Source organism: Streptomyces sp. NPDC048441, assembly GCF_043200235.1.
Classification (GTDB): domain Bacteria; phylum Actinomycetota; class Actinomycetes; order Streptomycetales; family Streptomycetaceae; genus Streptomyces.
Genome location: NZ_JBICXM010000016.1, coordinates 1 through 57671, shown reverse-complemented (window position 1 = coordinate 57671; position 57671 = coordinate 1). Strand labels below are relative to the sequence as shown.

Annotated in this window: 47 protein-coding genes and 2 pseudogenes (1 of these 49 running past the window's edge); 17 read left to right on the top strand and 32 right to left on the bottom strand. The window is 69.0% G+C overall.

The genetic code is table 11. From position 1 onward, the window contains the following. The 3 genes in view from ACGFSB_RS31690 to ACGFSB_RS31680 are tightly spaced (at most 8 nt apart) and all read right to left on the bottom strand, a layout consistent with a single transcriptional unit that may run on beyond the window. A protein-coding gene (locus tag ACGFSB_RS31690; RefSeq protein WP_393406342.1) for an ABC transporter permease crosses the window boundary here: on the bottom strand, positions 1–902 show its 5' portion. 136 nt of this gene lie to the left of the window's left edge; only the first 902 of its 1038 coding nucleotides appear in the window; its start codon is at positions 900–902; its stop codon lies beyond the left edge, outside the window. Beyond that, a complete protein-coding gene (locus ACGFSB_RS31685; RefSeq protein ID WP_393406340.1) occupies positions 895–2505 on the bottom strand; it encodes a sugar ABC transporter ATP-binding protein in 1611 nt (536 codons plus the stop codon). Before ACGFSB_RS31685 ends, ACGFSB_RS31690 begins: the two co-directional genes overlap by 8 nt. 8 nt (positions 2506–2513) lie before the next feature. Further along, positions 2514–3596, bottom strand: a complete 1083-nt coding sequence (locus tag ACGFSB_RS31680; protein WP_393406337.1) for a sugar ABC transporter substrate-binding protein — start codon at positions 3594–3596, stop codon at positions 2514–2516. Between the two features lie 213 nt (positions 3597–3809). Here ACGFSB_RS31680 and ACGFSB_RS31675 point away from each other — a divergent pair, with 213 nt between their 5' ends. After that, complete coding sequence (locus ACGFSB_RS31675) at positions 3810–4511, top strand: FadR/GntR family transcriptional regulator (RefSeq protein ID WP_393406335.1); 702 nt, start codon at positions 3810–3812, stop codon at positions 4509–4511. 110 nt (positions 4512–4621) lie between these two features. On the opposite strand, the gene ACGFSB_RS31670 is transcribed toward ACGFSB_RS31675, so the two are convergent. The 5 genes from ACGFSB_RS31670 to ACGFSB_RS31650 form a co-directional block, all read right to left on the bottom strand. After that, positions 4622–7666, bottom strand: a complete 3045-nt coding sequence (locus ACGFSB_RS31670; RefSeq protein ID WP_393406332.1) for an alpha-mannosidase — start codon at positions 7664–7666, stop codon at positions 4622–4624. Positions 7667–7881: 215 nt separating this feature from the next. Continuing rightward, positions 7882–9132, bottom strand: a complete 1251-nt coding sequence (locus tag ACGFSB_RS31665) for a glycosyl hydrolase (protein WP_393406330.1) — start codon at positions 9130–9132, stop codon at positions 7882–7884. A gap of 76 nt (positions 9133–9208) precedes the next feature. Then, positions 9209–10150 (bottom strand): carbohydrate ABC transporter permease, encoded by a 942-nt coding sequence (locus tag ACGFSB_RS31660; RefSeq protein ID WP_393406328.1) that lies wholly within the window; start codon positions 10148–10150, stop codon positions 9209–9211. Further along, entirely contained in the window at positions 10147–11079 is a 933-nt protein-coding gene (locus tag ACGFSB_RS31655; protein ID WP_393406325.1) for a carbohydrate ABC transporter permease, read from the bottom strand. The genes ACGFSB_RS31660 and ACGFSB_RS31655 overlap by 4 nt, the downstream gene beginning before the upstream one ends. Positions 11080–11102: 23 nt before the next feature. Beyond that, positions 11103–12410 (bottom strand): extracellular solute-binding protein, encoded by a 1308-nt coding sequence (locus ACGFSB_RS31650; protein WP_393406322.1) that lies wholly within the window; start codon positions 12408–12410, stop codon positions 11103–11105. Between the two features lie 251 nt (positions 12411–12661). Between ACGFSB_RS31650 and ACGFSB_RS31645 the strand changes: the two genes are divergently transcribed. Then, positions 12662–13696, top strand: coding sequence for a LacI family DNA-binding transcriptional regulator (locus tag ACGFSB_RS31645; RefSeq protein WP_393406319.1), 1035 nt, complete (start codon positions 12662–12664; stop codon positions 13694–13696). 51 nt (positions 13697–13747) lie between these two features. Here ACGFSB_RS31645 and ACGFSB_RS31640 read toward each other — a convergent pair whose 3' ends face one another. From ACGFSB_RS31640 to ACGFSB_RS31620, 5 genes are all read right to left on the bottom strand, one after another. Continuing rightward, on the bottom strand, positions 13748–14149 hold the full coding sequence (locus ACGFSB_RS31640; protein ID WP_393406595.1) for a DUF4440 domain-containing protein: 402 nt from the start codon (positions 14147–14149) through the stop codon (positions 13748–13750). A 127-nt stretch (positions 14150–14276) separates the two neighbouring features. Further along, positions 14277–15920, bottom strand: coding sequence for an alpha-L-fucosidase (locus ACGFSB_RS31635; RefSeq protein WP_393406317.1), 1644 nt, complete (start codon positions 15918–15920; stop codon positions 14277–14279). Positions 15921–15960: 40 nt separating this feature from the next. Further along, positions 15961–17877 (bottom strand): family 20 glycosylhydrolase, encoded by a 1917-nt coding sequence (locus ACGFSB_RS31630; RefSeq protein ID WP_393406315.1) that lies wholly within the window; start codon positions 17875–17877, stop codon positions 15961–15963. Between the two features lie 110 nt (positions 17878–17987). Continuing rightward, the gene (locus tag ACGFSB_RS31625) at positions 17988–20450 is read right to left on the bottom strand and encodes an alpha-L-fucosidase (RefSeq protein ID WP_393406312.1); all 2463 of its coding nucleotides are present in this window, start codon (positions 20448–20450) and stop codon (positions 17988–17990) included. Positions 20451–20657: 207 nt separating this feature from the next. After that, a complete protein-coding gene (locus ACGFSB_RS31620; RefSeq protein ID WP_393406310.1) occupies positions 20658–20831 on the bottom strand; it encodes a hypothetical protein in 174 nt (57 codons plus the stop codon). Positions 20832–21137: 306 nt separating this feature from the next. Here ACGFSB_RS31620 and ACGFSB_RS31615 point away from each other — a divergent pair, with 306 nt between their 5' ends. Beyond that, a complete protein-coding gene (locus ACGFSB_RS31615) occupies positions 21138–21959 on the top strand; it encodes an SDR family oxidoreductase (RefSeq protein WP_393406308.1) in 822 nt (273 codons plus the stop codon). An 83-nt stretch (positions 21960–22042) separates the two neighbouring features. Here ACGFSB_RS31615 and ACGFSB_RS31610 read toward each other — a convergent pair whose 3' ends face one another. The 5 genes from ACGFSB_RS31610 to ACGFSB_RS31590 form a co-directional block, all read right to left on the bottom strand. Beyond that, positions 22043–23548: an SDR family NAD(P)-dependent oxidoreductase gene (locus ACGFSB_RS31610; protein WP_393406306.1), complete on the bottom strand. Its 1506-nt coding sequence runs from the start codon at positions 23546–23548 to the stop codon at positions 22043–22045. A 70-nt stretch (positions 23549–23618) separates the two neighbouring features. Further along, on the bottom strand, positions 23619–25001 hold the full coding sequence (locus ACGFSB_RS31605; RefSeq protein ID WP_393406304.1) for a wax ester/triacylglycerol synthase family O-acyltransferase: 1383 nt from the start codon (positions 24999–25001) through the stop codon (positions 23619–23621). A gap of 216 nt (positions 25002–25217) precedes the next feature. Then, positions 25218–27569: a GH92 family glycosyl hydrolase gene (locus ACGFSB_RS31600; protein ID WP_393406301.1), complete on the bottom strand. Its 2352-nt coding sequence runs from the start codon at positions 27567–27569 to the stop codon at positions 25218–25220. 136 nt (positions 27570–27705) lie between these two features. Continuing rightward, a complete protein-coding gene (locus tag ACGFSB_RS31595) occupies positions 27706–28407 on the bottom strand; it encodes a hypothetical protein (protein WP_393406593.1) in 702 nt (233 codons plus the stop codon). Between the two features lie 113 nt (positions 28408–28520). Continuing rightward, a complete protein-coding gene (locus ACGFSB_RS31590) occupies positions 28521–31292 on the bottom strand; it encodes a PA14 domain-containing protein (protein WP_393406299.1) in 2772 nt (923 codons plus the stop codon). 42 nt (positions 31293–31334) lie between these two features. On the opposite strand from ACGFSB_RS31590, the gene ACGFSB_RS31585 reads away from it, so the two are divergent. The 5 genes from ACGFSB_RS31585 (at position 31335) to ACGFSB_RS31565 (ending at position 37169) form a co-directional block, all read left to right on the top strand. Then, positions 31335–32348 carry a LacI family DNA-binding transcriptional regulator gene (locus tag ACGFSB_RS31585; RefSeq protein ID WP_393406296.1) on the top strand — a complete coding sequence of 338 codons (1014 nt, stop codon included), beginning with the start codon at positions 31335–31337 and terminating at the stop codon, positions 32346–32348. 144 nt (positions 32349–32492) lie between these two features. Beyond that, positions 32493–33590: an ABC transporter substrate-binding protein gene (locus ACGFSB_RS31580; RefSeq protein WP_393406293.1), complete on the top strand. Its 1098-nt coding sequence runs from the start codon at positions 32493–32495 to the stop codon at positions 33588–33590. A gap of 1 nt (position 33591) precedes the next feature. Continuing rightward, positions 33592–35115 (top strand): sugar ABC transporter ATP-binding protein, encoded by a 1524-nt coding sequence (locus tag ACGFSB_RS31575; RefSeq protein ID WP_393406291.1) that lies wholly within the window; start codon positions 33592–33594, stop codon positions 35113–35115. Between the two features lie 72 nt (positions 35116–35187). Next, entirely contained in the window at positions 35188–36150 is a 963-nt protein-coding gene (locus tag ACGFSB_RS31570) for an ABC transporter permease (RefSeq protein ID WP_393406289.1), read from the top strand. Positions 36151–36179: 29 nt separating this feature from the next. Beyond that, positions 36180–37169, top strand: coding sequence for an ABC transporter permease (locus ACGFSB_RS31565; RefSeq protein WP_393406591.1), 990 nt, complete (start codon positions 36180–36182; stop codon positions 37167–37169). A 9-nt stretch (positions 37170–37178) separates the two neighbouring features. On the opposite strand, the gene glgC is transcribed toward ACGFSB_RS31565, so the two are convergent. The 4 genes from glgC to ACGFSB_RS31545 are packed head-to-tail and all read right to left on the bottom strand — an operon-like array spanning position 37179 to position 41125. After that, the gene (gene glgC / locus ACGFSB_RS31560) at positions 37179–38399 is read right to left on the bottom strand and encodes a glucose-1-phosphate adenylyltransferase (RefSeq protein WP_393406287.1); all 1221 of its coding nucleotides are present in this window, start codon (positions 38397–38399) and stop codon (positions 37179–37181) included. Between the two features lie 22 nt (positions 38400–38421). Beyond that, on the bottom strand, positions 38422–39588 hold the full coding sequence (gene glgA / locus ACGFSB_RS31555; protein WP_393406284.1) for a glycogen synthase: 1167 nt from the start codon (positions 39586–39588) through the stop codon (positions 38422–38424). 53 nt (positions 39589–39641) lie between these two features. Further along, a complete protein-coding gene (locus tag ACGFSB_RS31550; RefSeq protein WP_393406281.1) occupies positions 39642–40382 on the bottom strand; it encodes an IucA/IucC family C-terminal-domain containing protein in 741 nt (246 codons plus the stop codon). A gap of 11 nt (positions 40383–40393) precedes the next feature. Continuing rightward, a complete protein-coding gene (locus ACGFSB_RS31545) occupies positions 40394–41125 on the bottom strand; it encodes a class I SAM-dependent methyltransferase (RefSeq protein ID WP_393406279.1) in 732 nt (243 codons plus the stop codon). Positions 41126–41547: 422 nt separating this feature from the next. Here ACGFSB_RS31545 and ACGFSB_RS31540 point away from each other — a divergent pair, with 422 nt between their 5' ends. Then, the gene (locus ACGFSB_RS31540) at positions 41548–42552 is read left to right on the top strand and encodes a DMT family transporter (RefSeq protein ID WP_393406276.1); all 1005 of its coding nucleotides are present in this window, start codon (positions 41548–41550) and stop codon (positions 42550–42552) included. A 47-nt stretch (positions 42553–42599) separates the two neighbouring features. Here the strand turns inward: ACGFSB_RS31540 and ACGFSB_RS31535 are convergent, their stop codons facing one another. Together ACGFSB_RS31535 and ACGFSB_RS31530 are read right to left on the bottom strand one after the other, a co-directional pair. Continuing rightward, the gene (locus ACGFSB_RS31535) at positions 42600–43823 is read right to left on the bottom strand and encodes a transglycosylase family protein (RefSeq protein ID WP_393406274.1); all 1224 of its coding nucleotides are present in this window, start codon (positions 43821–43823) and stop codon (positions 42600–42602) included. Between the two features lie 143 nt (positions 43824–43966). Then, complete coding sequence (locus ACGFSB_RS31530) at positions 43967–44938, bottom strand: acetylxylan esterase (protein ID WP_393406271.1); 972 nt, start codon at positions 44936–44938, stop codon at positions 43967–43969. 99 nt (positions 44939–45037) lie between these two features. On the opposite strand from ACGFSB_RS31530, the gene gndA reads away from it, so the two are divergent. Next, positions 45038–46480, top strand: coding sequence for an NADP-dependent phosphogluconate dehydrogenase (gene gndA, locus ACGFSB_RS31525; protein ID WP_393406269.1), 1443 nt, complete (start codon positions 45038–45040; stop codon positions 46478–46480). A gap of 15 nt (positions 46481–46495) precedes the next feature. Here the strand turns inward: gndA and ACGFSB_RS31520 are convergent, their stop codons facing one another. The 5 genes from ACGFSB_RS31520 to panD all read right to left on the bottom strand — a co-directional run bounded on the left by ACGFSB_RS31520 (position 46496) and on the right by panD (position 48755). Beyond that, positions 46496–46684, bottom strand: a complete 189-nt coding sequence (locus ACGFSB_RS31520) for a hypothetical protein (protein ID WP_393406267.1) — start codon at positions 46682–46684, stop codon at positions 46496–46498. A gap of 114 nt (positions 46685–46798) precedes the next feature. Next, a complete protein-coding gene (locus ACGFSB_RS31515; protein ID WP_393406265.1) occupies positions 46799–47245 on the bottom strand; it encodes a nitroreductase family deazaflavin-dependent oxidoreductase in 447 nt (148 codons plus the stop codon). Between the two features lie 66 nt (positions 47246–47311). Further along, on the bottom strand, positions 47312–47977 hold the full coding sequence (locus tag ACGFSB_RS31510) for an aspartate/glutamate racemase family protein (RefSeq protein WP_393406263.1): 666 nt from the start codon (positions 47975–47977) through the stop codon (positions 47312–47314). After that, the gene (locus ACGFSB_RS31505) at positions 47971–48318 is read right to left on the bottom strand and encodes a GNAT family N-acetyltransferase (protein WP_393406261.1); all 348 of its coding nucleotides are present in this window, start codon (positions 48316–48318) and stop codon (positions 47971–47973) included. The genes ACGFSB_RS31510 and ACGFSB_RS31505 overlap by 7 nt, the downstream gene beginning before the upstream one ends. Next, positions 48315–48755, bottom strand: coding sequence for an aspartate 1-decarboxylase (gene panD / locus ACGFSB_RS31500; RefSeq protein ID WP_393406259.1), 441 nt, complete (start codon positions 48753–48755; stop codon positions 48315–48317). The genes ACGFSB_RS31505 and panD overlap by 4 nt, the downstream gene beginning before the upstream one ends. 254 nt (positions 48756–49009) lie before the next feature. Between panD and ACGFSB_RS31495 the strand changes: the two are divergent. Continuing rightward, a pseudogene (locus ACGFSB_RS31495) lies at positions 49010–49246 on the top strand (ISKra4 family transposase); the annotation flags it as partial. A 54-nt stretch (positions 49247–49300) separates the two neighbouring features. Here the strand turns inward: ACGFSB_RS31495 and ACGFSB_RS31490 are convergent. Further along, entirely contained in the window at positions 49301–49729 is a 429-nt protein-coding gene (locus ACGFSB_RS31490; protein WP_393406257.1) for a MarR family winged helix-turn-helix transcriptional regulator, read from the bottom strand. Between the two features lie 132 nt (positions 49730–49861). Here ACGFSB_RS31490 and ACGFSB_RS31485 point away from each other — a divergent pair, with 132 nt between their 5' ends. The 3 genes and pseudogenes from ACGFSB_RS31485 to ACGFSB_RS31475 form a co-directional block, all read left to right on the top strand. Next, positions 49862–50749, top strand: coding sequence for an MBL fold metallo-hydrolase (locus ACGFSB_RS31485; protein WP_393406255.1), 888 nt, complete (start codon positions 49862–49864; stop codon positions 50747–50749). A gap of 31 nt (positions 50750–50780) precedes the next feature. Beyond that, positions 50781–51131: a hypothetical protein gene (locus tag ACGFSB_RS31480; RefSeq protein ID WP_393406253.1), complete on the top strand. Its 351-nt coding sequence runs from the start codon at positions 50781–50783 to the stop codon at positions 51129–51131. A gap of 124 nt (positions 51132–51255) precedes the next feature. Further along, a pseudogene (locus ACGFSB_RS31475) lies at positions 51256–51420 on the top strand (DegT/DnrJ/EryC1/StrS family aminotransferase); the annotation flags it as partial. A gap of 138 nt (positions 51421–51558) precedes the next feature. Here ACGFSB_RS31475 and ACGFSB_RS31470 read toward each other — a convergent pair. After that, complete coding sequence (locus ACGFSB_RS31470) at positions 51559–51900, bottom strand: hypothetical protein (protein ID WP_393406251.1); 342 nt, start codon at positions 51898–51900, stop codon at positions 51559–51561. Positions 51901–52726: 826 nt separating this feature from the next. On the opposite strand from ACGFSB_RS31470, the gene ACGFSB_RS31465 reads away from it, so the two are divergent. Together ACGFSB_RS31465 and ACGFSB_RS31460 are read left to right on the top strand one after the other, a co-directional pair. Beyond that, positions 52727–53173 (top strand): NUDIX domain-containing protein, encoded by a 447-nt coding sequence (locus ACGFSB_RS31465; RefSeq protein WP_393406248.1) that lies wholly within the window; start codon positions 52727–52729, stop codon positions 53171–53173. Further along, positions 53170–55164 carry an ABC transporter ATP-binding protein gene (locus ACGFSB_RS31460; protein WP_393406246.1) on the top strand — a complete coding sequence of 665 codons (1995 nt, stop codon included), beginning with the start codon at positions 53170–53172 and terminating at the stop codon, positions 55162–55164. Before ACGFSB_RS31465 ends, ACGFSB_RS31460 begins: the two co-directional genes overlap by 4 nt. A gap of 686 nt (positions 55165–55850) precedes the next feature. Here the strand turns inward: ACGFSB_RS31460 and ACGFSB_RS31455 are convergent. After that, entirely contained in the window at positions 55851–56423 is a 573-nt protein-coding gene (locus ACGFSB_RS31455; protein WP_393406244.1) for a TetR/AcrR family transcriptional regulator, read from the bottom strand. 83 nt (positions 56424–56506) lie between these two features. Here ACGFSB_RS31455 and ACGFSB_RS31450 point away from each other — a divergent pair, with 83 nt between their 5' ends. After that, complete coding sequence (locus ACGFSB_RS31450) at positions 56507–57457, top strand: NADP-dependent oxidoreductase (protein ID WP_393406242.1); 951 nt, start codon at positions 56507–56509, stop codon at positions 57455–57457. Positions 57458–57671 lie beyond the last annotated feature (214 nt).

Here is a 57671-nt window from a genome sequence, read left to right as displayed (position 1 = left end):
ACGCCGGTGAGGGCGCCGAACATGGTGCCCTTGCCGCCGTCGAGACTGATGCCGCCGATGACCGCGGCCGCGAACACGGTGAAGATCATGTTCTGGCCCTGGTTGGCGTTGATCGCGCCGACGTAGCCTGTCTGCATGAGTCCGCCGACGGCGGCGAGGGCACCGGCGACGATGAACACGCCGAGCATCACCCGCTCGACGCGGATGCCGGCGGCGCGTGCGGCGTCCGCGTTGCCGCCGATGGCGTACAGGGCGCGCCCCACACGGTGGTACTTGAGCACGAAGCCCGCGATGCCGAAGGAGACGGCGGCCAGCCACACCGAGAGCGGGATGGTCAGGAACGTCGAGGTGGCGAGGGTGTAGAAGGCGTCGGGCATCCCGAAGAGCGTCTTGCCCTCGGTCGCGCCGACGAGCAGTCCGCGCAGCACGATCAGCATGGCGAGCGTGACGATGAACGCGTTGAGCTTGAGCTTCACCACGAGGATGCCGTTGAACGCGCCGATGACCGCGCCGACGACGACGATCGCGAGCAGCCCCACCACGGCGGGCAACTCAGTGCCGAATCCGGCCTGGGCCGCGGGAAGTACGAGCAGGGCACCGACGGCGGGCGCGATGCCGACGACCGATTCCAGGGACAGGTCGAACTTGCCGGTGATGAGGACGAGGGACTCGGCGAGCACGACCATCGCGAGGGCGGCGGATGCTCCCAGGATGGAGATGAGGTTCCGCTCGGTGAGGAACGAGTCGTTCACCAGGGTACCGAGAAGCATGAGGAGCAACAGGGCGGGGACTAGGGCTAGTTCACGTGCCCGGCGCAGCAGCATGTTCCTCGCTGCGCGAGACTCCCCGGGGCGTGCGGGTGCGGGGTCGGCCTGCACAGCCGGGGCTTTGAGGTCAGCCATGGTGGTCTCCTTGTGCTTCGGCCGCGGGCCGGTGGGGGCTTGTCGCGCCGTTCCCCGCGCCCCTGTCGGGGCCCGTCTGGTCGACGCCCTCGATCGACGCGATCAGGTCGTGGTCGTTGAAGCCCGCCGCATGTTCGGCGACGACCCGGCCGTGGAAGAGGACCAGGACGCGGTCGCAGCGCCGCAGGTCGTCCAGTTCGTCGGAGACGACCAGGACGGCGGTGCCGTCCTCGCGGGCGTTGTCCATCCGGGCGAGCAGTGACTCCTTGGACTTCACGTCCACGCCCGCGGTGGGGTTGATGAGGACGAGGAGCCGCGGGTCGGAGGCGAGCGCGCGGGCCATGACGACCTTCTGGGCGTTGCCGCCGGAGAGGTCGGACACGGCCTGGTCGGGTCCCTCGGCGTGGATGTCGAGGCGGTCGATCAGCTCTTCGGCGAAGCCGCGCTTGCGCTCGGTGCCGACGAAGCCGTACTTCCCGAGCCGGTCGAGCACGGTCATGGTGGCGTTGTCGCCGATCGTCATCCCGAAGACGAGGCCCTGGTCGTGCCGGTCGCGCGGCACGCAGCCGACTCCGGCCCGCAGCGCTGCGGCCACGTCGCCGAACGGCAGGCGCCTGCCGTCGAGTTGAGCACTTCCGCCGACCGGCGTGTGCAGCCCCGCGATGGTCTCCGCGAGGCTGATCTTGCCGCTGCCGCTGGATCCGGCGAGGCCGACGACCTCGCCCTTGCGGACGGTCAGGTCGATGTCCGCGTACGACTCGCTGGTGAGGCCCTTGACGTCGAGCATGACCGGGGCGTCGGCGGGGACCTCGGTCCTGGCGACGGATTCCTCGGCGGCTTCCTTCTCCCTCAGGGCCTCGCCCGCCATGGCCTCCACCAGGGCGGCGCGCGGCAGTTCGGCCACCGGGGCGGTGGTGATCCAGCGGGCGTCACGCAGGACGGTGACGGTCTGGCACACCTCGTACACCTCTTGGAGGTGATGCGAGATGAAGAGGAAGGTGACGCCGGAATCCTGAAGCGCCCGCATCCGTGTGAAGAGCCGCTCGATCTCACGGTTGTCGAGCTGAGCGGTGGGCTCGTCCAGGACGATGAACCGCGCGCCGAAGCTCAACGCCCGTGCGATCTCGACCATTTGACGGTCCTCGACCTTGAGGTCGGCGGTCCGCGCGTCAGGGTCGACGCGCACGTCCCAGGTCTCGAGCACATCGGCGGCCTGGGCGCGCAGTTTGCGCCAGCTGATGAAGCCGCCGCGGCCTTCGGGCTGCCGGTTGATGAAGAGATTCTCAGCGACGGTCAGATCAGGCACCACGGTCGGCTTCTGATAGACGCACGCCACCCTGCGGCGCCAGGCGTCGCGGTCGGTGAGCGGCGGCGCGGGCTCGCCGTCGAAGAGGACGGTGCCCGCGTCCGGGGCCTGGAGTCCGGTGAGGATGGTGACGAGGGTGGACTTGCCCGCGCCGTTACGGCCGACGAGGGCGTGGGACTCACCGGGCAGGACGGTCAGCTGCCCGTCCTGCAGCGCGACGGTGGGTCCGTACCGCTTGGCTATGCCGGCCGCCTCGACGAGCGCTGTCGTCGCCCGGCCGGTGGGGGGCTTGATCATCGGCGTACTCATTTGACCGTGTTGCCCCACAGCTTGGAGTCGTCCACGTTCTTCTTTGTGACCAGCGGAGCGGGCAGCTGGTCCTCGAGCGTGCCGCTGGGCAGCTTCACGATCGTCGAGTCGTGGTCGGTCGGGCCCGGCTTGAACTTCTTGCCGTTCATCGCGGCCTTGATGTAGTACATCCCGTACTTGGCGTACGCGTCTGCGGGCTGCGACACCGTGGCATCGATCTGGCCCTTGCGGATGGCGTCGAACTCCTGCGGGATGCCGTCGTTCGAGATGACGGTGATGTGCCCCTTCTCGCCCGCCTTCTTCAGCATTCCCTTGGACTTCAGGGTCTGCAGGGTCGGCGCGAGGTAGACGCCGCCCGCCTGCATGTAGATGCCCTTGATGTCGGGGTTGGAGTTGAGGAGCGTGTCCAGCTTCGACGCGGCCGTGTCGGACTCCCACTTGGCGGGGATCTCCAGGACCTTGAGCTTGGGGTACTTCTTCTTCACGCAGGAGCGGAACGCCTCGGAGCGCTCACGGCCGTTGACGGAGGCGAGGTCTCCCATGACCTGGACGACCTTGCCGGTCTTGACCTGATCGCCGAGGTAGTCGCAGGCCTTCTCGCCGTACGCGACGTTGTTGGCCCGCACCACCATCGCGACCTTGCCCTTCTCCGGGGCCACGTCGACGGCGACCACGGGCACGCCCTTGCGCTCGGCCTGGTCGAGGCCCGCGGAGATGGCCGCACTGTCGAGCGGCGCGACCACGAGCCCCTTCACGCCCTGGTTGAGCTGGTTGTTGATGTCGGTGATCTGCTGCGACGGGTCGCTGTTCGAGTTGACGGTCTTGTGCGTGTCGACGTCCTCGGACTTCGCCATCTTCGGCACGTAGTCGTTGTACGACTGCCAGAACGGCGAGGTCAGCAGGGGCAGGATCACCCCGACCTTGCCCTCTCCGCCACCTTCGCCGCCGGGTGAAGCGGTGTCCTTCGTACTGCCACATGCCGTGAGCACGAGGGACGCGCAGGCGGCCGCGGCGGCGATCCGCACCGCCCGCGAAGTCCCCACCCTGCTGGACCTGTTGCGCACTGTTCTGCCGGCCATCTGACGGCTCCTCATCGAGCGTGGAGAGAACGTGGATCGAGCGTGATCGGACGAAGTCCTTTTGCGAGTTCTAGCGACTGATGGCGAATATTTATCAGACCACTTGGCCCTCACAACACCCCTCGGCGCCAAGTTTTCCTGGTTTCAGGCCGTAGTGGTCCGACCACATCTCTGGTTAGACTGCGGCGCACTCGGCTAGTGGAGGAGCGTTACGTGGACCAGACCGCCCCGCAGAAGGGCACCGTGACGCAGCGGGCCATCGACCAGGTCAAGGCGATGATCGGCGAGGGCCGGCTCGAACCGGGCGAACGACTGCCGACGGAACGGGACCTGGCCACGCAGCTGGGTATCTCGCGCAGTTCCATGCGGGAGGCGATCCGGGCGCTGACAGTGATGGGGGTCCTGGAGGCCCGGCACGGTTCGGGCATCTATGTCACGCAGTTGGAGGCCGGAGACCTCCTGGAGACCTTCGGCGTCGTGGCCGATCTGTCGCGCGGGCCACAGCTCGTGGAGCTCCTCGAGGTGCGCAGGGTCCTCGAGTCGACGGCGACCGCACTGGCGGCGGCCCGGATCACACCGGATCAACTCGCCGACGTGGAGAAGCACTTGGAGGCGATGAACGCCACGGAGGACCCCGAGGAGATCCTCTCCCACGACCTGGAGTTCCACCGCACGATCGCCTTCGCGGCGGGCAACGACACTATGGCGGCGATCCTGGACGGCCTGTCCTCACGCACGTTCCGTGCGCGGGTCTGGCGCGGTTACCAGGAAGAGGGCGCGTTCGAGCGGACCCGGCGTGAGCACGCACGGATCCACGGGGCGCTCGTGGCCCGCGACCCGGAGGCGGCGAAGGCTGCGGCGGCTGCGCATGTGGGGGAGGTCGAGTCGTGGCTTCGGGCGCAGCTGGACGAGTAGCGCACGGTTGATCACCGACTCCGCCTCTGAGTCTGATACCGAGTCCGTCTCGAACGCCGGACGGGCTGTATCCAGCCGATCCAGCCCGTCCGGCGTTCGAGGAGAAGGACTCAGGCCCGCGTCAACCGCAGCGTCACGAGCTCGAACGGCCGCAGCGTCAGCGCGACGCCGTCGCCCGCGCGCTCCGGCTCCGCGGCATCGGCGAGGGGCCGCTCGAGCAGGTCCGTCACCGCGACCGACCCGACCGGGAAACCGGCCGTCAGCGTGGCCTTCGCCCGCCCGCCGCGCGACTCGTGGAAGCGGACGACCACGTCACCGCTGCCGTCGTCGGCGAGCTTGACCGCCGTGACGACTACGGCGTCGTTGTCGACTGTCACCAGCGGGGCCACCTCGGTGCCGCCCGTGATCCGCCGCTCGGGAAGGTTGATCCGGTACCCCTCACGCACCGCGTCGCCGATCCCTGCCCCGGGGACCAGCGCGTGCCGGAAGCGGTGGACGCCCTGGTCCGTCTCGGGGTCGGGGAAGCGCGGGGCACGGAGCAACGAGACCCGCACGGTCGTCGTCGTACCGGCGTCGCCCGTGGCGCGGACCGTGCGCGTCACGTCATGGCCGTACGTCGAGTCGGTGACGAGGGCGACGCCCCAGCCCGGCTCCTCCATGTGCACGAAGCGGTGGTTGCACGCCTCGAACTTGGCGGCCTCCCAGCTCGTGTTGGTGTGCGTGGCCCGGTAGAAGTGGCCGAACTGCGTCTCCGACGCGTACCGCTCCGCGTGGATGTCCAACGGGAACGCCAGCTTCAGGAACTTCTCCGTCTCGTGCCAGTCGACCTCGGTGTCGATGTCGATGCGCGTGGAACCGGGCGCGAGCGAAAGCACCTGCGTGAGCCGCGAGTCGCCGAAGCTCCGCACGACACGGACCGAAGCGCCGTCCTTGCCCGGCTCGCTCTCGCCCGGCTCGACCGCGTCCGCCTCGGTGAGATCGGTGACGGTGTTCCGGTAGAACTCGTCCACGTCCCACGCGTCCCACATGTTCGGGAAGTCGGCGTGGATCTGCGGCAGGTTCGCCGCGAGGCCGGGTGCGACGGTCTCGCGGTCGGCCACGATGTCGTACGCCGAGACGATGAGCCCGTGCGCGTCGATCTCGACCCTCAGCAGACCGTTGTCGAGGACGTAGCCGCCGTCGGCGCGCGAAGCGATCGCCGACTGGCCGTCGACAGTGGCGGGGCGCGCGCCGCCCGCCGGGACGCCTTCGCGGGTGTGCGGGGTGGAGTTGAAGACGAGGGTCCCCGTGCCGCCCTCCTCCCCCGCGAGCGCGCGCTGGGCCGCGTCGATGATGCCGTTCAGCTCGTCGGCGACCGCCGCGTACGTCGCACGCGCCTCCCTGTGCACCCAGGCAATGGACGAACCGGGCAGGATGTCGTGGAACTGGTGGAGCAGGACCGTCTTCCAGATGCGGTCCAATTCCTCGTAGGGGTACGAGAATTCCGGCGACCGCACGGCAGCCGTGGCCGCCCACAGCTCCGCTTCCCGGAGCAGGTGCTCGCTGCGGCGGTTGCCCTGCTTGGTGCCCGCCTGGCTGGTGAGGGTGGCGCGGTGGAGCTCCAGGTACAGCTCGCCGACCCAGACGGGGGCGTTCGGGTACTCCGCCTCGGCCTTCTCGAAGAAGGCGGCGGGGGTCTCCCACTCGACGGTCGCCGAGCCCTCCAGGTTACTCAGGCGTCCCGCCTTCGCGATCATTTCGCGGGTGGTGCCGCCGCCTCCGTCGCCCCAGCCGGTCGGCGCGAGGGAGTGCCGGGCGACTCCCTTGTCCTTGAAGTTCTTCGCCGCGTGGGCGATCTCGCTGCCCTTCATCGAGCAGTTGTAGGTGTCGACGGGCGGGAAGTGCGTGAAGATGCGGGTGCCGTCGATGCCTTCCCAGTTGAAGGTGTGGTGCGGGAAGCGGTTGGTCTGCGACCAGGAGATCTTCTGCGTGAGCAGCCACTTGGACCCGGCCGCCTTGATGATCTGCGGAAGCCCTGCCGCGAAGCCGAAGGTGTCGGGCAGCCAGGCCTCGTCGTTCTCGACGCCGAACTCGTCGAGGAAGAAGCGCTTGCCGTGCACGAACTGGCGGGCCATCGCCTCCGACCCCGGCATGTTCGTGTCCGACTCGACCCACATGCCGCCCGCGGGCACGAACCGCCCGTCGGCGACCGCCTTCTTGACCTTCGTCCACACCTCGGGCCTGTGCTCCTTGACCCACGCCCATTGCTGCGCCTGCGACATGGCGAAGACGAAGTCGGGCTCGTCCTCGAGAAGGGCCGTCATGTTGGAAGTGGTCCTGGCGACCTTGCGCACCGTCTCGCGTAGCGGCCACAGCCACGCGGAGTCGATGTGCGCGTGACCGACGGCGCTGATGCGGTGGGCCGATGGCTCGGCGGGGCTGGCGAGGACTGCTTCGAGCTCGGCGCGGGCGGCGGGCGCCGAGCCGTTCACGTCCTGGAGGTCGACGGCGTCGAGGGCGCGACCGATGGCGCGCACGACGGCGTAACGCCGCCCGGAGTCCTCGGGCAGCTCCTGCATCAGCTCGCCGAGCACTTCGAGGTCGATCACCAGCTGCCACACGGTCTCGTCGAAGACGGCGAGGTCCATGCGGGCGAGCTTGTACTGAGGCTCGCTCCCTGCCGTCTCCTTGTCACCGAGCTGGGTGGGCAGGAAGGGGTGGTAGTCGAGGATGACGGGGTTGGAGGCGCCCTCGATGTGCAGGTGGACGTCTTCACCGCCGGTCGCGGGGGCGGCGATCCGCACCCACTGGTTGCGGGGGTTGAGGCCCTTCACCGGGGTGCCGTCCGGGCGGTAGACGAGGCCTTCGCACTGGAATCCGGGCATGTTCTCGTCGAAGCCGAGGTCGAGGATGGCCTCGACTGTCTTCCCCGCCCATTCCTTGGGCACGGTGCCGATCACCCGGAACCAGCTGGTGGCCCAGGGGGCGCCCCAGGCGGCGCCGACCGCCGTCGGCTCGGGGGTGGCGGCGAGGCCTTCTGCTACCGGCACGGGTTCGCCCGGGGCGGTCCATACGGCTACGTCCAGGGGGATGGACTCGGGGTATACGGCGGGGCGGATGCGTTCGTCGAGGACGCGCTTGAGGCGGGCCTCTATGAGGGTGCGGTCGTCGTGCATGGTGCTCTCCGTTTGTGTGTTGCGTGTTGGGCGGGGGTGGGCGGGTCTCCTTCTCCCCAACCCCACCCCTTCCCGGCTGCATCTATTAGCGGCTCCGCCCCAGACCCCGATCCTCAAACGCCGGAGAGGCTGAATCTTTCAGCCGTCCGGCGATTGAGGACGCTCCCGCGCAGCGGGTTCTCGGGAAGGGGCGGGGTTGGGGAGAGATCTTGGTCCTAGCCAACCTCCCCCGGCCGCACAACCTCCGTAATGCCCCGCGCAGCCAAGTGCGGCAAGTCCCCAGCCCTACTCGCCAGCACCGCGGCAGGCCGAACCCCGTCCGCAACGAGGCCCATGAACGCCTCGAACACCGCTCCCCCAGGAGCGCACGCGGACCGCGCCGCGGCGGAGTCGTCCACGACCACCGCGGTCGTCCGCACGGCGGGCGCATACTCCCGCCCCCGCCACTCCTTGGCGAGCCGGGCCAGCACCTCGCCTCCCGGTTTGACCCGCCCCTCGTTCGTCAACAGCCCCAGGCTGTACTCAAGTTCAGGGAAGTCAGCCAGCGAACGCGACACATCGTGGGAGCACCACCACGTCACTCCCCACACATCCGCGCAGTCCAGCGCCGCCGCGACCGTCGCCTCCGTGAAGGAAGCCGCGTGCTCGGCCGGGATGAGGGGAGCGGGCGCGCCCACCTCCTGGAGCCAGACAGGGCGGTGCGGATCGTCCGCCCAGGCCTTGGACAACTCGATCATGTACGCCGCGTGCTGCGCGGTGGCCACGCTCTCCCGCCCGTACCGCTGTGCCGTGCCGTTGAAAACCCAGGAGTGCACGGCGGTCGCACCGCCGAGCCGTGCGGCCTGCGCCGGGGTGAAGGGCTGGTCGTCCTGGTACCAGGCGGCGTCGTACTCGGCGTGCAGATGCAGCTTGCCGGGCGCACCCTCCTCGCACGCGGCGAGCACCCGCCGGAGCCACTCCCCCGCTTGGTCCTCGGTGATCCGGTCAGGATCGGGATGCGGGCCCGCCGAGAACTGATTGACCTCGTTCCCGATGGTCATCCCGATGAAGTTCGGCCGGTCGGCGAGCGCGGCAGCGAGCGTGCGCAGGTACGCGACCTCCCCCTCCACCACATCGGCATCGGTGAAGATGTTCCGCCGGTGCCACGTCTGCGTCCACGCGGGCAGGAAGTCGAAACTGGACAGGTGCCCCTGTAGCCCGTCGACGTTGACGTCGAGCCCGCGCTCGGCGGCGGCGTCCGCGAGGGCGACGAGCTGCTCCACGGCACGCGGCCGGATCAGGGTGCGGTTGGGCTGGAAGTACGGCCAGATCGGGAAGACCCGGATGTGGTCGAGGCCGAGCGCGGCGATCGCGTCGAGGTCGGTGCGCACGGCGTCGATGTCGAAGTCGAGCCAGTGGTGGAACCACCCTTGGCTGGGGGTGTAGTTCGCGCCGAAGCGCGGCACGGCGAGGGGCACGCGAGGCATACGAGTCCTGGTTCTCGGGGGTGCGGGGGGTTGTACGCGGTACGACAACGGGGACAGCGGGCAGACCCAGGCCGCTTCAGCCCTTCACCGCCCCCTCGCCCACCCCGCGGAAGAAGTACCGCTGGAGACAGGCGAAGAGGACGATCAGCGGAAGGACGGCGATGACCGTGCCCGCGGCGACGAGCCGTTCGTCGTTGGCGAAGGTGCCGTGCAGATAGTTCAGGCCGATGGTCAGGGTGAACTTGCCCGGGTCGCTCAGTACGATCAGCGGCCACAGGAAGTCGTCCCAGGCGCCCATGAAGGCGAAGATCGCCACCACGGCGAGGGTTCCCTTGACCGCGGGCAGGGAGATCCGCAGGAACCGCTGCCAGACGTTCGCGCCGTCGACATAGGCGGCTTCCTCGATCTCGTACGGCAGGTTCAGGAAGGCATTGCGCATCAGCAGGACGTTGAGCGCGGAGACGCAGGCGGGCAGCAGCACACCGATGAGGGTGTTGTTCAGACCCAGCTCCCGCATGGTCGTGAACTGGGCGATGATGATGCCCTCCACGGGCACCAGCATGGCGAGGATGAAGACGAGCGTGGCCGCCCTGCGGCCCCGGTAGCGCAGGCGCGCGAGGGCGTAGCCGGCGAGGGTGGCGCCCACACAGTTGGTCACCACGTTGGCGGCGGCCACCTTCAGGGAGTTGAGCGCGTAGTCCCAGACAGGGATGGTGTCCGCGACCCGCTCGTAATTGTGGAAGGTCGGGTTGCTCGGCAGGAACTTGGGCGGGGAGCTGAAGATGTTCTCGTGCGGGCCCTTCAGGGAGGTGGAAAGCTGCCAGAGGAAGGGGCCGACCATCAGCGCAAGGACGGCGAGCAGGAGTGCGTAGCGCAGGACGATCTCCCACACGGGCATCCTGCGGCCGTTCTCGTCGGTGATCCGCCCGCGCTTCCGGGCACCGGGCTTGCGGACCTTCCCCTTGGCCTGCTGTTCCGCCTGCTCAGTCTTCTTCGTGTCCGTCGTCGCGGTGCTCACGCGTCCTCCTTCCGGTCCGCGCGCAGCACGAGCAGCATCAGCGCGACGGTGACGATGAAGACGACGACCGACATGGCCGACGCGTATCCGACGCGGCCGGTCAGGCCGGTGCCGACGCGCTGCACCAGCATCACGAGCGTGGTGTCCTCGCCCGCCGGGCCGCCGTTGGGCCCGGCCATCAGGTAGACCTCGGTGAACACCTTGAAGGCGGCGACCGATGACAGCGCGGCGACCAGGACCATCGTGGAGCGCACTGCGGGCACGGTGACGGTGAAGAAGCGGCGTACCGCGCCCGCACCGTCCACCGAGGCGGCCTCGTGGAGTTCGCGGGGCACGTTGGCGAGCGCCGCCAGATAAATGATCATGTAGTAGCCGAGGCCTTTCCAGACCGTGACGGCCATGGCGCTGAACAGGAGCAGCCACTGGTCGCTGAGGAAGCCGACCGAGCCGACGCCCACCGCCTCGAGCACCGCGTTGACCAGACCCCGTTCATCCAGCATCCACACCCAGATCAGGCCCACCACGACGATGGACGCGACCACCGGCGTGTAGAAGGCGGACCGGAAGAAGGTGATGCCGGGGATGTGCTTCTGGACGAGCATCGCGAGCAGCAGCGGCAGCAGGACGAGCGCGGGGACGACCCCGACGATGTACAGCGTCGAGTTGCGGAGCCCGATCCAGAACATGTCGTCGTGCAGCAGCTCCCGGAAGTTGTCCAGGCCGACGTACTCCCCCGGTATCAGGGTCCGCTTGTCGGTGAAGGAGTTGATGAGCGTGCTGACGAACGGATAGAGGATGAAGATGCCGACGATCAGCAGCCCGGGGGCGGCGAACAGCCAGGGGCTTGAGGGCAGTTGACGCCTGATGCGTCTGCGTGGGCTGCCGTCGGCGGCGACGCGGGGAACAGTGGCGGCGCTTGAGGTTTTCATGGTGGTGGTCCCGTGTCGTCTTCTCAGCTCTGCTTCAGCAGCCGATCGCAGTTCTTGACAGCGTTGTCAAGTGCTTCCTTGGGGCTCTCCTTGCCCTGGAGGGCCTTGCCCACGCTGTTGCGCAGCTCGATCTTCATCTGCTCGCTGAACAGCACGGGCGTGTAATTGACCGCGGTCTTGATGGACTTGGCGGCGGCGATGCGGACGCGTGTGTCGTCCGTCCCGTCCTCCTTGGTGAAGTACGGGTCGTCGAGCGAGCCCTGCGTGCTGGGGAAGATCGCGACCTTCTTGGCGAAGGACATCTGGTGCTGGGCGTCCGTCACGTAGTGGGCGAAGGCCACGGCGGCGGGCGTCTGCTTGGTGCGGGTGTTCACCATCACCCCCATCACGTACATGTTGTCCTTGCCCGTGTTGGTGATCTGCGGGGTGATCCCGATGTTCTTGTAGAGGGAGGGCGCCTCCTTCTTGAACTTACCGAGGTCCAGGGCACTTCCGGGGTTCATGGCGACGGCCTCGGTGAGGAACTTCTTGCCCGTCGACTCGGGCGTCGCGTTGAGCGCCTGCCCGTCGAGGCCCTTGGCGTCGTACAACTCCTTGTACTTCTTGAGGAGTTCGACACCCTTGGGACCGTTGAAGGTGAACTTGGTCCCGTCCTTGTCCATCAGCGGTGCGCCGTAGCGCCCGAAGTCCTCGATGGTGGGGATGTTGGCGAGCGTGGCGGTCTTGCCGTTGCTCTTCTCCGCCAACTTGTGTGCGTCGTCGAAGAGTTCGTCGTACGTCTTCGGGGGCTTGTCGGCGTCGAGCCCCGCGTCCTTGAAGATCCGCTTGTTGTAGAAGAGCGGCCCGGTGTTCAGATACCAGGGGAAGGCGTACGTCCCCTTTGTGCCCGGTATCTGGTGGCTCTTCCACGCCCCCGGCAGGTACTCCTTCTCGTACTTGCCCGCGGCCTTGTCGAGGTCGAGCGCGAGACCGGCCTTGGCGAGCGGGGCCACCAGGTCGGGCGAGACGTTCACGACGTCGGGGAGGGTTCCCGCGGCGGCGTCGGCGCTGATCTTGTCGGCGTAGCCCTCGCCGGGCTGGTCGACCCAGTGCACCTTCGTGCCCGGGTACTTCTTCTCGAAGCCGTCGACGACGCCCTCGAAGTACGACTTGAAGTTGGCCTTCAGGTTCCAGGTCTGGAAGGTGATGTCGCCTTCGATCTTGCCGGAGGCGTCCGTGGAGCCGCCGCCGTCACCGCCGTCGCCGCAGGCGCTCAACGGCAGAAGGACAGCGAGGACGGCGGCAGCGGCGGCTGCCCTTCGGGGGATGCGGGGGTGATGGGAGATGCGCACGGTGAAACGGCTCCTTTGCTCGGCCCAGCGTGAGGCAGACCTTGCATGGAACCCCGGTAAAAAGTCAATGGATTCGTTGAATAATCCTTGCCGTCCTCATCAACTATGCAGGTCAGTGCGGTGTGTTCGACTTCTTGCGGCGATCGACTAATGCGCTTTAGAGTGGTCGGGCTCAAGCGCATTAGTATGTGCGCAACAGGAAAGGGGCAACACGGGTGCAAGGCAAGCGGTCCCCGGCACGCCGGCCGACCATGAAGGACATCGCGCGCCGCGCCGGAGTCTCCGAGAGCGCCGTGTCCTTCGCGCTCAACGACCGGCCCGGAGTCTCCGACGTCACCCGCGACCGCGTCCGCAGGGTCGCCGAGCAGCTGGGCTGGCACCCGAGCACGGCGGCGCGCGCCCTGTCCGGTGAGGGCTCCGCGACGGTGGGTCTCGTGGTGGCGAGGCCCGCGGGGACACTCGGCGTCGACTCCTTCTTCCTGCAGCTGATCTCGGGCATCCAGGAGGCCCTCGCGGAGCGTCGCCTCGGCCTGCTCTTCCAGGTGGTGGAGGACGTCGCCGCCGAGTGCGCGGTCTACCAGCGCTGGTGGGCCGAGCACCGGGTGGACGGCGTCCTGGTCGTGGACCCGCGCACGGACGACCCCCGCCCTGCCCTGCTCGACGAGTTGGGGCTGCCCGCGGTGCTGACGGGCGGCGTGCCCGACCCGGACGCCGACCACTCCGGCCTCTCCACGGTCTGGGCGGACGACGCGGGCGCGATGGCATCGGTCGTGGACCACTTGCACGCCCTCGGCCACCGCCGCATCGTGCACATCGCGGGCCTGCCGGGACTCGCGCACACTGAGCGGCGCATCCGCACTCTGCGGGCCGAGGCGGAGCGCCGCGACCTGTCCGAGGTCCGCTCGGTGACCACGGACTACTCGGACTCGGAGGGGGCGGCGGTCACGCGGCGGGTCCTCTCCGCGCCTTCACCGCCGACGGCTCTCGTGTACGACAACGACGTGATGGCCGTCGCCGGGGTGGCAGCGGCGGCGGCGCTCGGGGTCAGCGTGCCGGGCGATGTGTCGGTGGTCGCGTGGGAGGACTCGGCGCTGTGCCGGATGGTGCATCCATGGCTGACGGCACTGTCCCGCGACACCGTGTCCTTCGGGCGGACGGCGGCGCGCGAGCTCCTGTCGCTCCTGGACGACGGCCCCGCGGCGACGGTCCAGGTGCCGCTGCCCACGCTGATCGAGCGGGAGAGCACGGGGCTGCGGGCCGGGGCCGAGCCGCCCCTGCCGGGGTAGCGCTCGACAGAGCCGGCACGTCCGACCGCAGGGACGCGGACGGCCCGGCGGTCAGGCCTTGTCGTACCAGGAGAAGGCCGCGATCCGCCAGCCGTCCGACGGGGTGCGGACGAACTGGATGGTCTTCGTCCCGCCGCCCTCGAACGGCTCTCCGTCCAGGATCCCGGATTTGCGGTACTCGCCGAACCGCGAGGCGATGTCACCCTCGATCTCGGTCCGCTCGGAGGTCTCCCACTCCGAGAACTCCACCAACCGGCCGTCCGTCAGGAGCCGTTGGCGGGGCTCGATGAACTCGTCCACCGTGTAGACCGAGAACTGTGGTCCTGTCGCGACGATCACGCCACCCGGGATGACGAGGCGGCGCAGCCTGGCCACGTCGGCGTGCTTGCCGCCCACGTTGTCGAAGGCGCCGAAGAACTCGGCGGTCACGGCGTCGATCTCATTCTTGGACATGGCGGAGTTGGACATGGCGGAGACGGTAACACCGGGCAGGGGCGCCGGACATCGAAGGCCGAACGGCCGGGAGCCACGCCTCGCGGAACAAGCGCAAGCCCTCCACGCGGCTCCCGGAGCACAGCCCCTACACCCGCGACCGGTACAACCCGAACTCCGCCAACCGCACCGCGCCCCGCGACCCCGTCACCCGAAGCCGCCACTCCCGGGCCCGCACGGGCGAGGCCAGGGTCAGGACCCGGCTCGCGCCCACCGTGTCCACCTCGGTCACGAGGGACCACCCGGCCCCGGAGGACACCCGTGCCTCGATCACCGCGTGCTCCAACTGCTGCCCCTGCCGGATCGCCTCCCCGAGCCGGATCCGGTCCACCTCGCGCGCCTCGCCGAGGTCGACCGTGAGCGTCCCCTTGGATGGCGCCGGGCACGTCCACGCCGTGTCCGGGTCGCCGTCCACCGCGTACGACGGACGGCTGCCGTCCCCTCGGGCCCGCGCGCCCCGCGCGAAGTCCTCCGGCAGTTCGCGGCCGATCCGCTCGTGGAACTCCCGCAGGCGGGCCACGTCCGCCGCCGGGAGCAGGCCTCGCTTGTCCGGCGGGATGTTGAGGAGCAGTACCGAGTTGCGGCCCACCGACCGGAACCAGATGTCCGTCAACTGCTCGACGGACTTGGGCTGTTGGTCGTCGTGGTAGAACCACCCCGGGCGGATCGACACATCGCACTCCGCCGGCCACCACTGCACGTACTGGGCGACCGCCCTCGCCTCGGCGAGCGCGGCCCTGCTCCCCTGGTCGGGCGCGTCGTACTTCAGGGCGTAGTCGATGCTCCCGTTCCCCGAGTCCTTGACCGGGACGACGCTCCACTCGTCCTCGCGCGCGAGCCCGCCCTCGTTGCCCACCCAGCGGACGTCCGGGCCGCGTACGGCGACCGTCGCGTTCGGGGCCAGGGCGCGGATGACCGCATACCAGCTGTCCCAGTCGTACGTCTCGACCTTCTCCGGCGGGATCCGACCCTGCGCACCGTCGAACCACACCTCGTCCACGGGCCCGTACTCGGTGAGCACCTCGTACAGCTGGTTGAGCATGTGCGCGCCGTAGTCGGTCGCGTCGAGCGTGAACGACCGTACGGCGGCGGCGCCCGCCCTGTCGTCGCCCTCGACCGGCGTGGGAATGGTCCGCTGCGAGCGCGCGCTGCCGTTGGCGTACACGCCGTGCAGGTACTGGTTCTCGTCGGCGGGCGAGATGTAGACGCCCACCTTGATCCCGTACCGCCGCAGGGAATCGGCGAACGAGCGCAGTACGTCGCCCTTTCCGCCCTGCCAACTGCTGCTCACCACACTGTGCTTGGTGTAGCGCGACGGGTAGAGGACGAATCCGTCGTGGTGCTTGACGGTGAGGATGGCCAGCTTGAAGCCCCCGTCGCGCAGGGCCCGCGCCCACTGGTCCGTATCGAGGCCCGAGGGCTGGAAGACGTCGGGGTCCTCGTCGCCCGTGCCCCATTCCAGGCCTGTGAAGGTGTTCACCCCGAAGTGCAGGAACGCGGTCTGCTCCAGGCGCTGCCAGGCGATCTGCCGTTCCGTGGGCCGGACTCGGGAGGCCTTGGTGACGACCTCGTCCGGGGAGTCGGCGGGGCTGATCGGAATCCGGTAGGGCGGTTGGGGAGCGGCGGCGGCGCCCACGGGGCGGCCGGGTGCGGCGAGCGCGAGGGAACTGCTCGATGCGGCGACTGCCGTGGTGACGGCGGCGGTCACGAAAAGACGTCTGCTGACGGTCATGGGTGTGCGGGTCTCCCTGTCGTGTCGTGTGGCAGTGGGCTCAGCTGGTGGTCAAGGTCCAGGCCGCCGGGGTCTGTTGATCCGCCGGGAACTGCTGAAGCCGCCCGTCCCCGGTGACGTACACGGACATCCGCGTGATCGCGTTCGTCAGCCGGTAGCCGTCCGCGCCCTTCACCAGCTGCCATCGCTGCAAGGTGTTCGCCGCGTCGCACGTCTCCGGCGTGACCGAACTTCCCGGCTCCAGAGGCACGTTGAGCGTGAGCTTGCCGCTGCGGGTCTCCAGGCAGGTGCCGTCGGCCACGGACTTCAGGGTGACGTAGCCGTCGGCGGTGCGCTTGATCTCGTAGGCGGTGGGTTCGGCCGCTCCCTTGGTGTCCCGCAGGGTGTACGTCCCATCGGCGATCGGAGACCGCGTCAGGTCGCGCCAACCGGGCGCGTGGCCCACGGACTTGGCGCGGGCGGTGAAGTCCGTGTACGTCGGGTCGGGGTGTGCGGAACCCCAGGTGACCTGCGCGATATGGCTGAGCGGCAGCGCCATGGAGGCCGCGACCTCGTTCTCGGTCTCGCCCCTGCCGTTGTCGGGCCACAGGCTGATCTTCGCGCCGGTGATGCCGTCCCGCGACGCGAGCTTCTCGCCCTCGAAGCTGCGCGGGTCCCACGCCTTGTCGTACAGCGCCTTGGTGTCGGTGTGGAAGCCGCCGCGGACGAGGTAGAGGGCGTACGCGGCGTTCTGCAACGGGTATCCCTGTGCGATGAGTCGGCTCGGCTTCGTCTTCACGTCGAGCCAGTGCTCGACGCTCGTCCCCGCCGCGACCGGCACGGTGTTCGCACCCGTCAGACCGTCGTTCCAGATGCGCAGTTGCTTGCCCTTGCCCGCCGCATACGTGTGCACCCGGTTGATGAAGTCGACGAAGGCGTCCTGCGGGGTCGCCTTCTCGCCGTACTTCTTCTTCGCGTATTCGAGGATCTGCGGGTACTTGGCGAAGTCGGAGCCGAGCATGTACTCGTCGGCACCCATGTGCCAGGACTTCGCGGGGAACACGTCGGCGTACTCGTCGATGAGACTCGTGTAGTAGGAGAAGGCCTCGTCCTTGGTGATGTCGAGGCGCGACGGCTGCGGCTTGCCGTCGGAGTCGGTCAGCTGGAGGTCGGTGCGCTTCTCCAGCCAAGGGTCCATGTGGCCCGGTGAGTTGATCTCCGGGATGATCGTGACGTGGTACTTCTCGCCGAGTGCGACGAGTCGGCGTATCTCACTCTTCGTGTAGTAGCCCCAGGAGTTGGCCTCGGGGTGCTTGTCGCTCTTCACCTTGAGTTCAAGGAGCAGTTGGTTCTGCTTGTTGTACGCCATGTCGCGTACGAGGTTCTCCAGCCAGGGCGTCGAGATGTGGATGTAGCAGGCGCAGACGCCTACGCCGCGTTCCTTGTACTGGGGAACGTCGACCGTGCGTCCGGCCGGGACGCGGTCGCTCTTGGCGAGCAGCTGGAGGAGCGTGCGGGTGCCGTAGAAGGCGCCGGTCTCGGTCGCACCGGTGATCTCCAGGCGGTTGGCCGCGCGGAGTTCGTACCCTTCGGCGCCGAGCGGTTTCTGCTCGGGAGCGACGGCGATGACGATGTCGCCGTCGCGCGGGGCACCGCCGGTGACCGGCACCCGGCCCTCGCCCGCCGCACGCAGATCCTCCGCGAGGGTACGGGCGACCTGCCGCGCCGCCGGGCCGTGTGCGATGAGGCGGGTGTCCTGGGTGTAGGCGTAACTCCCCTTCTGTGGCGTCCAGTCGGTGAGGGCGGGGACGGTGCGGGGCGGGTCCGCGGTGGGCTGCGGCGTCCCCCCGGCCGCCCGAGCCGCCGGGAGCGGCGCCGTGAGCAGCAGCAGGGCCACCACGGCGCCTCTCAGCCGACGCGGACGCGCGCGGGGCGCTCGAGATGCGCGGGGCGTGAAGATCGTGCGCAGGTCAGTCATGACATCCGATGATTCAAGCGACCCCCGCCGCAGTCAATGCATTGACTGCGGCGGGGGCTTGGACATTTACGCCGATCCATCGGATGAATCTGCATTACCGTCTGACGCCCTCAGTCGCGCCACTCCACCTTGAACACCCACACGTGCTCGCCCGTCTTACGCGCGGCCGCCGGTACGTCGATGACCAGCGCGTCCCCCGTCGTACGCCAGGTCAGCGGCCGCCGATACCCCAGCATCGTCACCTTGTCACCGCTCCCGATCGGCACCGGCGCCTCGACGGTGAGCTTGGCGCCGGGCTCGGCCAGTGAGTGGATGTAGAACGCCTTGTTCTGTCGGACGGTGAAGCGCAGGTCGTCGCCGAGCTGCGCCATCCGGGACCAGTAGGTCGTCTCGTAGATCGCCTCGCCGTTGGTCTTGAGCCACTGCCCCGTCTCCCGCAGCCGGGTCTGCATGATCTCCGGGATGGTGCCGTCCGCGCGCGGACCGATGTCGAGCAGGAAGTTGCCGTTCTTGGAGACGATGTCGACGAGGCTGTGCACGATCTCCTCGGTGGTCATGTATTTATCGTCGGGCGTCTCGGCGTTGTAGCCGTAGCTGAACGGGTCGAGTCCGCGGCTCGACTCCCACTTGGCGACGACGGTGTTGTCGTACGTCGTGTACTCGGGCGTCGTGAAGTCGTGGAACGGGATGCCCGCGCGGTTGTTGACCGCGACCTCGCGCGGCTTCGGCCGGTTCTTGCCGTGGTTGAAGTACTCGGCGAGGACGTTGAGGCTGTCGTTCGGGCCGCCGATGTCGCACCACAGGAGCTCGGGGTCGTAGCCGCCCTTGATGAGCTCGAGCAACTGCTTGGCCTGGTAGTCCTTCACGAAGTCCTTGCCGGAGGTGTATCCGGTGTAGGGCACGGGTTCCAGGGTGTAGGGATTGCGCGGCGGGTAGAGGTCGCCCTTCCACGGCTGGTCCGGGTTGAACCACTCCGGCATCGAGAAGTACAGGGCCCGGTGCAGCTCGGGCGTATAGCGGCGCGAGGCGTCGAAGAGTTCCTTGATGAGGTCCTTCTCGGGGCCCATCTTGACGGAGTTGCGGTCGGAGACCTTGGTGTCCCAGAGCGCGAAGCCCTCGTGGTGCTTGGAGGTCAGGACGTGGTAGCGGGCGCCCGCGTCCCGGAAGAGCTCCACCCACGCGCGCGGGTCGAACTTCTCCGCCTTGAACCGCGGAATGAAGTCGTCGTACGCGAAGTCCTCGCCGTAGGTGTCACGGTGATGGGCATGCGTCGGGTTGTTCTTGTCCTGCATGTGCCGCCAGTACCACTCGGCGTACTGCTTGCCGACAGGCGCCCAGGCCGGCACCGAGTAGACACCCCAGTGGATGAAGATGCCGAACTTGGCGCCGTGGAACCAGTGCGGCGCCTGGTGGGTGGCCAGGGACTCGGCACTCGGCCGGTAGTCGGGTACGCCGAGCGTGAGCTTCCTGCCGGTGGTGGCCGCCGTCCCGCCGCGCCCCTCGGCGACGATCCGGCCGTCCTGCCGGGTGCCGGGCGCGACCCCGGTGCGATTGCGGATGCCGATGCGCACCCTGGCCTGCTCGCCGGGGTCGAGCCGCGTGACGGGCGCGGCGCTCACGGTGCGGGCACCGGGGACGTCGACGCCGATGGACACCGCGTCGGCTGCCAGGAGGGTGACGGTGCCCGCGTTGACGACGGTCGCCTCGACGCTCTGGGCGCCGCTCGACTCCAGGAGCGACACGGTGGAGCGGGCGTCGCGGAGGGTCAGCGCCCGCCCTTCCGCGACAGGCTGGACGGTGAGGGCGAAGACGTGCAGGGAGGCCTTGTCCGGCTTCGCCTCGCTGGTCGTCGGCAGGGTGATGGCGACGGCCTCGCGACGCGGGTCGAGCCACAGCTCGGATACGCCGATGCCGACCGGGTGCTGGTCCTTCGTACCGTCGGGCTTGTAGCGGTACGCCGCCGTGAGTCCGCTGCCGTCCGCGTACCAGTCGGGGCCGCCGAGACTCGCGCCGGTGGTGGAGCCGTCGGCGTAGTGCACGGTGGCGTGGCCCGCGGCGGAGCCGTAGCTGCCCGCGGCGAGGAAGAGCGCGGAGAGGTAGCGGCCCTTGGGCAGGTCGATGCGCTGGCCGAGGGCGACGACGTTGTTCTTGGCTCCGGCGGCCGATGACGGGAAGTCGTAGGGGACGCCGTCGATCTCGACACGCCCGGCCGGGAGTTCCTCGCCGGGGAAGGTGTGGCCGGAGCCGTCGAAGTCGCCGCCGCGCGAGGCGGCGGTGTCGATGCCGTCGTTGTCGAACCACTGCTCCAGCGAGACGGGGACAGGCGTGGGGACGGTTGCCCAGTCGCCGCCGCCCGGCGCCTCCGGTTCCCGCTGCTCCGGGTGGACGGACGGCGGGCTCGCATGGGCCGCGGCTGCCGGAATGAGGACGGCACCGGCGGCCGCCCCTGCCGTTGCTCCGATGAATCCGAGTGCGTGACGTCTGGGGAGCGCGGAGGCCGCCGCCGCGGAACCAGAGACAGAACCAGAGACAGAACCAGAAGAGGACTCGGGAAGTTCAGGATGCTCGGTCATGAGATCCGATGATTGAAGCGTGACGGAGGCCTGTCAATGCTCTTCACCGTGTTCATTCCCGGCAAGCGGAAGGCAATCACGCTCGATACCTCCGAGCTTTCCGCGAGACAGTACGACTCCGCCCAGGCCACCGGGCCTTCCCGACCCCTCACACGCCCGTGCCCCCTGCAGAAGGTTCGGCAGGGGGCACGCGGCGAAGCGGTCGGATCAGTCGATTCCGGGGAGGATGTGCGGCTCCGCGAGGTCGTCCTCGTAGCCGGCAAGACGGATCGGGGCTGCCTTGGCCCACGAATCCAGATTGCTGAGCTTGCATGGCCTGCCGGCCCGCTCGCCGCCACGTTCCGCCGGTCGCTTTTCCTGCTTCGTCAGATCTGGTGTCACCGCGCACTCCTTTGTGTCGCGTAACGGAAGGACAAGAGCAATTCGGTCGCGGTGGCGCCGGTTTTCGGGCGGGACCGCGGTCGTGGTTGCGAGCCTGTCCCAGGGCGGCTTGGGGGCGCTTGTGGATCCCTTGGGGCCGTCCGTTCGCCCTAGGTTAACCAAATGAGCACGCCCGCGCTCGATGGGGGTAGGCGAAGGGGTGGATTTCAGACAGTTGGTGATGGTGTGGGGGTGGCCGATGGGCTCCTGACGCTCCAACGGGTCGACCCCATGGGCCTTTACGGCACTTCGTGGGACCGTACGCCGATGACATCTCGGCAGGTACGAGACAGTGCGGTGGCCCTGGTGACCGGAGCGTCGCGAGGCATCGGGCTCGCCGTCGCGCGGGCCCTCGCGGAGTCCGGGCATCGCCTTGTCATGACGGCCCGCGACCCGGACACCCTGGGGGCGGCGGTGGCCGGCCTGCGCGCGGACGGCGCGGAGGCCGTCGGATGCGCGGGCGGCGTGGCTGATTCCGGCCGGGCGGAAGCCTGCGTGGCCCTCGCCGTAAGGGAGTTCGGGCGGCTCGACGTACTGGTGAACAACGCCGCGACGAACGCCCCCTACGGCGCACTGATGGACGTCGACCTCACACGGTGGCGTGACGCCTTCACCGTGAACGTCGAGGCCGCGCTGCGCCTGACGCAGCTCGCCTGGCGGGCCTGGATGGGCGAGCACGGCGGCTCGGTGGTGAACATCTGCACGGAGGGCGCGTCCCATGTCGGCCCGAATGTAGGGGCGTACGGCACGAGCAAGGCGGCGCTCCTGCACCTGACCGCCCAACTCGCGGGCGAACTGGCGCCCTTGGTGCGGGTCAACTCCGTGTCCCCCGGCCTCGTCCGCACCGAGATGGCCCGCTTCGTGTGGGACGGCGCCGAGGAGCGGCTCGCCGCGAGCCTGCCGCTCGGCCGCATGGGCGAGCCGGAGGACGTGGCGCGGGCCGTGGCATGGCTTGTGTCGGACGCGGCCGAATGGGTGACGGGCGCGGACTTGCTGGTGGACGGCGGGACGCGGGTGCGAGCAGCCGCGAGTGGAGTCTCTTCGTACGCCGTGCACGAGCGGCTGCGCGCGACGATGGGCGAGGCCTGACGCGTCGCCGCTGTCCGCGTCATGGCGTACCCATACAGATGTCTATGACGTTTGTACGGCCCGTCGTGCTGAACGCCCGCGTCCTACCACTTGCCGGGTGCGTAGTCCTTCAGGAAGATGCCGAACAGGTCCTCGCCCGCCTCACCGCGCACGATCGGATCGTAGACCCGCGCCGCGCCGTCGATCAGGTCGAGCGGGGCGTGGAAGCCCTCGTCGGCGAGGCGCAGCTTGTCGTAGTGCGGGCGCTCGTCGGTGATCCAGCCGGTGTCGATCGACGTCATGAGGATGCCGTCGGTCTGGAACATCTCCTGGGCGCTGGTCCGCGTCACCATGTTCATCGCGGCCTTCGCCGCGTTCGTGTTCGGGTGGCCCGCGCCCTTGTACCCGCGGCCGAAGACGCCCTCCATCGCCGAGACGTTGACGACGTAGGAGCGGCCGCTCGATGCCGTCTTCGCGGCGCCGGCCATCGCCGGACGCAGCGCGCTGATCAGGATGAACGGCGAGGTGTAGTTGCACAGCTGGGTCTCGAGGAGCTCCACCGGGGAGATCTGCTCGATGGTCTGCACCCACGTATTGCTGTCGACGACGTCCGGGACCAGGCCGCCCGCGTCGATGGCGGTGCCGTCGAGGTGCCGGGCGACGCTTGCGTTGCCCGCGACGAGTGCGAGGTCGGCGACCTGCTGCGCGTCCAGGCCGCTGGTGCCCAGGGGCAGCGCGGCCAGGCCGTCCACCGCGCCGGAGTTGAAGGCGCCGATCACGGAGTGGGCGGGCAGTTCCCCCGCGGGCAGCGGCGCACCCTCGCCATCGACCAGGGCGGCGTACGCGGAGGGCAGGCGGCGCACGGTCTGGGTGGCGTTGTTGATCAGAATGTCGAGCGGTCCCGCCGCGGCGACCCGCTCGGCGAGCGCGACGGACTGGGCCGGGTCGCGCAGGTCGATGCCGACGACCTCCAGGCGGTGCAGCCAGTCCGCCGAGTCGTCCATCGCCTTGAAGCGGCGGATGGCGTCCTTGGGGAACCGCGTCGTGATGGTGGTGTGGGCGCCGTCACGAAGGAGGCGAAGGGCGATGTACATGCCGATCTTGGCTCGGCCGCCGGTGAGCAGCGCGCGCTTGCCGGTGAGGTCGGTGCGGGCGTCCCGCTTGGAGCGGTTCAGGCGGGCGCAGTCCGGACACAGCTGGTGGTAGAAGTAGTCGACTTCCACGAACCGGGTCTTGCAGGTGTAGCAGGAGCGCGGGCGCTGGAGTATCCCCGCGATCCGGCCCTCCTCGGTCTGCGAGGAGGGCAGCAGACCCTCGGTCTCGTCGTCGATCCGCTCGGCGGACCCGGTGGCGGTGGCCTCGGTGACCGCCTTGTCGTGCGCGGTCTTGGCGGCCCTGCGGTCCTGGCGGCGGCGCTGCTTCACGGTCCGGTAGATCCCGGCCGTGGCCCGGCGCACCGCGATCGCGTCGGGGTGGTCGACGTCCAGCTTGTCGAGCTCGTCGAGCACGCTCAGGCAGGTGGCGAGGCGGTCGGGGTCGATGCCGGGGCCGAAATCGACGGCCTCCCCGGTCGAACCGGCAGCCTCCAGGCTGTCCTCTGTCACCGTCATCGCCGCTGTCCTCGCGTCACTCTGGCCGCGGCTCGTCTGGGTGACCGCGGAAGCTCCAAAGAAGAGAACTTTACGTAGCGAAAGCCCCGTCCTCCAAACTCGAACGGTCCGCACACGCTTCGACGAGCCCGGCGAGCTCGTCCCGCACACTCTCGGCGAGAAGATCCAGATCGGGCACGGCGACCGCGTCGGCGACAAGACCGAAGTGCACCCGGCCCCGGTACGTCGACACGGCGACGGCGAGCGCCTGCCCCTGGGCGAGCGGCGCGAAGGGGTACACGGCGGCGAGCGGGCAGCCGCCGAGTCTCAGGCCGAGGCTGGGCAGCGGGACGCTGGTGACGAGGATGTCGAAGAGCAGCCGGGCGGCCTGCGCGACGACTCGGCCGCCGATGCGGTGGCCGAGCGGCGGCACGTGGTCGGCGAGCAGGGCGACCGCACCGGCGCCGCGTCCTGGGCCCGCGTCCTTGTTGCGGTCCATGGCGGCCCGCACGGTCCGCAGCCGCGCGAGCGGGTCCGGTTCGCCCACGGGCAGCCGGACCAGATATCCGGAGAGCCGGTTGCCGGGCGGCTGTGCGGTGCGCGGCCTGCGCCGGGAGACGGGGACCAGGGCGCGCGGTTCCACGCCCTCGCTGCCGTCGCCCCGCTCGTCGAGCCAGCGGCGCAGGGCTCCGGCGACCACGGCGATCAGTACGTCGTTGACGGTGCCGCCCACGGTCTTGCGTACGCGGTGCACATCGTCCAGGTCGAGCAGCACCCCCGCGGTGCGCCGCGTCCCGGTGGCGTCGGAGGTGAGCGCGGCCGATGAGCGTACGCCCAGGGTCGCGCGGGCGACGGACGTGCCGATGTCCAGGGCCTGCCCCACGTCGGTGACGGTGTCGCGGACCAGGCCGGGCAGCTTGCGCGGGTCGGGCAGCCAGGACCACCGGGAGGCCTCGGGCGGCGCGGGAGCCGGTCGCGGGGCGGGCAGGTCGACGGGGTCCATCACGGCCGCGGCGAGCATCAGGGCGCGCAGACCGTCCGCGAGGGCGTGGTGGAACTTGAACAGGACGGCGAAGGAAGTGCCGTCGGCCCCCGGCAGCACATGCGCTTCCCACGGCGGCCTGCCGCGCTCGAGGGGGCACTGCATGAGCTCGCCCGCCACGGCGTGGAAGTCCTCCACCGGCTCGACGAGCCGGACGTGGTCCAGCGGATCGAAGGCGGGGGCGGGCGCCCGGACGGCTCCACCGACCGGCAGCCAGACCGGACGTATGCGCAGTCGCAGTCCGGGCACGGCGGCGGCCCGCGCGGCGAGGAGCTGGGCGGCCCGCTCGGCGGCTCCCGGCGATTCGGCGTCGAAGACGCCGAGCGCGCCCAGATGCATGGGATGTTCGGCGGACTCGATGTTCCAGAAGGCGAGGTCGAGGGGTGCGAGCAGGTCAGAGGTCTCGTTCGGCTGCGTAGTCTGCGTAGTCAACGGGCTGCTCTCGCGTAGAGGGCGGTGCGGGGGGCGGGGCACGAACGAGCAGTCAATCGCCGTTGCGCGACTACGGTCAAGTACGATCAAGCTACGCACAGTTAACAACAGATTAAGGCCCGCCTCTCTGGGAGAGGCGGGCCTGGTGTGGCGTAAGTGGCGTATGCCCTACGTCACTTCACCGACGTTCGGCGTACGCCGAACGATCCGCGTACGTCACTTCAGCGCGGGCGGGGCCGCCCCGGCTGACGTGCCCCACTCCGAAGGCTTGTCGCCCACGGTGAAGGAGAGTTCACGGGTGTCGCGGATGTCGTCGGTCGTCAGATACGTCTTGCCGTAGTCGGCGCCGTCCGCGCTCGCCGACTGGATGTACCGGTTGGTGTCCGACGTACCCGGCGCCTTCACCGTGAGGCGCCCCTTCGGGTAGTAGCGGCGGTCGAGGGTGAGGTCGACGCGCTCGAAGACGGGTGTCGAGAGACCCCAGGTGTCCGTGCCGGGCTGGACCGGGAAGACCCCGATCGAGGACAGCACGTTCCAGGCCGACATGGTGCCGAGGTCGTCGTTCCCCGTCATCCCGGTCGGGGCGTCCGTGAAGAGGGTGAGCGCGGCGTGCACCACGTCGGTGGTCTTCCACGGCTGGCCCGTCGACAGGTACGTGTACGGGGCGATGAGGTCGGGCTCGTTCTGGGGGTTGTACTTGTCAGCGTTGTAGTAGTCGTAGGGTCCGTTGACCCACACCTCGCGTGCGGTCTTCGCCGGGTCCTTCAGGAGCTGCTCGTAGGCGAAGAAGGAGTCGAGACGGCCGTTCGTGGCCTGCTTGCCGCCGATCAGGTCGACCATGCCTGGCAGGTCCTGCGGGACGAGCCACTGGTACTGCCAGGACGTGCCCTCGTGGAAGCCCTCGCTCTTGGCCGGGTCGGCGGGACCGGTGAAGGCGCCATCGGCGTCCCGCGCACGGAAGAATCCGGTCGAACTGTCGAAGATCTTCCGGTAGTTCTGCGCACGGTCGGCATAGCGCTTCGCGTCGGCGTCATGCCCCAGATCGCGGGCCATCTCGGCGAGCATCGCGTCCGAAAGGGCGTACTCCAGCGTCGCGGAGGCACCGTGGTCGTAGTCGGAGTCGCCGGGCTTGGCGTGCGGGCGCCCCTTGATGTACGGCGCGAAACCGTCGGCGATGTACTCCTTGTTGGCCTCGCGGCCGACGGGCGCGGATTCGGTGGGCGGCACGCCGTCCGCGTTCTTCTTCAGCGCGCGGTACGCCTCCTCCTCATGCCCCTTGAGCAGACCCTGCTGGTAGGCGTTGGTGAGGAAGGGAGTGACCGGGTCGCCGGTCATGATGTTCGTCTCGACGGTGCCGTAGCCCCACTTGGGCAGCCAGCCGCTCTCCTCGTCGATCTTCAGGACGGAGCGCGCCATGTCACGGGACTCGTGCGGCGCGAGCAGGGAGAGGAGCTGCGCCTGGGTGCGGTAGGTGTCCCACAGCGACCAGTTCTGGTAGTAGGTGAAGTCCCCGTCAGCAGCAGCCCGGTGGGTCTTCTGGTCCCAGCCGGTGTATCGGCCGTCGACATCACTGCCGATGTTCGGCGCGAGGAACGAACGGTAGAGGGACGAGTAGAAGGTGCGGCGCACGGTCTCGCTGCCGCCCTGCGCCTTCACGTCGTCGAGGCGGTCCTCCCACGCGGACTGAGCGGCCTTCGCGACACGGTCGTACGAACGGCCTCCCTCCGTACGGAGGTTGAGCGCGGCGCCCTTGGCATCGACGTACGACAGAGCGGTGGTCGCCTCGACGGTGCGGTCCTTGGAGGTGTCGAACCGGGCGTAGGCGCCGTTGCGCTCCCCACCCGCCGACGACTCCTTGGCGCCCGCCGTGACGGTGTCGCCCTTCCAGGTGCCCGACGTGGTGAAGGGCCGGTCGAAACGGGTGATCGTGTAGACGGTGTACGGCTTGGTGTCCTGGCAGAAGCCGCTGCCGGTGATCGCAGTGCGGATCGTACGGCTGTCGAGGACCTCGACCTTGGTGCTGCCCGTCTTGTGCAGCGACTGACCCGCGTTGAGCAGGACGTTGGCCTTGTCGGTGGCGGGGAAGGTGTACCGCTGCACGCCGGTGCGCTCGGTGGCCGTCAGCTCGGCGTTGATGCCGGACTTGAGGCCCACCTGGTAGGAACCGGGGCTCGCCTTCTCGTCGTCATGGCTGAACTCCGCCGCGTACTTGGCGTAGTCCGTCTCCTTGACGTCGCCCGTCGTGGGGAGGACCGGCAGATCACCGCCGAGACCACAGCCCACGCCCGAGAGATGGACGGTCGAGAAACCGCGGATGTGGGTGTCGGAATGGTCGTAACCCGTGTTGTGGCCGGTGTCGGGCGAGAACTGGACCATGCCGAAGGGCACGGCGGCGCCGGGATAGGTGTTGCCCTCGTTCTCGGTCCCGATGAACGGGTTGACCAGGTCGGTCAGTCGACCGCCGGTTGCCGGGGCGGCCTGCGCCGCCGGTATGGCGAGCGCTCCACCGAGGAGTGCGGCCGCGGCCACCGCCACACCCGTACCGCGTAGCCGTTGAGTCCATCTCATGGGTGGGAACGCCTCCTTGGATTCTTGGACAACGTTGTCAAAGGGCGGAACGCGATCATTCTTCGGGGGGCGCTTCGTGTGCGTCAAGGGGTGGGAGGGAGGGAGGGAGAGGACTGCCGGGAAACGGTGGTGACTCTCAGGCCGTCCGCAGCCAGATCCTCAGCGGCCCGATCGCGGTGAACCCCTGACGGACTGCCATGTCGAGGCTCTCCCCGCTCTCGTATCCGACGACGGGCAGGCCGGGCCAGAGCCGGGCGGCTTCGGTCAGGCAGCCCGCCCAGGCGGACTCCTCACCGCCCGATGCCTCACCCACGGCGAACAGGTTGGAGATACCCACCACGAAATCGCTGCGGCTCGCGACGGCGCCCGCGACGATCCTGCCTTCGGAGGTGGTCCCGGCCAGGAACGTCGCGTCCCCGGCGAGCAGTTCGGGCCGGAACAAGCCGTCGCCCGCCTCACCGTCGTTCCACGCGGTCTCCCACGCGGGCAGCGAATCGGCGCTCCTGAGCGGCTCCCAGTGGACGGCCGGAGGAGGACCCACAAGAGCCTCACCCGCGGGACGGTGGATCCACTGCGCCTCGAAGAGCACCTCGAAGCCCAGCGGCTCCAGATCGAGGCAGGCGAAGCTGTCCTTGACCGTGCAGCCCGGTGACGTCGTGTCGATCCGCGCCACAAGATCGGCCGCCGACGCCTCGGGGGTGAGCGATACGGCGTCCGGATACAGCGGCGGCGTCCGCCGCGCACTGCTCCACACCCCGGCGCCGAACTCCCCCGCCAGGCCGTGCGCGCGGCAGACCGCGTCGCACCACTCGGCGTTGTTCCTGGCCGCGGGCCGCATCCACTCGTTCTCCGTGATCACGGGGTGATCATGCCGAGTGTGCGGGCCCGCGTCCACGGGTTAGGGACCTGAACGCTCCGGCCCGCCGACAGGCCGGAGCGCCCCGCACCCGGTCAGGAACCCGGGCACCCCGCCGGGTCAGGCCGTGACACGTCGCTGATCAAGGCCTCGTGTGCTGCCTTGAGCCGCTTCACATCGGGCTTGACGACCCTGCGGTCGTACGTGAGGAGCCCGTTCAACTCGCCTTCCACATCCGAGATCTGGGTGTAGACGGCGCCGTTGCCGCCCTTGCAGGCGAGCGCGTGCACCTCCTTGAGCTTGGTGAGGTAGTCGTCCGTGTACGTCGCCGGGTCCACGTCGACGTAACTCTGCTGCACAGACCAGGCGTGACCTGGCACGGCGAGTCCGAGGCCGCCGTACTCCCCGTTGATCTGTGCCCGTACGCCGTCGGGCTTGGGCGGCAGCGCCGGGCTCGGGTAGCCGTGCTCATCCATGATGTCGCCGGTGCCGCCGTCGGCCCCGAGGTTGAGGCCCGACATGCCGTTGACCAGGCGGGTCGGGTCCCAGGCCTTCGCCTGGGTGGCGATGCGGCCCTGGTCGTACTGGCCCCAGCCCTCGTTGAAGGTGACCCACATGACGATCGACGGGTGGCTCGCGTGCTCGTCGATCATCTGCTTCATCTCGAGCTCGTACTGGGTACGGGCCGCCGTGCTCGGGTTGCGGCCCGCATCCATCGCGGGCATGTCCTGCCAGACCAGCAGGCCCAGCTTGTCCGCCCAGTAGAACCAGCGGTCAGGTTCCACCTTGATGTGCTTGCGGACGGAGTTGAAGCCCATCTCCTTGTGCATCTTCAGGTCGTACGCGAGCGCCTCATCGGTCGGCGCGGTGTGCAGGCCGTCCGGCCAGAAGCCCTGGTCGAGCGTGGCCATCAGGAACTGGGGTTTTCCGTTGAGCATGGTGCGCGGAGTGCCGTTCACCTTCTCCACCGAGATGGAGCGCATCCCGAAGTAGCTCTTGACCTGGTCGCGACCGACAGTCACCGTCAGGTCGTAGAGGAAGGGGTCGTCCGGCGACCAGAGGCGCGGGTCGGCGATCTTCAGCTTGAGCGGTGTGCCCGTGCGGCCGCTCGCCTCGGCGACCTTCTTCTTCCCTTCGTACGCGACCGCCTTGACCGGCACTCCGTCGCGTACGCCCTTGGGCTCGACGGTGACCTGCTTGGCGGGCACATCCGGCGTGATCTTGAGCGAGTCGGCGTGGTCCGCGGCCACCGGCTCCATCCACACCGTCTGCCAGATGCCGGACGACGGGGTGTACCAGATGCCGCTGGGGTCGAGGCGCTGCTTGCCGACGGGCGGGTTCTCGCCGTCCTTGGAGTCGGTCGGGTCGTAGACGCCGACGATCAGCTCCTGGGTCTTCCCCGGCTTCAGGGCGTCCGTGATGTCGGTACTGAACTTGTCGTAGCCGCCCTTGTGTTCGGCGACCTTCTCGCCGTTCACGAACACCTCGGACTGCCAGTCGACCGCGCCGAAGTTGAGCTTGAGGCGCTTGCCGTCGCCCACCTTCCAGCCCTGGGGGACGGTGAAGGTCCTGCGGTACCACATGCGGTCCTCGTGCCGTTGTACGCCGGAGAGCTGGGACTCCACGGGGTAGGGGACGAGGATCTTCTCGCCGAGCTGCTTGCCCACCGGGGGCTTCTCGCCGGCCTTGGCGGATGCGAACTGCCAGGAGCCGTTGAGGTTGCGCCAGGCGTCGCGGGTCAGCTGGGGGCGGGGGTATTCGGGGAGCGCGTTGTCCGGGCCCACTTCGTCGGCCCACTTGGTGCGCAGTTGGTGCGTGGAGTGGTTGGGTCCGCTGCTCCAGAACGCGGCGACCGCCTTGCCGTCGTCACCGGCCAGGCCGCCCTTGCCGTCGTAGCGCAGGTCGGCGGTGCCCTTCGCCGTGCCTTCCTTGTTGCCCACCACGGGTTCCTTGAGGTCGACGAGGAGCGCGCGGGAGTCCTCGGGGTCGGCCTTGACGGTGCCGATGGGCCACTTGGCGCCGCCGATGACCGCCTCGATGTGGGTGGCGAGATCCTTCGGGGGCGCGGCTAGCTCCTGCGCGAAGTCGAGCTTGAGGGTGCGGCCGTCCTTGCGGACCGTGGCGGCGGTGGCTCCGTCGTACTCGTAGCCGTCGGGGAGGCGGAAGGCGGACTGCGGGATCGCCTGCTTGGTGCCGCCGGGCTCGGTCCAGCGCAGGTGGAGGTTGGAGCCGCCGTAGTGCTCGAAGTACTCGACCTTGATGTCGTAGGCCTTTCCGGCCGTCAACTCGACTGGTTTCGCGGTCTGTTCCTTGTCCCAGTCGTCGACCCAGTGGTCGATGGCGAGCTTGCCGTCGACCCAGAGGCGGAAACCGTTGTCGCCGATCATGGAGAAGGTGTGGGATCCGGTCTTCTCGGGGACGACCTTGCCGGTCCAGCGGACGGTGGCGTCGTCGGCCTTTCCGGTGGCGAAGGTCAGGCGCGGGTCGAGGTTGTCGAAGTCGATGCGCTGGTCGAAGCCGGTGGCCTTGAGCTCGTGGAAGTCGAAGGCTCCGGGGGCGGACTGGGTGTAGTACTCGCCCTTCAGGCCGTGGACTTCGGGGGGTTCGTCGGCGGCGGCTGTCGCGGCCGGTACGGCGGTGAGTCCGGCGAAGGCGAGGGCGACGGTGAGCAGCAGTATCAGTCGCTGCCGGACTTTTCCGGGTCTGATGGGGCGCACGGATCCTCCGTTGCTTGAAGCGGTGCTTGAAGGCTGAGGAAGGGTGGCGGCTCGCCGCCGCAGTCTGTACAACGAATCTGTACAACGTTGGAAGGGACGGCAGTTGGCATGACAGCACGCCTCCCGGCGCGCTGTCCAGGGGCATGACAAACACCCCCGGACACGGGGTGCACTCGACGCAGGGAGCTGCACGTGCGGGTAAGTCTCAAGGACGTCGCGGAGCACGCGGGCGTCTCCATCAAGACCGTTTCGAATGTGGTGAACAAGTATCAGCACGTCACCCCGGCGATGCGGGCCCGCGTGCAGGAGGCCATCGATGAGCTGGGCTACCGACCGAACTTGACGGCTCGTCATCTGCGAAAGGGCCGTACGGGCATCATCGCGCTCGCCGTCCCCGAGCTGGGCAACCCGTACTTCGCCGAGCTGGCGGGCGCCGTCATCGACGCGGCGGCCGAGCACGACTTCACGGTGCTTCTCGACCACACGCGCGGCGACCGCGAACAGGAGGTCCTGGTCAGCCAGGGCTTCCGCGCCCGGGTCATCGACGGCCTGATCCTGAGCCCTCTGGAGCTGGAGTCGGACGACCTGCGGGGCCGCGAGGACGACGTACCGCTGGTGCTGCTCGGTGAGCGACAGTACGACCTGCCGTACGACCACATCGCGATCGACAACGTGGCCGCCGCCCGCACGGCGGTGCGCCATCTCATCGGCCGTGGCCGTACCCGCATCGCCTATCTCGGCGCCCGTACGGACTCGGCGAACCGCCCCGCGCACCTTCGACTGCAAGGCTGGCGCGAGGAGTTGACGCAGGCGGGGATTGCCGCGCCGGACAATCTGGTGGGCCCGGTCGGCGGCTGGAACCGCTGGGACGGGGCGAAGGCGATGGCGCGGATGCTGGACGCCGGGGTGCGGCCCGACGCGGTGTTCGCGTACAACGACCTGGTGGCGATCGGTGCGATGCGGGTGCTGCACGAGCGCGGTCTGCGGGTGCCGTGGGACGTGGCGGTGGTCGGCTTCGACGACATCGCGGAGGGTCAGTTCGGGGCGGTCACGCTGACCACGGTCTCGCCGGACAAGCAGTCCATCGCACGGCTCGCGGTGGCCTCGCTGCTGCGCAGCCTGGAGGGTGCCGGAGAGCCTGCGGGACGCGAACTCAGCGCGGAATTCCGGCTGGTGGAGCGCGAGAGCACGCTCGGCCGACGCTGAGCCGTCGGGTGCCCCGCCTTGCGCGGAGGGTTTACAGCCTCCTTCCAACGATGTAAAAAGCTCCCCGTACCGCCGAGTTGACCGTAAGTGCCGATCCTCCCGTGAGCGCTCTCAGTGCCGGGGCCGTGCCGTTTTGGGGACTCCATGATGCCGACCACACTCCTTAGCCGTTCCTCAGCCAGGACCCTCCTCGCCGCCGGTCTCGCCGCGAGCCTCGCGTTCGCCGCCGGGTGCGCCAAGTCCGAGGACGACGGCGACAAGAGCTCCGCGTCGCAGGACAAGGCCGATTCGGGCCAGGTCGTCTCGGAGCCGAGCGCGGGCAGCGGCCCGGCCTGCGCGATCGACGCGTACGGCGGCAAGAAGCTGGACCTCAAGTCCGCCACCGTGGGCTTCTCCCAGTCCGAGAAGGAGGCCAACCCCTTCCGCATCGCGGAGACGGCGTCCATCAAGGCAGAAGCGAAGAAGCGCGGCGTGAAGCTGCTCACGGCCAACGCCCAGTCGCAGTTCTCCAAGCAGATCAGCGACGTCCAGGACCTCATCGCCAAGGGCGCCGACCTCCTGGTCATCGCGCCCCTCAACTCCGACGGCTGGGAGCCGGTGCTGCGCGCGGCCGCCGCCAAGCACATCCCGATCATCACCATCGACCGCAAGATCAACGCCAAGGCCTGCAAGGACTATGTCAGCTTCATCGGCTCCGACTTCGTCGAGCAGGGCAAGCGGGCGGCCGACCAGATGATCAAGTCGACGGGCGGCAAGGGCAAGGTCGCGATCCTGCTCGGCGCGGCGGGCAACAACGTGACGACCGAGCGCACCAAGGGTTTCCAGGACCGCATCAAGGAGAAGGCCCCAGACCTGAAGGTCGTCTTCAAACAGACTGGCGAGTTCGCCCGCGAGAAGGGCCAGCAGGTCACCGAGCAGCTCATCCAGTCCAAGCCCGACATCACCGGGATCTACGCCGAGAACGACGAGATGGGCCTCGGCGCGGTCAACGCCCTCAAGGGTGCGGGCAAGAAGGCCGGCGACGTGAAGATCGTGACGGTCGACGGCACGCGCAACGCCGTGCAGGGCATCGTGGACGGCTGGATCGACGGCGTCATCGAGTCGAACCCGCGCTTCGGCCCGCTCGCCTTCCAGACCCTGGACACTTTCACCAAGGGTACGAAGGTCTCGCAGGACATCGTCATCAAGGACAGCGCGTACACGAAGACCAACGCCAAGGCGGACCTCGGCAAGGCGTTCTGACATGACTGACGTCCTGTCAGTGACCCATCTCTCCAAGACGTTCCCGGGCGTACGAGCTCTGGACTCGGTCGACTTCACCGCGCGGGCGGGCGAGGTGCACGCCCTGATCGGCGAGAACGGCGCGGGCAAGTCGACGCTCATCAAGGTTCTGACGGGCGTGTACGCACCGGACGCCGGCAAGCTCACGTACAACGACCGACAGGTCGCCTTCGCCAGCCCGCTCGAAGCCCAGCACGCGGGCATCTCCACCATCTACCAGGAGGTCAACCTCGTCCCCCTGATGAGCGTGGCCCGCAACCTCTTCCTGGGCCGCGAGCCCCGCGGCCGCCTGGGCCTCATCGACTTCCGCCGGATGCACCGCGAGGCGGACGAAGCCCTGCGACGCCTGGGCATACACATCGACGTACGCCGCCCGCTGCGCGAACTGGGCATCGGCACCCAGCAGATGGTGGCCCTGGCACGAGCGGTCTCGGTCGACGCGCAGGTCGTCATCATGGACGAGCCGACGTCGTCCCTCGAACCCCGCGAGGTGCAGACCCTGTTCGGCGTCATCCGCATGTTGCGGGACCGCGGGATAGCGGTGATCTACGTGAGCCACCGCCTGGAGGAGCTGTACGAGGTGTGCGACACGGTCACCGTCCTGCGTGACGGCAAGCTGGTGCACACGGGCCGGATCGCAGCGCTCGACCGACTCCGCCTCGTCTCCCTCATGCTGGGCCGCGAGGTAGGGGACGTACAAGAAGAGGGCGTCACCAATTTCTCCGGGAGCCACGAGAACACCGCCTCCCAACCAGTCCTCAAGGCCCAGGCGTTGACGGTGAACCGCACACTCCATGGCGTGTCCGTCGACATCCGGCCCGGCGAGGTGGTGGGCCTCGGCGGCCTGCTCGGCTCGGGCCGCAGCGAAACGGCGAAGGCCATCGCAGGAGCACTGCCACCCACCTCGGGCCACGTACTGGTGGCCGGAACCCCGGTCCGCACCGGCTCGACCCCCGCCGCCATCCGGGCCGGCATCAGCCTCCTCCCCGAGGACCGCAAGGCGGAGGGCATAGTCCCCGGCCTCTCGGTCCGCGAGAACATCGCGCTCGCCGCACTCCCCCGCCTCTCCCGCTTCGGCCTGGTGAACGAGAGCCGCATCGACACGATCGTCGACACCTTCATGAAGCGCCTGCGCATCAAGGCATCGGGCCCCCACCAGAAGGTGGGCGAACTGTCCGGCGGCAACCAGCAGAAGGTCCTCCTGGCCCGCTGGCTGGCGATGAACCCGAAGGTGCTCCTCCTCGACGAGCCCACCCGAGGCATAGACATAGGCGCGAAGGCCGAAGTCCAGAAGCTGATAGACGAGTTGGCGGACGATGGCCTGGCCGTACTCCTCATCTCCTCCGACATGGAGGAACTGATCGAGGGCTCCGACCGGGTGATAGTCCTCAAGGACGGCAAGGTGATCGAGGAACTCACAGGCCCCACGCTCACAGAGGACGCCCTCATGCGAGCGATAGCCACCACCGGGGGCTCCGATGAGTGACGGCCCCCCGACGACGGCCCGCACCCGGACCGGCACCCGAAGCCCCGCAAGCAGGCCCATCCGGAGTTCCCCATGACCGACCTCGCTCTCAGCAGAACCGCCGCCGACCGCGAGCGCATCCTCCGCCACCTCCAGAACTACGGCGTCTACCTGGGCGTAGCCGTCCTCATCCTGCTCAACATCGCCCTCACCCCGCACTTCCTCTCCGCCGAGAACTTCCGCACCCAGGCAGTCCAGGTGGCCCCCGTCCTCATCGTGGCGCTCGGCATGGCCCTGGCCATCGGCAGCGAGGGCGTGGACCTCTCCGTCGGCTCGGTCATGGCCCTCTCCACGTCCCTCCTCTCCCTCTACCTGGGTTACGGGACATGGATCGCACTCATCGTCGCGGTCATCGGCGGCGCAGCGATCGGCATCGCGAACGGCTCGCTCATCGCCTTCATCGGTGTCCAGCCCATCGTCGCCACACTGGCGTTGATGGTCGCCGCCCGAGGCCTCGCCCTCGTCCTGCTCCCCCAGCTCAAGGACGTACGCGACCCGACCATGGCATCGCTCGGCTCCGGCGATGTCCTCGGCATCCCCTACGTCGTCCTGATCGCGGCAGCGCTCGCATTCCTCGTCGCCTTCGTCGTACGGCGCACCACCTTCGGCCGCCAGCTCCTCGCCATCGGCGACAGCCGCCCGGCCGCCCGCCTCGCGGGGCTCCCCGTACGACGCGTACTGATCCTCGTGTACGTCTGCTCCGGCGCCCTCGCCGCCATCGCGGGCGTCCTGGCGACGGCCCGCCTCACCGCCAGCGACCCGACGTCACTCGGCAACCTCATGGAACTGTCCGCGATCACGGCCGTCGTGGTCGGCGGTACACCGCTCAGCGGCGGACGCGTGCGGATCGGCGGCACCGTCGCGGGCGCCGTACTGATCCAGCTGCTCACCGCCACGCTCATCAAGCACGATCTGCCGCCCTCCTGGACGCAGATCGCCCAGGCCGTAGTGATCATTCTCGCCGTCTACGCGGCACGGGAGAGGGGCAAGCGGTGACCGGCACCGTCCTATCCGAGGCCAAGCCCATGAAGAAGCCAGCGGACGAGCAGACCGGAGCGACCCGCTCCGACCGCATCAGCGCCCTCGCCCAGCAACACGGCGCCCTGATCACCCTCGTGGTCGCCGTCATCGCGGCATCGCTCAGCTTCGACACGTTCCTGACGGGCGACAACCTGGAGAACATGGCGGTCTCCTCCGCGTTCCTCGCGGTCGTCGCGCTCGGCATGACCTTCGTCATCATCACCGGCGGCATCGACCTCTCCGTAGGGTCCCTGTTCGCACTCGGCGGGGTACTCGCGGCCTGGGGTTCGCAGTACGGGACAGCGGTCGCACTCCTCCTCCCGCTGGCCGTGTGCGGCCTGATCGGCCTGGTAAACGGCCTCCTGATCGCCCGCTCCCGGCTGGCCCCCTTCATCGTGACGCTGGCCGCGATGCTGGGCGCACGCGGCATCCTCCTGTCGATCACGGACGAGGGCTCCAAGACCTATCTGGTCGACAAGGACTCGTTCTTCGCGACGCTGGGGCAGGGAAAGATCCTGGGCGTCGGAGCCCCGGTCTGGATCACCCTGGCCCTCTTCGTCATCGGCGCGGTGATCCTGCGCCGCAGCAGCTTCGGGCAGTACGTGTACGCGGTGGGCGGCAACGAGGACGCGGCGGCGCTCATGGGCGCCCCCGTGGCCCGCACGAAGATCGCCGTCTACACCCTCTCCGGCCTCTGCGCGGGCCTCGCGGGCGCGCTCAACGCGGCCTGGCTCGTCTCGGGCGTCACCATCCTCGGCTCGGGCATGGAGCTGGAGGCGATCTCCGCGGTGGTCATCGGCGGCACCCTGCTGACCGGCGGCTTCGGCTTCATCAGCGGATCACTCGTGGGAGTAATGCTCCTGAAGGTCATCCAGAACGTCATCAACCAGATCGGCTCGCTCGACTCCGCCTACCAACAGGTGGTCAGCGGCGCCTTCTTGGCACTCGTGGTGATCGCGCAGACCTGGCTGGGACGCAGACGCCGGGTGCTGTAGGAGACACGGTCACAGCGGAACCGCTTGCCCCTTCCCCAGCGCGATCACGCCGCCCTTCGACACCGTGTACAGCTCTTCGTCCCGCTCGGGGTTGACGCCGATCGTCGCCCCGGGCGGTACATCCACGTTCTTGTCGAGGACCGCGCCCCGCACCACCGCTCCCCTGCCCACGCGTACGTTGTCGTGCAGCACCGAACCCTGCACGACCGCCCCTTGCTCGACCGTCACGCCGGGCGAGAGCACGGACCGGGTGACCTGGCCGCGGATGACGCAACCGGGGCTGACGATGGACTCGCTCGCGATGCCGCCCGCGCAGAACTTGGCGGGCGGCAGACCGCCCGGGTGGGTGTAGATGGGCCAGCGCCGGTTGTCCAGGTTGAAGACCGGCTGGTCCGAGATCAGGTCCATGTGTGCTTCGTAGTATGCGTCGAGCGAGCCGACATCACGCCAGTAGCCGTGGTCGCGCGCGGTCTCCCCGGGCACGTGGTTGTCGTCGAAGTCGTACAGCTGGGCCAGGCCGCGCTCGGTGAGCATGGGCAGGATGGAGCCGCCCATGTCGTGCACGGAGTGGTTGTCCTCGGCGTCCTGCTGGATGGCGTCGACGAGGGTCTTCGTGGTGAAGACGTAGTTGCCCATGGAGGCGAACACCTCGTGCGGTGAGCCCGGAAGTCCCGGCGGGTCGGTGGGCTTCTCCAGGAAGCGGTCGACGCGTGTGCCGTCCCGCGCGGGCGTGATGATGCCGAAGGAAGCGGCGTCCGCGCGCGGCACGCGGATTCCCGCGACCGTCACTCCCGCACCGCTCTCGAAGTGCTGATTGAGCATCTGCCGGGGGTCCATGCGGTAGACGTGGTCGGCGCCGAACACCGCGATGTAGTCGGGCTGTTCGTCATGGACGAGGTTGAGGGACTGCAGGATCGCGTCCGCACTGCCCAAGTACCAGCGCGGGCCCAGGCGTTGCTGGGCCGGGACCGGGGTGACGTAGTTGCCGAGGAGGCTCGACATCCGCCAGGTGGTGGTGACATGACGGTCCAGGGAGTGCGACTTGTACTGGGTCAGGACGCAGATCCGCAGGATGTCGCCGTTGACGAGGTTGGAGAGCACGAAGTCGACGAGGCGGTACGTGCCGCCGAACGTGACCGCTGGTTTGGCCCGGTCAGCCGTGAGGGGTTGCAGCCGTTTCCCCTCACCGCCCGCCAGGACGATTCCGAGCACCGAAGGTCCACCGCGCATCGCGCCGCCCCCTTAACTGGGATCACTTGGACTCGAGTAACTCCTCGTACATGTCGGTCGTGCGGCGCGCGACCGCGTCCCAGCCGAACTCCAGCACGGCGCGGTCGCGTCCGGCTTCACCCATGCGTCGTGCGGCGCGCGGATCGTCGACCAGTTCGTTCAGCACTTGTGCGAGCCGCGCCTCGAAGGCCGCGGGCTCCCGCTCCTCGTACGGGACGAGGAGTCCCGTGCTGCGGTCGGCGACCACCTCGGGGATGCCGCCGACGTCCGATGCCACGACCGGGGTTCCGCAGGCCATGGCTTCCAGATTGACGATGCCGAGCGGCTCGTACACCGAAGGGCAGACGAACACCCGGGCGTGGGTGAGGAGTTGGACGATCTGCGGGCGCGGCAGCATCTCCGGTATCCAGTGGACTCCCCCGCGGGCGCGGCTCAGCTCCTCGAAGAGGGTGCGGAACTCGGCGTCGATCTGCGGGGTGTCGGGGGCGCCCGCGCAGAGCACGAGCTGCGTGGCAGGGTCCAATTCCTTTGCCGCGCGCAGAAGATGGGGCACACCCTTCTGCCGGGTGATGCGGCCGACGAACAGGACGTAGGGGCGCTCGGGATCGATACCCAGGCGCTCCAGGACGTCCGTACGGGGGTCGGGGCGGTACAGGCCGGTGTCGATGCCGTTGTGGACGACGCGCACCTTCGCCGGGTCGATGGCCGGGTAGCAGCCCAGGATGTCGGCCCTCATGCCGTGCGAGACGGCGATCACCGCGTCGGCGGCCTCGACGGCGGTGCGCTCGGCCCAGCCGGACAGGGCATAGCCGCCGCCGAGCTGCTCGGCCTTCCAGGGGCGCAGAGGCTCCAGCGAGTGTGCGGTCATGACGTGCGGTATGCCGTGCAGGAGCTTGCCGAAGTGGCCCGCGAGGTTGGCGTACCAGGTGTGGGAGTGGACCAGGTCGCATCCCGCGGTGGCGGCCGCCATGGCCAGGTCCACGGAGAAGGTACGCAGGGCGTCATTGGCCCCTTCGAGGGCGTCCCAGGCCTGATGCCGTACGAGTCCTTCGGCGCCGCCCTGCTTTCCCCAGCAGTGCACGTCGACATCGACGAGGGAGCGTAACTCCCTTGCGAGGAACTCGACATGGACTCCGGCGCCGCCATAGACGTCCGGCGGATACTCCCGCGTGAGCAGTCCTACTCGCACGCAGAACCCCCTCGTCCGTCCGCCCCAGCCGCCGGCCGCCCGCACTCTCATGGTCACCCAGAAGCGCCCGGTGGGGAAGAGTCCCGCACTGACCTCTGGGGCGGCCGTTCAAAGCAACAGTCCCCGCACAGACCACCGTTGGGGAAGCGGTAGTAGAGGCAGCAGCTACGGCGCCGGAAGGCGGTGCCGTCGAGGGTTCCGGTGCCGCGCAGGTCGGGGTGGTCGAAGAGTTCGGCGGCCAGGGCCAGTGCGCGCTCCCCCACTTCCGCACGCCCCGTGCGCCGCGCCCAGGTGTGGAGTTCGCGGGCCGCTCCTGCGAGGGCGGAGCCCGCGTTGCCCCACAGCAGGGGTGCGGAGATCCGGTACCGCGTGCGCAAGGTATCGGCCAGGGGCGCCAGATGGCCGAACTGCACGGCGTCCCGGATGCTTGCGGCGTCGGCGGGCCGCGTCGTCACATCCGTCAGCCACAGGTCGTCGGGCGAGCTGCCGTCCGCGTCCCAGTGGAGCAGCTCCGGGTCGAGGTCCGGCACTTCGCCGTGCAGTGCGGCGGAGCCGAGCGCCACGGACCACAGCCGTGCCGCGAGCCCCAACTGCGCCACGGACACCGCGACGCGCACGTCGGGCGCCCCGAGCCGGGCGGCGACCTTGTCGACGCGGAACGCGAGGGGCCGGTTGTCTCCCGCGTATACCCGTGCCAATGGCGCCACTTGGGCGCCGCTCGGCGGCGCCCCCGTACGCAGGACGAAGAATCCACCGACGGAGCCGACTTCTGTCAGGTCGAGAGGGGCTTTCACGGGAGGAGAGCCTATGCGTCCTTGCGGAACAGGGCCGTCCACAGGAAGGGCTCGCCGAAGCAGGCGGACTCGGGCGGTTCGTCGTTCATGCGGCGCAGTTCCACCTCCGTGAAGTCGGCGAAGATCCAGCGCAGGGACTCCGCCGTGTAGGCGAGGCCGCCCTGGAGGCCGGACTCGCGGTAGAAGTCCGCGTCGGGCAGCTCGGAGCCCATCTCGCCGGTCGCGAAGCAGGTGAGGGCGAGGTGGCCGCCCGGGGCGAGGGCGCGGTCGAGCAGCGCGAGGTAGCTGACGCGGCGGTGGGGCGGCAGGTGGTGGAAGCAGCCGGAGTCGTGGATCAGGTCGTACGGACCGCACAGTTCGGCCTCCGTGAGCTCGAAGGCGTCACCGAGGTGGAACCGGATGTCCGCCCCGGCCTCACGGGCCCGCTCCCCGGCCCAGGCGACGGCCTCCGGGGAGAGGTCGACCGCGTCCACCCTGAACCCCTGGGCGGCCAGATGGAGGGCGTTGCGGCCGGGACCGCAGCCGAGATCGAGGGCTCGGCCGGGGGGGATCAGGCCCCGCTCGACGTACGAGGCCAGGTTTTCGTCGGGTTTCGCCACGAAGAACGGGACCGGCCGGGTGCGGTCGGTGTAGAAGCCGTCCCACCAGCTCGCCGCGTCGGCGGTCCAGCGGTCGGCCTCGGGCGCGAACAGGCCGTCGAGGAGCTTCATGACGTCGTCGACGCTGCGTATGTTCCGGTGCATCCGGACCCCTTTCCACGAGGGGCCAGAATATCGGCGGCGGCGACAAAAGCCCAGGTCAGATGAGTTTCGTCGAGCTCGCAGGCGGGCGTTCGAGAGGGCGTGAGCCCAGTGGAGGGCCACCGCCCCGGGTGGGGTGCGGGCGTCCGCTCACGCCGCGCCCAGAGGCCCTCGCGGAGGTATTCTTGACGGCGCTCGCACACGTTTCCGCAACATTCTGGATGATCCACCGAACCGCTGCGTAACCCACCCGTGGGAGGACATCTTCCCGGTCGTACTCCATCGGCAGTAGGACCCAATGCCTGCTGAGGTACGACGACGTGGATCGAAATTCACGAGATCGTAGTGACTATGGAAGCCGACCGTTCGCCTCGCCGGACGCCCCGGGCTCACGTCAGGGCGCATCGCATGTCGTGGAGCACCTCATGAGTGCCCTCACCGTCGCCGTGCTGCTCTCCCTCGTCTCCGCCGTGGCCTACGCGGGCGGGGCCATCCTTCAGGAGCGCGTCGCCGTGAGCACGCCGGAGCGGCGGTACGCACCGCTGCGCCGCGGCACCTGGTGGATCGCGATCGGTCTCAACAGCCTCGGTGCGCTGCTGCACGTGGTGGCGCTCGCGTACGGGCCGCTGAGCCTGGTGCAGCCGCTCGGCGCGCTCACCATCGTCTTCGCTCTGCCGATGGCCGCTCTCTTCGTAGGGCGCAAGGCGGGGGCGACCGCATGGCGCGGCGCGATCATGGCGACCGTGGGCCTCGCCGGTCTGCTCTCCCTGACGCAGTCGGCCGACGCGCGGTCCCTGGACGACGCCGAGCGGGTCATGGTGGCCCTCGCCACCGGCGGCGCCGTGGTGGCACTCATGATCGTGGCCCACGCGGTGCACCGGCACCCGGTGGTGCGCAGTGTGCTGCTCGCCAGCGCGGCAGGCGTCGCCTTCGGTATCGCCTCCGTGTTCACCAAGACGGTGGCGGTGGACTGGGATGCGAACGAGTCCCTGACACACCAGGTGCCGAGCCTCGCGGTGATCGCCGTCCTGGCCTCGGCCGGTGTGCTGATCTCGCAGGCCTCGTACCGGGGCGCGGGCCTTGCGGCGCCGCTGTCGACGGTGACGGTCGTGAATCCGGTCGTGGCGGCCGCGGTGGGCCTCACGCTCTTCGGCGAATCGTTCCGCTACGGCAACGCGGGTACGGCCGTCGCCCTGGGCTTCGGAGTCGTCGCGGCCGGCGGCCTGATACTGCTGACCACGGAGCGGATCGGCGCGGCGGTTCGTGTGCCTTCGTCGACTCTCCCGGTGGCCAAGGGCGGTCCTGTGGCAGCCGATGCCGAGTCCCCGGAGGCGCGGGCGGACGAGCTGCCCGCGGTGCCTTCCCAGCCTGCCGCTGCGACGCACCGGCGGGTGCTGTTCCGCCACGGACGCGAACGCATCGGCTCCTGAAGGCCTTCAAGGCCTTTGCAAGCTTCTTCGCGAGCTCTTCGTTCGGCTCAGATCCGTACGCCGCCGGAGCGCAGATAGGCGAGCGGATCGACATCGGAACCGAAGCCGGGCCCCGTCCGCACCTCGAAGTGCAGATGCGGGCCCGTGCTGTTGCCCGTGGACCCCGAGCGCGCGATGCGCTGTCCCGCGCCCACCTTCTGCCCGGCCTTCACGGTGAGCGCCGACAGGTGGCCGTACTGGGAGTACTTGCCGTCGGCGTGCCGGATCACCACTTCGTAGCCGTACGATCCTGCCCAGCCGGATGAGACGACTGTGCCCGCGGCGACGGACTTCACGGACGTGCCGGTGGCCACGGGGAAGTCGACTCCCGTGTGGTAGCCCTTCGACCAGGAGCCGCCCGCGGCGCGGTAGGGGGTGCTCGGCGAGGCGGCCACGGGTGCGGAGAAGCCCTGGGAGGCCTGGGCGGGCTTCGCCTTCCTGGGCTCGGCCTTCTTGGGCTCTGCCTTCGGCTTCGGCTCTGCCTTCGGCTGCGGTTTCGGCTCGGCCCGCTGCTTCGGTTCCGTCCGCGGCCTGGGCGCGGCCTCCGGCTTCCCTGACTTCTTCTTCGAAGCCTGCAACGCGAGCCGCTGGCCCGGCGTGATCAGGTCGGGGTCGCCGCCGATCTCCTTGCGGTTGGTGTCGTACAACTGCTGCCAGCCGCCGCTGACACGGCGCTCGTCGGCGATCCCGGAGAGCGTGTCGCCGTGCACGACCGTGTACATCTGGCCGCGGCCCGCGGTGGACTGCGGGGTCACTTCCGGCTTGACGTCCTTGACCTCGCGCTTGACCGCCTTGGGGGCCTTCGGCGCCGCCTTCTTGGGCGCGCCCATCGGCGTGACGTCGGGTGTGTCCCCGCCCCGCGTCAGGCCCGCCCGCTCCGAGCAGACCGGCCAGGCGCGGGGGCCCTGCGCCTTGAGGACCTTCTCGGCGACGGCGATCTGCTGGTCCTTGGTGGCGCGGTCGGCGCGCGGGGCGTAGACCGTGCCGCCGTACGCCTCCCAGGTGGACTGCGTGAACTGGAGGCCGCCGTAGTAGCCGTTGCCGGTGTTGATGCTCCAGTTGTTGGTGGACTCGCAGGCCGCGACCTTGTTCCAGGTGTCGACGTCGGCCGCGTCCGCCGTGCCGGTGCCGATGAGCGGGAGCGCCATCCCGGCGCCGCCCGCCGTGACGGTCAGCGATGCCCGGTTGATCCGGTTCGGCTGATACCGGCGGTGCCGACCGCGTACGGCCATGAGAGCCCCCTCAGTCACACACTTCACAGTCACGTCAGAACAGTCATGTCAGAACGGTCACGTCAGACACACGACAAGGCGGCAAGTTAGCCGCTCCGACCGAACCGTGACAAGGGTGCGTGACCGAGGAGGCACCCGACGGGTCAGCCCTTCAAGTGCTCCGCGAGCCACCTGAGTTGGACACCTTGCTGGTAGGGGCCACCACCCTCGTGATCGTTGAAGGCGTACACCTCCATCGACCGCTCGGCGCCCGCATAGGCGTTGTGCGCCGCGAACACGGTGGACGGCGGGCACGTCATGTCCTCGAGGGCCGACGAGAAGAGCGCGGGAGCCGTGCCCCGTGCGGCGAAGTGCACGCCGTCGAAGTAGGAGAGCGTGCGAAAGACGCGCTCTTCGGAGCCGCGCCTCGCCTTCATATAGAGAGCGATCTCTCTATATGGGGGCCTGTCCGTGAGGGTCGTGGAGCGCGGGAAGTCGCACAGGAACGGCACGTCGGACGCGATCGCCGCCAGGTCGGGGACGAGCCCGCCGACGGCCAGCGTGATCCCGCCGCCCTGGCTTCCGCCGATCGCGGCGACGCGCGAGGAGTCCACCAGCGGATGCGTACGGGCCGCCTCCACGGCACGTACGCCGTCGGTGAAGACGCGCCGGTAGTAGTACTCGTGAGGGTCCTCGATGCCACGCGTCATATAGCCGGGATACGCGGGCCCGCTGCCGACCGGGTCCGGTGTGTCACCCCCCGAACCGCCGAGGCCCTGCCCCCGGGTGTCCATCACGAAGTGGGCGAAGCCCGCCGCCGACCACAGCAGATGCTCGTGCGGGAGTCCGCGGCCGCCGCCGTACCCGATGTACTGGACGACGGTGGGCAGCGGCTCGGTCGTCCCGGCGGGCAGTATCAGCCAGCCTTTGACGGGATGGCCGCCGAACCCCGCGAACGTCACGTCGAAGACGTCGACCGTGCTCAGGTGTGCGTCGACAGGGGCGAAGCGCGCGTCCAGGTCGTACTCGCGTGCGGCTGAAAGGGTCTTCTCCCAGAAGGCGTCGAAATCCTCGGGCTCGGTCATGTCGGGCCGGTAGCGGCGCAGTTCGTCGAGCGGCATGTCGAAATGAGGCACGGGCGGCTCCTCCGTCGGACACAGTGTCGGAATGTCACGCTACGCCGCGGGGCAATACTGGCGAACACCACCGGCACTTCCACTTCCAGGAGCCACTGCATGAGCAGCACGTCAGCCCAGATCGGTGTCACTGGCCTCGCGGTCATGGGGCGCAATCTGGCCCGTAATTTCGCACGCAACGGCTATACGGTCGCCCTCCACAACCGCACGGCGGCCAAGACCCACGCATTGGTCGAGGAATTCGGCCACGAGGGCGAGTTCATCTCCACCGAGACCGCCAAGGAATTCGTCGCGGCCCTGGAGCGCCCGCGTCGCCTCGTCATCATGGTGAAGGCGGGCGAGCCCACGGACGCCGTCATCAAGGAGTTCGCCCCGCTCATGGAGCCGGGCGACATGATCATTGATGGCGGCAACGCGCACTTCGCCGACACCCGGCGCCGCGAGCGCGAACTGCGTGAGCAGAACATCCACTTCGTCGGCACGGGCGTCTCGGGCGGCGAGGAGGGCGCGCTGCTCGGCCCGAGCATCATGCCGGGCGGCTCAGAGGAGTCGTACGCCTCGCTGGGCCCGATGCTGGAGAAGATCTCAGCGAAGGCGGAGGACGGCGCCCCCTGTGTCACCCACGTCGGCCCGGACGGCGCGGGGCACTTCGTGAAGATGGTGCACAACGGCATCGAGTACGCGGACATGCAGTTGATCGCCGAGGCGTATCAACTCCTCCGCGATGTCGCGGGCTACTCCCCCGCGCAGATCGCGGACATCTTCCGCACCTGGAACACCGGCCGCCTCGACTCCTACCTGATCGAGATCACGGCGGAGGTCCTGAAGCACGTGGACTCCGCGACGGGCAAGCCGTTCGTGGACGTGGTCCAGGACCAGGCCGAGCAGAAGGGCACGGGCCGCTGGACCGTGCAGATCGCCCTCGACCTGGGGGTTCCGGTGTCGGGCATCGCGGAGGCGGTGTTCGCCCGCTCGCTCTCGGGCCACACCGAACTGCGGGCGGCGTCCAAGGAGTTGGCGGGCCCGACGGCGCGCCCGCTGGGCGAGGCCGAGGCCGCGGCGTTCGCCGACCAGGTCGAGCAGGCGCTGTACGCCTCGAAGATCGTGTCGTACACGCAGGGCTTCCACGAGATCGCCGCGGGCAGCGAGGAGTACGGCTGGCACATCGACCTGGGCGCGGTGGCCTCGATCTGGCGCGGCGGCTGCATCATCCGGGCCGCCTTCCTGGACCGCATCCGCGCCGCGTACGACGCGCGCGCCGACCTGCCGAGCCTGCTCTCGGACAAGACGTTCGCGCAGGAGATCGACGCGGCCCAGGACGACTGGCGCGCGGTCCTGGTCGCGGCCACCCAGCAGGGTGTCCCCACGCCGGGCTTCTCGGCTGCCCTCGCGTACTACGACGCACTGCGCTCGGACCGTCTGCCGGCCGCGCTCACACAGGGGCAGCGCGACTTCTTCGGAGCGCACACCTATCGGCGTACGGACCGCGAAGGGTCGTTCCACACCCTGTGGGGCGGTGACCGCTCGGAGGTGGAGGCCTAGACACTCCCCCGACCGTCAGATCGGCTTCGGCTCGGTCTCGGGCTCCGGTCCCGGCGGCGGGAGCGGGGTCGGCGGTGGGCCCGGTGTGGGCCGTGGCACGGGGCCGGGGCCCGGTGTGGGCCGCTCGGGGTCCGGCACCGGGCTCGGCCCGTTCGGGTCGGGGATCGGGCTCGGCGGCGCGGGGTCGGGGTACGGGTGGGTCATGTCTCCTCCATCGAGGTCGGAGATCGGTCGTGTCCACTCTCTCCCGCCTCGCGTGCCCACGCCCGCCGAGTCCACGCGTCCGCGCGCCGTCCGACCTCGGTCCTGTCAGTCCTGTCAGTCCTGGGTGCGGCTGAGCCGTACGACGGGAATGTCACGCTCCGTCTTGGCCTGATAGTCCGCATAGGGGGCGAACAGCTCGACGAGGCCCGGCCAGACCCTCGCCTTCTCCTCGGCTGACAGCGTCTCGGCGCGCGCGGAGAATCGCTCCTCGGTGCCCACGCGGAGCCGTACGTCGGGCTCCTCCAGAAGGTTGAGGTACCACAGGGGGTGCTCGTCGGCGCCGCCGTTGGACGCCACGATGAGATAGTCGTCGCCGTCGCGGCCGTAGATCAGTACGGTGCGGCGCAACTGCCCCGTGCGCCGTCCGCGGTAGTCGAGCAGCAGGCAGGTGACACCTTGGACCCCGGTGCCCTTCGTGCCGCCCGACTCCTCGTATGCGCGTGCCTGCTCGGCCACCCAGCCGGTGGGACTGATCACGACCTCTTCGTCCTGCTGTGCCATGTCCGCTCCCGCGATGTCGAAGTGAGTACGCGGGTGGCGAGTGGTCACTCACCACCCGCGCTCAGCCTACGACTTGGCCTCGGCACCGCACCGGAGAACAGCGGCGCGCAGTCCGGGGCGCGGGCTGGAGACGACCGGGACCGGCAGTGTGGTGCGGTCCGCCGCGTCCGCCATGGAAGCCTGGGCGAGGACGACGGCGTCGACACCGGCCAAGCCGTCGACGGCGAGCGCGACGAGGCGCGCGCACCCGTCCTGATCACCGGCTTCGAACCGCTCCCAGGCGCCGTCCACGAGAACGGTCGTGATGTCGACGGGCCGCCCGGCGCGGGCGGCCTCCTCCTCGACGAGAGCGACGGTCGGCTCCAAGGTGCTCTCCACCGTGGCCACGACGGCGACGGAACGCCCCGCCGCCACGGCGGCGGCCGCCATGGGCCGGTCGACCCGCAGGACCGGCACACCGGCCGCGGGGGCGAGCGACTCGGCGACGGCACCGATGGTCGAGCAGGTGCAGAGCACGGCGCTCGCCCCGTCGGCGACGGCTCGCTTCAGCAGCGCCTCCACCTCACCGGCCACCGTGTCAGGACCCTCGGCACGGGCCCGCGCGAGCAGGTCCGGATGGACGAGGTGCCGCAGGGCGAACCCGGGATGGTCCTGGTCCCGCAGCCCATCGAAGACGGGGACGTGCACGGGCGAGGTGTGCAGCAGAGTGAGTGTCGGGCCCGGCGTCACCATGCGGCCGGATCCGACTTCACCTTGTCCAGAGCGGCACGGACCAGCTCTCCCGAGGGGACGGGCGCCTCCTCCGGATGCCGCTCGGCCCACTTCACGACGTACGGACACAGGGGAGCGACGGCGATACCTTCCCGCGCCGCCATCGCGTACAGCTCCCTGGCGAGCAATCCCGCGATGCCCTCGCCCTCGTGCGCGGGCACGACTTCGGTATGCACCGGCACCAGCGCGGACTCGGGGTCGGCCAGCGTGAAGTAGACGATCTGGCCGACGACTTCACCGCCCGCGCGGGCTTCGAGGGCGCCGCGTGCCCGGTCGTCGCGGATCTCGATCCCACTGCTCATCGGCTCTCCTGGAGGTCTCGCACGGCCTGCGGGCTGCGCACCATGCCATCGGCTCCCGGCACCGGCGCGGCAGCGTCGTCGCCGAGGGCCACGATGCGGTTCTCCTGGCCGTCCACGTGCACGACCTTGGGCCTCAGGGTGCGGGCCTCGGCGTCGTCGACCTGGGCGTAGCTGATGATGATCACCCTATCGCCGGGGTGCACGAGGTGCGCGGCCGCCCCATTGATCCCGATGACACCGCTGCCGCGTTCACCCTCGATGGTGTACGTCTCCAGGCGGGCGCCGTTGGTGATGTCGACGATGTGCACGAGCTCGCCGGGCAGCAGGTCGGCGGCGTCGAGGAGGTCGGCGGCGATGGTGACGGAGCCTACGTAGTGCAGGTCGGCCTGGGTGACCGTGGCACGGTGGATCTTGGACTTAAACATAGTACGCAGCATCGAGCTACTCCCATGAATCGGCTCCCTGCCTGCATATTTGCAGGTCAAGGGCTGTTTCCACACCTTACAACCAGTCGCGCGTTCGGGCAGCTGTCCCTGGTTTTTCAGGACTCATGCTGACCACTTGCTGACTTTCCTGACGCATCGTCAGGCGAATACAGAGGGCGTCGTCCGCCCTCCCGAACCTCACCGCGACAACAGCCCAAGCCTAAGCAGCACCCCCCAAGGGGCGTCCGTGATCACCGTCACAGAGGCGGTGTGGGCGGCCGATCGCCACCGGCCCGATCGAAGGTGCCTGCCGCGACTTGATCGGCGACCGCCTCGACATCACCGGCAGCCGCTGGGGACTCCACGGGGCGGAGGCCGTTCTCACGCTCCGAGCCCTCATCGACAACGGCGACTGTGCCGCCTACTGGCGACACCACCTCGCCCACGAACACGAACGCCTCTACCCCGCCCCCGACCAGCACAACTACGACCTCACGGCCTGATCAGGAACGTCCCTGAAGGAGAGCCAACACCCAACTCCTCTTGCCAGAGTCGGCTCACGGGCGGGTGATGGCTTGCTCAAGCAAGTCCTGAAGAAGGCGCTGCTGCTGCGGGGTGAGGCCGGCCAGCGGTGAGTCCTGAGCAAGGAGCTCGAGGAGCCGATCTCGGAGGGCATTGCCCTTGGCGGTGAGGACGAGTTGCTTTGCGCGGCGGTCTGTGGGGTGCGCGTGGCGCTCGACCAGGCCCTGCTTCTCGAGCTTGTCGATGACGAAGGTGGCATTGGAGGGTTCGCAGCTCATGCGTTCGGCGAGCTCTCGCATGGTCATCGGTCCGGTCATCTCCCGCAGCGCGGTCGCCTGGGCCGCGGTGAGGCCCAAGTTGACGGCGCGTTCGCGTACGTGATCGGCGATCTGCTGGGCCAGTCCGTTCACCAGACCGCACACCTCTCGCTCGGCGAGGGCCTGCGGTTCCGGGGGCGTCGTCATGCCTCCACCCTAGCAAGTCCATCAAGCCAGAATAATTACAGCTAGAATATTTCTAGCTTGATGCTTATGGTTGCGTTGTTGCCGCCGCGAGGCGCGGCGATGACCTGACACCGACGAAAAAGGGGAGAGACCATGGCGAACTCCGTGGCCGACCAGGCCGAGCGACTGCGGCGGCCGGCGGGAATCCGCTCGGTATGGCTGGGCGACACGAGAGTGTCCTTCGTGCCAGACGGGGATGTGCGGCTCAGGCCGCGCGATCTGCTCCAGGACACGACCGATGAGACGTGGGCCGCCTACCCGGAGTATTTGGACGCCTCGGGCAACCTCGTGGCGAGCATCGGCGGTCTGTTGGTGGAGCACGGCGGCCGCGCGCTGCTGATCGATGCGGGGTTCGGACCGCAGGCGCTCCCGGCGGCCCCGGACGGGCCGCGCGGCGTGATCCACGGGGGTGCGCTCCTGGACAGTCTGGCCGAGGTCGGCCGCGGGCCGGAAGAGATCGAGATGGTGGCCTTCACCCACCTGCACTCCGATCACCTCGGCTGGGCCTGGCACCCCGCCCCAGGCGGTGACCGGCCCGTGTTCGCCCATGCCGACTACCTCGTGTCCGAGCCGGAATGGGCCCAGCGCGACCTGCTGGCGGCACAGGGCATGACCCAGGAGGTCACAGCCCTGGCATCACGCGTGCGTACCGTGACGGACGAGCAGGAGATCTTCCCAGGCGTGCGCGTGCGGATCACCGCCGGTCACACCGCCGGACACGCCGAGTACGTCATCACCTCGGGTGGACAGCGACTGATCGCCTTCGGCGATGCCCTGCACTCACCGATCCAGATCGACCACCCTGAATGGTCTTCGGCCTTCGACCACGACCCTGTGCGGTCCGCCGAGCACCGACGCCGCCTCGTCGTCGAGTTGGAAGACCCTGACACGATCGGCTTCGGCATCCACTTCGCCGACGTGGTGTTCGGGCAGGTCCGGCGGGACGGCAACGGCCCCGCCTGGCGCCCCCTGGACACCTGAAGACACTTCCCTCCAGACGAACTAGACCCAGTTGAGCCTGCGGGAACAGGACATCGAAGCGGTCGGCGCTGAGCTGGAGCGGCTGTGGCGCACTCGGCCCGTGGGCTTGCCGGACACCACCTACCCAGACCAGTTCCTCGCCGCCATCACGCCTGGCTCCAGCCGCCACGTCGCGAGCTGCTTCGGTGGGACTCGGCTGCACTTCATCGAACCGGACGGATCTGTATGGGACTGTCCGTCTGGCCTCAAGATCGCCGCCACCCCCGTGGAGCGGCGTCGCTCCATCAGGGAGCACAGTGCCGCTGCCCTCTTCGACCACGACGGCACCTGCGTCGACTGCGCCCTCTTCTCTGCCGACTGCCTGCCCCCATGTGGCCGCTGACCGGCTTCTCCACCTTCCTCACCGGGAGCCGTCCATGACCCGCGCCTCTGCCGTGCCGACCCCGACGGGAGAGGGACGCCCCATGGCTGACCTGTTCACCACCTAGCGGTCCCGCGCATACGAACACGACCTCGCCCAGGCGCTCGGCGTGGCGCATGCCATCAGCGTCAGTTCCGGCACCGCGGCGTTGCACGTGGCGCTCCTGGCCGCAGGCATCGGGGCCGGCGACGAGGTCTTGGTCCCGGCCCTCACCGTGCCGATGTCGATTGCCGCGGTGCACCACGCCGGAGCCGCCTCCTGGACCGGCGGACTGCACTCCCCGACGCCGCAGCCACCCGCATCGCCGAATGGATCAATGAGGCACTGCGCGCCACGCGCATCGCCCATGTGCCCGAGCAGCGGACCGCTTTACCGGCCAGCGGTGAGTTCAGACCGTGAGGGAAACAAGTTCGGCGATCCGGCCGAAGAGCTCCTTGCCGATGACCTTCGTGTCCTCCGGGGCGTACAGCTCACCGAGTTCCACCTCAGACACCCATTTGAAGGGGTGGACCGCCACGGCCACCGGCTCTCGCGGGGCCTCGACGACCGCGACAAACAGATGGTCGATGTGCACGTGTTCTTCGGGGTGGTGGTTGTCCCGGTTCGCCTTGATCGCGACCGTCCACCACGGTGCCACCACCGCCGGATGCGGATATCCATCCGGCAGTTCCAACACCGGTGCGGGCAGCAGTCTCCCCTCGAATCCGGACTCTTCGACGCCCTGATCCACACCGAGTTGCGAGGGTGGTAGACGACCGCCGAGAGGTCCGCTACACGCCACAAACCCCAGTGGAGTCAGTGGTGACCAAAGCAGCCCCCCGCTCCGCGGACCTGATGAAGCGCGGAACGTTGCACGCCGATCCGCTGATCACCTCGCCAAGGTCGCTCAAGGACATCAACGAGGCGTCCAAGGACGCAACAGTCCGCGCCGGTGTGCTGGCTCTAACGATGCCTCACCACCCTCGGGACGCCTTCCGGGCATAAGACGTATCCAGGGTGCGCGGTACTGATCCGCAGGATGGAGAGCGTGCGATCCCCGTTCGAGATCGCCTTGGGCCGCGCGAAGCCGTCGCACTCGCGGCAGCCCGATGGAGGGCGCGACGGACACCAACCTGCGTCGTGCCATCCCCCAGAAGAGTGACCGGAACCCACATGAGTGATCGAACACAGGATTACGGCTCTCCTGCACAGCCAGCAGAGGGCGGGGCGCCCATATTCGAAATCCCGTCCTACATTTCGCTCCCAAGACCCCGTGACGGGACAAGAAGCGTCCCGTTACCCGATCGCCTGTCCGCATCTCTCCCGAGGAATCGCCATGCATCCCGTACGCCGTCCTGCCTTGGTTCATCTTGCGTTCGAAATCACCAGCGCCACCTTGACCACCTGCGCTCACGCAGCCGCCGCCACCGCCGATGGGTCACGTCCGGATACGAGGTACCGGGCATGACGGACTCTGCGGCCCTCCCCTCCACCCTCAGCCCGTTCGTCACCACGCGCGGCCGACACGCGGTCGAGCAGCTCATGCGGGAGGGACAGCGTTGATCGAAGCTCACCTCTTGATCGCAGACGTGGCGCAGATTCTGCTCCGTGCGAATGGCGCCGCTCTGTGCGTTCGCCGCAATCCGGATGCAGCACTCGCGCCGGGAAAACTGACCGTCGTAGGCGGCCACCTCAAGGCTGGCGAACCACTGGACCTCGCGGCACGACGCGAAGCGGCAGAGGAGACCGGCATCCAGATCGACGCCGACCAGCAGGAGTTCTGCGGGCTTGTCCATCATCACGAGCCCGGCGGCACGGACCGGATCACCGCGGTCTTCGTGGCGCAGTCGTGGACGGGTGAACCGCATAACGCGGAGCCGGACAAACACGAGGGGCTGTTCTGGGTGTCGATCGAGCAGCCGCCCTCCGAATGCCACCCCTACACCAGCCACATCTTCCACATGCTCACCCATGGCCCGTCCTACCGGGCTCTGAACTGGCCGGTACGGGGAGGCAGCGCGTGAAGCGGTTCTTCGGCAAAGTCCGCATGGCCGAGCCCAAGGTCTCCGACGCGGAACGTGAACTCTTCGGCGGACCTCTGCGCTACGACATGGGCTGGTCCCAACACGAGCATGCGGGCCTGGATCTGACCATGATGTCGGCGCTGCGCTCCATGCCCGCGCTCGTCGGCGCCACCCTGCGTATGGCGTGGCAGGCCGACCGGCGGGCGCTGCTGGCCGTGGCGGTCAGCGAGGTCGGCCAGGGCATCGCGGCGGCCATCGGGCTGCTCGCCGTCAACGCCGTCATGCACGCGCTGCTCGCCGGAACGGGCAGCGCCAACGAGCGGCTGCACGCCCTGTTACCCGGCCTGCTGGCCGCCGCCGCCATCGGTGTCGTCAACTCCGCCCTCTCTGCCTGGTCCACCTCCCGTGCGGGGCGCCTGGAGCCGAAGGTCGAGCGGATCGCGACCACCCAGTATCTGGCCGGCGCTGTCAGCGTCGAACTGGAGGCCATCGACGACCCAGACTTTCGCCGGCTCGTCGACATCGCACAGCACGGCCCCGGCTCCGCCCGCCGCATGATCGGAGCCTGCGTCGCCGCGCTGAACGGCATCATCTCGCTGATTGCCACGGCCGGTGTGCTCGCCGTTCTGGACCCTGTACTGATGCCCATGCTGGTCCTCATCGCGGCCCCGCGTGGCTGGGGCGCCATGCGCGTGGCGCAGGAACGGTACGTGTCGGTGATGAGCTGGATCGAGCATGTGCGGGCCAGCCGCCTCATCGGCAACCTGCTCACTGAGCGCTCTGCCGCGCAGGAGGTGCGCATCCACGCCGTGGGCACCTTTCTCCTCGACCGCTACGAGCGCATGGCCGAGAGCGCCGAAGCCGAACAGGAGCGACTTGCCTCCAGCAAGGCCCTCACCGAGTGGGTCGCCTCGGCGCTGTCCGGCCTGGCCTTGGCCACGACGTACGCGGCCATGTTCTGGCTCATCCTCTCCGGGCACATGAGCCTGGCCATTGCCGGCACCGCCGTGATCGTGGTGCGGACCGGTTCGGCGAGCCTGGGCGGGCTGGTGATGAACATCAACCAGTTACACGAGGAGTCGCTGTACGTCCGCGATCACGGCCGGTTTCTGACCGAGGCAGCACGGCGCACCATCCCCGAGGGCGGCTGCCCTGTGCCCGAGCGGGTCGGGGAGATCGCCCTCGACGGCGTCACCTACCGATATCCCGACTGTGACACGGCTGCCCTGCAGCAGGTGTCGCTGACCCTGCCGATGGGGTCGGTCACCGCTGTGGTCGGCGAGAACGGCTCCGGCAAGAGCACACTGATGAAGATCCTTTCGGGGATGCTGCTGCCCCAAGCCGGCACCCTGCGCTGGGGCGAAGAGGACGTGACCGGTCTCGACCGCTCGCAGGTCTTCGCGCGTGTCTCCCTGCTCACCCAGGATTTCCAGCGCTGGCCGGTAACCGCCGAGATGAACATCCGCCTCGGCCGCCCGGCCCACGCCGCGACATCGCAGGACCTGGAGCCGTCGGTCGACTATGCGGGCGCCGCCCCGGTCATCGCCAAACTCCCCGACGGTCTGCGCAGCCTGCTGGCCCGCATGTTCCGCGGAGCGATCGAGCTCTCCGGTGGCGAGTGGCAGAAAGTGGGGCTGGCCCGCACCCACTGGCGCAGCTCAACCTCGCAGGCCGACAGCGTCCTCATCGTGGATGAGCCCACCTCCGCGCTCGATCCCGAGGCCGAGATCGAAGCCTTCGACCGCATCCGCCGCCTTGCCGCTCCGAACCGGGCCGTCGTCCTGGTCACCCACCGCATGTCCGGTGTCCGCCACGCCGACCACATCTACGTCCTCAACGCGGGACACCTCAGCGAACACGGCACGCACGACGAGCTCATCGCCGCACGCGGGCGGTACGCCGCCATGTTCGACGCTCAAGCCGCCCAGTACGCCCCCACCACGGCCAGCATCCCGAACCCTGCCGCACCCTCCGTCGCGGATCCCGCATGACCCGTCCGCACGAAAGGCCCGACGTGACGACACCCCCCATCACTGACTTCGACGACACGCGCCCCCTTTCGCCACCAGCTGGCCGACCAGCTCGCCGAGGCCGGCCACATCCGAACCTCCGCAGTCGACGAAGCCACTGCTGATCCGCCGCAACCGGACCACCGGCGAACTCGCCTTCTACCGGTGCTGGTCACCCACCGAAGTGACGCTGGCCGAACTGGTCCGCGTCGCCGGTGCCCGCTGGAGCATCGAGGAGTGCTTCCAGGCCGCCAGGAGCCAGGTCGGGATCGACCACTACCAGGTCAGGCACTGGACGGCATGGCACCGGCACATCACCCTCGCCATGCTCGCCCTAGCCTTCCTCACTGCCGTCGCCGTCGCCGGCGCGGCACCCCACCGGCCAACAGAACCGCACCACCCCACCCGAAAACATGAGCCGATACATCTGACCGTCCCAGCGATCCGTCGCCTGCTCACTGCGGTCCTCACTCCGCCGGCCATCACCACGGCCAAACTGCCGCACTGGTCCAGTTGGCGCCGACACCACCAGTCAGCGGCTCGACGCAGTCACTACCGCGACGATCTCTCAAGGAGCCCACCAGATGGGCCAGGAAGCCGCAATGAGGTAAGGCCGTTTCCCGGACAGCCAGTTCTACGCCTACCTGCGAGGCATGTTTTCGGCCGACTCAGCGGATCGTTGGAGCCTGCGGCGCGACCACTTCGCGCAGCTCGGCGGCGGCTTGGGCCATGAGCTGAGCGAGGGTGGTGTCCGGCTCGGCTAGCCAGCGGGGCATGGCTCGCCGGTGGATCGCCAGTACCACGTCGATGAGGAAGCGTGCTTTGCCGGGCTCGACGCCGCGGCGCTCGAGCGCCGGTGCCAGCGCGTCGGCGATGTCGGCGAGCTTGATCAGATCGCGCTCGGTCAGGGCCGGGTTGGCGGCGATCACTCTTCCCCGGCGCAGCAGGAACTCGCGTGGGCGGAAGATCTCCTCGGCGGTTCCCAGCGCGGTCAGCAGCGCATCGATCGGGGTGAGGCCCGGGTCGGCTGCCTCGACCTGGGCGACGAGGTGGGCCTCGAGTTCGTTGCCGGCGAAGAGGACTTCCCGCTTGTCGGGGAAGTAGCGATAGAAGGAGCGCTCCTTCAGTCCGGCGGCGTCTGCGATCTGCGCGACCGAGGTGCGCTCGAACCCCTGTGTTTCGAACAGCTGGAGCGCTGCGCGTTCGAGTCGGCCCTGTGCGTCGGATTCCCATCGCGGCATGTCCACCATCCTACGACAACAGGAGCTGTCATCGGCTGGTACGGTCAATGACAACAGATGCTGTCATCAGCCAGGAGGTCGTCATGAAGGCTCTGCAGTTCGACCGGTTCGGTTCCCCGGACGTGATCGTGCTCCGCGACGTCCCACAGCCGGAGCCCGGACCCGGCCAGATCCGGATCGCTGTGCGGGCGTGCGGCCTGACGCCGGCCGACTGGCACGTCGTCGACGGTCTCCTCGCGGACCATCTGCCGCCGCTGCCGCGCGGGCTCGGCCTTGAGGTCGCGGGCACCGTCGACGCGCTCGGCGAGGGCGTCGACGGCGTCCAGATCGGAGACCGTGTGTTCGGCCCGGCCACCTTCGACGGCCCGACGGCCGGCGCCGCCGAGTACGCGCTGATGCCGGCCTGGGCACGCATTCCCGAGGGCGTAACCGCCGAGCAGGCCGCTGCGCTGCCGATGGCGGCCGAGACGGCGTGGCGTGCGCTCGAGGATCTCGGCGTTCAGCCGGGTGAGCTGCTGCTCGTCCACGGCGCGGGCACCACCGTGGGTGAGGCGGCGGTGCGCTTCGGGCTGCACCGGGGTATTCGGGTGATCGCCACCACCGGGCCGACTCGGGCCGCCGCCCTGGAAGAGATCGGCGCCCAGGTGACCGCCTACGGCGAGGGCATGGCCGAACGCGTCAGCGCACTGTCCCCGGGCCCCGTGGACCGCGCCCTGGACACCACACCGACCGGGGGCCGGATCGACCGCGCCGACCAGCCCAGTCCGGCCGGCGGCTCGCTGCCGACCCTGATCGAGCTGACCGGGGACCCCGACCGTGTCCTCACCGTCTCGGACTTCGCCGCCGCAGCCGAACTGGGCGTCCGGATCACCACCGAGATCCGCTACGACCAGATGAATGAGTTCGCCCGGCTCGCCGGCGAAGGCATCCTGGTCGTACCGGTCGCCCGCACCTACACCCTCGACCAGATCCAGGAAGCGGCCAAGCTCAGCCAATCCCGCCGCCCCGGCGGCAAGCTCATGCTCGTCCTGTGATCACCTTGCTGGCCTGGTCAGGTGAAAGGAGTCCACACACCGCGATGATCACGCGGTGACCGCACCCGTCACCGACCAGGGTCCCTACAAGATCGCGAAGTCACACTGGAGTACTAGGTGCTCTACCGGTAGTTCGTTAAATCCGGCGGTAGAGGTCAATACCGTGTCCGGTGGTGACGGCGTCGATCAGGGCTTGGAGCTCGGCGGGTGGGTC

Excerpts from the sequence above, each read along its gene's own strand:
- ACGFSB_RS31630 (WP_393406315.1), bottom strand. The coding sequence starts at position 17,877 with ATGACTGACCTGCGCACGATCTTCACGCCCCGCGCATCTCGAGCGCCC.
- ACGFSB_RS31625 (WP_393406312.1), bottom strand. The coding sequence starts at position 20,450 with ATGACCGAGCATCCTGAACTTCCCGAGTCCTCTTCTGGTTCTGTCTCT.
- ACGFSB_RS31450 (WP_393406242.1), top strand. The coding sequence starts at position 56,507 with ATGAAGGCTCTGCAGTTCGACCGGTTCGGTTCCCCGGACGTGATCGTG.
- ACGFSB_RS31545 (WP_393406279.1), bottom strand. The coding sequence starts at position 41,125 with ATGCACCGGAACATACGCAGCGTCGACGACGTCATGAAGCTCCTCGAC.
- ACGFSB_RS31510 (WP_393406263.1), bottom strand. The coding sequence starts at position 47,977 with ATGGTGACGCCGGGCCCGACACTCACTCTGCTGCACACCTCGCCCGTG.
- ACGFSB_RS31580 (WP_393406293.1), top strand. The coding sequence starts at position 32,493 with ATGATGCCGACCACACTCCTTAGCCGTTCCTCAGCCAGGACCCTCCTC.
- ACGFSB_RS31680 (WP_393406337.1), bottom strand. The coding sequence starts at position 3,596 with ATGGCCGGCAGAACAGTGCGCAACAGGTCCAGCAGGGTGGGGACTTCG.
- ACGFSB_RS31505 (WP_393406261.1), bottom strand. The coding sequence starts at position 48,318 with ATGAGCAGTGGGATCGAGATCCGCGACGACCGGGCACGCGGCGCCCTC.
- ACGFSB_RS31615 (WP_393406308.1), top strand. The coding sequence starts at position 21,138 with ATGACATCTCGGCAGGTACGAGACAGTGCGGTGGCCCTGGTGACCGGA.
- ACGFSB_RS31455 (WP_393406244.1), bottom strand. The coding sequence starts at position 56,423 with ATGCCGCGATGGGAATCCGACGCACAGGGCCGACTCGAACGCGCAGCG.
- ACGFSB_RS31645 (WP_393406319.1), top strand. The coding sequence starts at position 12,662 with ATGAAGGACATCGCGCGCCGCGCCGGAGTCTCCGAGAGCGCCGTGTCC.
- ACGFSB_RS31490 (WP_393406257.1), bottom strand. The coding sequence starts at position 49,729 with ATGACGACGCCCCCGGAACCGCAGGCCCTCGCCGAGCGAGAGGTGTGC.
- ACGFSB_RS31665 (WP_393406330.1), bottom strand. The coding sequence starts at position 9,132 with ATGCCTCGCGTGCCCCTCGCCGTGCCGCGCTTCGGCGCGAACTACACC.
- ACGFSB_RS31575 (WP_393406291.1), top strand. The coding sequence starts at position 33,592 with ATGACTGACGTCCTGTCAGTGACCCATCTCTCCAAGACGTTCCCGGGC.
- ACGFSB_RS31655 (WP_393406325.1), bottom strand. The coding sequence starts at position 11,079 with ATGAAAACCTCAAGCGCCGCCACTGTTCCCCGCGTCGCCGCCGACGGC.
- panD (WP_393406259.1), bottom strand. The coding sequence starts at position 48,755 with ATGCTGCGTACTATGTTTAAGTCCAAGATCCACCGTGCCACGGTCACC.
- ACGFSB_RS31685 (WP_393406340.1), bottom strand. The coding sequence starts at position 2,505 with ATGATCAAGCCCCCCACCGGCCGGGCGACGACAGCGCTCGTCGAGGCG.
- ACGFSB_RS31610 (WP_393406306.1), bottom strand. The coding sequence starts at position 23,548 with ATGACGGTGACAGAGGACAGCCTGGAGGCTGCCGGTTCGACCGGGGAG.
- ACGFSB_RS31515 (WP_393406265.1), bottom strand. The coding sequence starts at position 47,245 with ATGGCACAGCAGGACGAAGAGGTCGTGATCAGTCCCACCGGCTGGGTG.
- ACGFSB_RS31635 (WP_393406317.1), bottom strand. The coding sequence starts at position 15,920 with ATGACCGTCAGCAGACGTCTTTTCGTGACCGCCGCCGTCACCACGGCA.
- ACGFSB_RS31595 (WP_393406593.1), bottom strand. The coding sequence starts at position 28,407 with ATGCGGCCCGCGGCCAGGAACAACGCCGAGTGGTGCGACGCGGTCTGC.
- ACGFSB_RS31485 (WP_393406255.1), top strand. The coding sequence starts at position 49,862 with ATGGCGAACTCCGTGGCCGACCAGGCCGAGCGACTGCGGCGGCCGGCG.
- ACGFSB_RS31570 (WP_393406289.1), top strand. The coding sequence starts at position 35,188 with ATGACCGACCTCGCTCTCAGCAGAACCGCCGCCGACCGCGAGCGCATC.
- ACGFSB_RS31600 (WP_393406301.1), bottom strand. The coding sequence starts at position 27,569 with ATGAGATGGACTCAACGGCTACGCGGTACGGGTGTGGCGGTGGCCGCG.
- gndA (WP_393406269.1), top strand. The coding sequence starts at position 45,038 with ATGAGCAGCACGTCAGCCCAGATCGGTGTCACTGGCCTCGCGGTCATG.
- glgC (WP_393406287.1), bottom strand. The coding sequence starts at position 38,399 with ATGCGCGGTGGACCTTCGGTGCTCGGAATCGTCCTGGCGGGCGGTGAG.
- ACGFSB_RS31670 (WP_393406332.1), bottom strand. The coding sequence starts at position 7,666 with ATGCACGACGACCGCACCCTCATAGAGGCCCGCCTCAAGCGCGTCCTC.
- ACGFSB_RS31640 (WP_393406595.1), bottom strand. The coding sequence starts at position 14,149 with ATGTCCAAGAATGAGATCGACGCCGTGACCGCCGAGTTCTTCGGCGCC.
- ACGFSB_RS31535 (WP_393406274.1), bottom strand. The coding sequence starts at position 43,823 with ATGGCCGTACGCGGTCGGCACCGCCGGTATCAGCCGAACCGGATCAAC.
- ACGFSB_RS31565 (WP_393406591.1), top strand. The coding sequence starts at position 36,180 with ATGAAGAAGCCAGCGGACGAGCAGACCGGAGCGACCCGCTCCGACCGC.
- ACGFSB_RS31520 (WP_393406267.1), bottom strand. The coding sequence starts at position 46,684 with ATGACCCACCCGTACCCCGACCCCGCGCCGCCGAGCCCGATCCCCGAC.
- ACGFSB_RS31540 (WP_393406276.1), top strand. The coding sequence starts at position 41,548 with ATGAGTGCCCTCACCGTCGCCGTGCTGCTCTCCCTCGTCTCCGCCGTG.